The organism is Streptomyces sp. NPDC006435, from assembly GCF_040612315.1.
Classification (GTDB): domain Bacteria; phylum Actinomycetota; class Actinomycetes; order Streptomycetales; family Streptomycetaceae; genus Streptomyces.
This window is the reverse complement of the sequence record NZ_JBEXPY010000042.1, coordinates 1-55,582: the sequence shown is the minus strand read 5'-3', so window position 1 is coordinate 55,582 and position 55,582 is coordinate 1. Positions and strand designations below refer to the sequence as shown.

Genomic DNA, 55,582 nt, shown 5'->3' with positions numbered 1-55,582 from the left:
TCGATGCTGGTGATCGTGCAGGTCCAGGTGCAGGTGCGGGTGCAGCCGGCCAGGGCGACCGCCTCCTCGCCCTCGAGGGTCTGCAGCTCGTCCACGTCGATGGTCGTCATGGTGTCTTCCTTTCGTCGGTGAGTGGTCGTCGTCGTACGGGGGCGGCGGCCCGGCCCGGTCAACGGCCGGTGCCGCCGGTGCGTCACTGCTGCTCGATGCTGGTGATCGTGCAGGTCCAGGTGCAGGTGCGGGTGCAGCCGGCCAGGGCGACCGCCTCCTCGCCCTCCAGCGTCTGGAGCTCGTCCACGTCGATGGTCATGGTGTTTCACCTCCTGTCGCGGGGTGGTCGCGGTACACCGCCGGGGCCGGCGGTGTCACACGGTCGCGTGGGCGGCCGTGAGATCGGGGGCGGGCACCGCGGTGGCCGCGGGCCCGGGGGTCAGGAACGTCACCAGCCGGTCGGTGAGTCCGGCTCCGTCGCGCTCCTGGAGGAGGTCGTGGCCCGCGCCCGCGCCTTCGAGGCAGGCGAAGTGGGTGTGCTCCACGCGCCCCGCCTCGATGAGCCGCTTCCGCAGCCGCCGGGTCTCCTCCACCGGTACGAGGGGGTCGTCGGTGCCGTGGACGACGAGCAGCGGCACCCGGATGCGGTGGGCGAGCACCTCGACGTTGCGGGGCCCGAGTTCGTCGTCCGGCGGTGTGCCCAGGCCGTGCCGTTCGATCAGGGCGCGCACGGCCGGTGTCGCCCGCTCGTGCAGTCCCCGGGCGGACAGGAAGGGCGCCGCCGCCGCGCACCGCGACCAGGCGCGGGGGTCGGCGCACACGGCCAGCAGGGCGAGGAAGCCGCCGTAGCTGACGCCCAGGAGGGCGGGGGGTTCCGCGCCGGGCGGCCGGTGCTCCGTCAGCGTCCTGACCAGTGCGCGGATGTCCGCGAGGTCGGGGACCCCCCAGGCACCGTGGACGGCCGAGGTGTGTGCCCGGCCGTAGCCCGTGCTGCCGCGCTGATTGGGTGCCACCACTGCCGTCCCGGCACCGGTCAGGCGGTGCAGCAGGGGGTGGAAGCCCATGGTCCAGGCGTCCTCCGGTCCGCCGTGCAGGGCGACGGTCACGGTGTCCGCGGTGCGCCAGTCGCCGAGGCAGACGGCCTCGAACCCGCCGTCGGGAGTGTCGAACCATTCGGTGCGGGCGTCGGGGGCGGGCGGGGGCAGCGTCCCCTGCCGCGCGGGACCGTCCGGGAGGGTCACGAGGTCGGCGGGGCGGGCGGGGTTCGCGTACACGACGTGCAGGCCGTGCTCGTTCCATCCGGCGGCCGGGTGGACGGCTCCGGCGGGCAGTCCGGTGGGGTACGGCCGGTCGTCGGCGACGTCGTACAGGAACAGGCGTGCCGCGGCCCCCTTGGTGACCCGCAGGGCGACGCGTCCGCCCGCCGGGTCGGCGGCGAGCGGGAACACCGAGCCGTCGATCGAGTTGAGCCGTTCGGGGAAGCCCAGGACGGTGCGGCCGTCGACGGTGGTGCGGCCGATCCGCAGCCGTCCGTCCCCGGGGTCGCTCGCGGTCAGCAGCAGCCCCGAGCGCGGGGCCGACAGCAGGACCCGGTGGATGTGTCCGCCCCCGGGCAGCAGGAACCCTCCCCAGGTCGCCTCCCGGAGGTTCAGGACGACCGGGCGGCACCCGTCGGCCCGGCCGAGGTCGGTGACGTACCGGATTCCCTCCTCGTCCAGCGGCAGGAGGCCGGTGATGCGGCCGGGCAGCATCACCGGATGGGCCAGGCGCAGGGGGTCGTTCCTGACCTGCCACACCCGGGTGCGGCCGCCCGCGTCGGTCTCCACGGCGAGGGCGAGGGTGTCCGGCGGGCCGCCCGGGACCAGCCGCAGTCCCCGGGCGGCGATCGTCGTGGCCGGGCCTGCCCCGCCGTCGGGGCCGGTCAGGGCGAGCCGGTGGCGTCCGCTGCCCACCGTGCTGCGCAGCAGCAGCAGTTCGCCGTCGTCGGTCGGCAGGACCTGGGTCGCCGTGGACTCGGTGGAGGTGCCCTCCCGGTACTTCGGGGACGTGCCTCCGAGGTCCCAGCGGGCCGGGACGAACCCGCCCTCCGCGGTGCTCACCAGGCAGGCCGCGTGGCGTGCCCGTGCCGAGAACCGGAAGCTGATCCGGTCGGGCGGGCGCGTCATGCCGCACCGGCCACGAGCGGGACGTCCCGTCCGGCGGGGGCGGTCGGTGCCGGGGGGTCCGGCATCCAGAGCCGGGGGCCGCCGTCGCGCAGTCGCAGGAGCATGCCGAGGGTTCCGGCGAGCCCCGTCTGGTAGCCGGCGACGACCGCCTCCAGCGTTTCGTCGGGGACGACCAGGAGTCCGTCCCTGAGCACGGTCCGGGCGCGGATGCACTGCGCCAGCTCCCGGGCCCGGTCCCGGTGGTGGGTGTCGCCGAGGGCCTCGGCCATGTCCAGGAGGAACTCCGCGTTGCCGGCCAGCCCGTGGCAGGCGGCGGGCGAGGAGAGCCACATCGCGCGTCGCACCCCCGCCGCGGCGAGCACGGCGGTGTCCCGGTGGCGCGCGTCGCCGGTGGTCCGCCACAGCCGGATCAGGAAGGTGCCGATGCCGGAGGATCCGCTGCACCAGTGGGTCTGTCCTGCCACGCCGTCGGCGGTGCGGTCCCCGGCCGCCCACCGGGCCTGCCCGTCGGCGACCCGGGCGAGCGTCACGAGGGTGTCGCCGGCCGTGCGGGCCGCCCCGAGGAAGTCCTCCCGGCCGGTGGCGTTTCCGGCGGCCAGCAGGAAGGCGCCGATGCCCGCGATGCCGTGGGCGAACCCGTAGTGACGGGCCCCGGCGAGGTTCGATTCGAACGTGGCGGGGACCGGCCAGATCACTCCGGCGGGGTGGTCCTCGGCGGCGGCGAGGAGCGTCTTCGCGCAGGCGGTCGCCCGGTCGAGGAACTCCGTGTCGCCGGTGGTCCGCCAGAAGTGCAGCTGGGCCATGCCCGCCCCGGCCGTCCCGTGGCAGATGTCCGGGTTGGGCCAGTCGACGGGGACGGTACGGGCCAGCGCGGACGCCTCCGCCTCCGCCGCCCCGTCGCCGAGCAGGCGGGCCGCGTCCAGCAGCGCCCAGGCGGTGCCGGAGCGCCCGAAGTGCAGCCCCGGCAGGGTCGTCCCGTCGGCGGCCCGTCCGGCGGACGGGTCGGCCAGCCGCTCACGGATCCACTGCGTCAACTCCGCCGTGCCGTCGCGCAGTCCGGCGTCGCCGCCGGTCGCGGCGGCCCGGGTGAGGACCGCCAGCACTCCGGCCGCGCCGTACTGCACGTTCAGCGGGTCGGTGGTGGCCCCGAAGCCGTTGATCGGCCAGAGGTGCCCTCCGTTGCCGGTGCCCCGGGTGCGGAGCAGGTACGCGAGGCCGTCGGAGATCAGCCGGTCGCGTTCCTCGTCGGTGATGCGCAGGTCGGGTGCGGTGCCGGGACCGGACCCGGGCTCCGTACGGCCCTTCCCGGCCGCGGACTCCGTGCCACCGGTTCCGGCCGTGGGCTCCGTGTGGTCCGTCCCGGCGGTGGGCTCCGCGTGACCGGTTCCGGCCGCGGGCTCCGCGTGGCCCGTCCCGGGCTCCTCCGCCGGGGTGGCGAGCGCCTCCCGCACCCGGGCGAGGTCCCACCGCTCGGCGGGGTCGGCGGCGCAGAGCGCGAGCAGCAGGGGCAGCAGCGGGCGCGCCCACGGGTGGTCGGCCACCGCGAGGGCGATCAGCGCGTCCGTGCGCTCGCCGACCGGGCGCCCGTCGCGGACGAGGAGCATGTCCACGCCCGCCACCAGGTGCAGCAGCACGGCTCCGAGGCCGTAGAGGTCCCCCTCGTACTCGGGGGCGGTGGGTTCGTAGTCGACCAGCGAGCTGATCTCGGGGCCGGCGTAGCCCGGGGTGTACCCGCGGCGGACCGGGACGCCCTGCCGGGCCAGGTACTCGACGTCGATCAGGCGCACCTCGCCGTCGGGGGTGACCATGAGGTTGTTCGGGGAGAGGTCCCGCAGCACGTGGCCGGTGCCGTGGACCCCTTCGACGATGTCCACCACCTGCCGTGCCAGGTCCAGGAATTCCGCCATGTCCCGCACCGGCCGCTCCGGCATCCGCTCGCGCAGGGTCTGCCCCGGGACGCGTTCCTGGACGAGGAAGAGGTTCCCGCCCTGGGAGAAGAGGTCGATCCTGGCCGGGGTGAGGCCCAGCGGCGCCATCAGGTCCAGCATCTCGGCCTCGTGGCGCAGGGTGTCCTGGAGGTCGGTGCCGTCCATGCGCACCCCCACGTACGGGCGGGCCTCCTTGACGACCACCTCCCGGCCGGTGTCGCGGTCGGTGGCGAGGTAGACCCCGCCCTTGTAGGCGTGCCGGATCGCCCTGCTGACGACGTAGCGGTCGTTGAGCAGCACCACCGGCTTCTTCCGCGGGGACTTCTCCGGCGCCGGGGAATCGGCAGGGGCCGGAGACCCGGCCGGGGACTCGGCGGAGACCTGCGGCCCGCCCGGGGACTTCGCGGGGGCCGGGAACTTCGCGGGGGCCGGGGACTTCGCGGGGGCCGGCGGTTTCACGGGGGCCGGGTCGTCGGGGAACGGCGGCGGGGCCCAGTCCGGTGTGGTCGTCCACGCCTGGCGCCGGTCCTTCTCCAGCCCCCCGTCGGGCCTGCGGAGCCTGACGTCCGCGTCGCCGTCGTTGGTCATGGTGCGCACGCCGCGGAACACCCCGTAGCGGTAGTGGACGAGGCTGTCGGGGCGGTAGCGCCGGTCGGAGAGGATGCCGGGGCCCCTGAGCCCGAAGGTCGCCGCGTGCAGCCGCCGCGCGAGCCGGCGGAAGTGGTCCGGGTCGTCGGGGTACACGGTGATGAACTTGCCGCCGCCGCCCCGGTCCGCCCGGCCGCCCGTCAGTTCGGCGACGCGTTCCACGCTGCCCGCGAACTTGAACGAGGCGCGTTCCTCGACCAGCACCTCGGACGCCGCCGCCAGCACCAGGGCCGCGGACAGCGGTGTGGCCGACAGGTGCAGCTTCCAGCCCTGCTCCGCGCCGCGGTGGCCCCGGGGGCGGACCGAGCACCAGAAGTCGCCCCGGTCGACGGCCCATCCCGTCGCGCCGCGCCGGTGCAGTACGCCCTCGACGATTCCGGGCAGCAGGGCGGTACTCACCACGAAGTACCCATCGGCGCCGGGTGCCTGGCCATCAGCGGTCACGGGTTTTCCTTCCGGGTGCGGCGTCGGGGCGTGCGGGAGCGGTCGGGCTGCCGCGACGGGGAGGCGGGAGGGTGGCCGGGAGCCGGCCGGGGGCGCCCGGCGCGAGGGGTGCGGGGCGCGATCGGTCCGGTCCGGCCACCGGCCGGGAAGCGCTGTTCCTGAGAGGTCGCCCACATCACCTGATGAGGAGTCAACTACGGGAGTATCAGAGCTGATCGAGCAAAATGATCAGCTTTCTGCATTTCTCGGGGAGCACCCGCGCGGCCGCGCATATGGTGGCCGTGAGGCGCCCCCCGATCTCCATGGGTGACGTTAACGGTGCACCGAGGGACCGGTGTACCACCCGTTCTGGGGGGTTGCGGACAGCGAACGGGAAGGCATGTACATGGACGAAACCGGGCTCCACCGTGCACAGACCTCCATGGTTCTGGCCACGTCCCTCTACCGGGGCAGTCATCTCGTCGCCGGGATCGCCGGCGTCGTCCAGCACCAGTGGAATCGCCCGGTCCAGTGGCTGATCCTGGCCGCGGCCCTGTCCTCCAGTGCCGTGGTCCACACGACTGCCAGGCGGAAGGGACGGCTCGTCCCCCGGTTCGTCTGGATCGACGTGGCCGTGGTCGGCTGTCTGCTCCCGTTCTGCGCCTACTTATGGGGCGGGGCGCACACCCCCGCCTCGATCGCCTGGGTCATGCTGCTGGGCGGCTCCGCGGCGGCCATGGCGGCCGCCGCCTTCCCCATCCGGCTGGTCGTCGTCGCCACCGCGCTCCTGGTGGCGACGCACCTGGTCGGGTATCTGCTGGTCGGCGCCGACGCGGCCGTGACCGGGGGACATCTGAACGCCCTGGTCTTCTCGGCCGTCGTCTCCGGGGTGCTCTGGTGGTACTTCCGCAGGCAGGGCGCCCTCCTCGACGCCGCCAACGAGCGGGCCCTGGCCGCGGAGGCGCACCGTGCCAGGTACGCGGAGCGGATATCCCACCACCAGGCGCTGCACGACACGGTCCTCGCCACCCTGACCGCCATCTCCGGCGGCGGTGTCGACGCCAACACCCCCGAGATGCGGCGAAGATGCGCCCGCGAGGCGGCCTATCTGAGGAGGCTGGTCGAGCAGACGGACGACCAGGGGGCCGACTCGGAGCTCCTCGCCGCGCTGGAGGAGTCGGTACGGGCCGCGGAGGCGCTGGGACTGCGGGTGACCGCCCGGTACCACGAACCGCCCAGGGTGCCCGGCGACGTGGCCCTGCCCTTCGCCCGGGCCGTGACCGAGGCGCTGAACAACGTCCGCTGCCACGCGGGCACCGGCCACGCCTATCTGACGGTCACCGGGGACTCCGGCCGGCTGGTGGTCACCGTGGTCGACCGGGGGCGGGGCTTCGAACCCGGGAGCACCGGCGGGGGCCTCGGCCTCACCCGTTCCGTGCACGAGCGGATGCGCGGCATAGGGGGCCACGCGACCGTGGACAGCGCTCCCGGCGAGGGCGTGAGCGTGGAGCTGAGATGGCCGAGGTGATCACCGTCGCCGTGGTCGACGACGACCGGATGCTGCTCGACGGGATCCGGTCCTGGCTGACCGGGGTCCCGGGGCTGCGGCTCGTCGGCTGCGCCTGCACGGTGGACGAGCTGCTCGACGGGTGGCGGGAGCGGGCCGATGTCGTCCTGCTGGACCTCGTCCTGCGCGACGGACGTCCGTCCGCCGAGAACATCCGCCGGCTGCGGGAGGCCGGCAGCCGGGTGCTGATGATCAGTGTGGTGCCGGACCGCGACCGGATCGTCGCCGCCATCGCGGACGGCGCGGACGGCTACCTCACCAAGGACCACGACCTGTCCGTCCTCGTCGAGGCGATCGAGGAGGTCGCCGCCGGGGGCACCGCGCACTCCCCGGAACTGGCCTTCGCCTGGGCCTGCGACCAGGGAATCCGCCCGAAGCTCTCGCCGAAGGAGCGCGAGGTGCTCGTGGGCTACGCCTCCGGGCTCACCCTCAAGGCCACCGCCCGCCGGGCCGGGATCACCGCCAACACCGCGAAGTACTACCTGGACCGGGTCAAGGCCAAGTACCAGGACGCCGGACGGCCGACCTACACCAAGATCGATCTGGCCCTGCGGGTCCGGGAGGACGGCTGGATGCACCCCGGCATCCCCCCGACCTGAGCCCTCTCCCCCGGCCCGCCGTCCTCGATCGCCCCGTACGGCTACGGGTGCCGCGCCCCCGTCGGCGGATTCCCGGGGCTCCTCGGGGCGAGCATCTCGGCGGTGATCGCCCATCGTTCGTGGTCGCGCCAGGCCCCGTCGATGAGGAGGAAGTCGGGCGAGAACCCCTCCAGACGGAATCCGGCCCGGCGGACGAGGGCGATCGAGGCCGCGTTGCCGGGCTGGATGTTGGCTTCGAGGCGGTGCAGGCCGAGCGGCCCGAAGGCGTGCCGCAGGACCAGGTCCAGCCCTTCGCCCATCAGGCCGCGCCCCGCCGCGTGGGCGAAGGCGCCGTAGCCGAGCGCGCCGCAGCGGAACGCACCGGTGACGATGTTGTTGATGTTGATGAACCCGGCGATCCGGCCGACGGACCCGCCCGCGGCGTCCCCGGTGTCTTCAGCGTCTCCGGTGCCTTCGGCTTCTCCGGTGTCTCTCGCGCCTCCGGCGTCCTCGCGTTCGCAGACGAGGAAGCCCGCCCGGGCCGGGTCGTCGATCAGCCGGTCCGCGTAGGCGGCGTACGCGCGGGTGTCGACGGGCGGGAAGAGCCAGGGGTGGTGCAGGTCCCGGCTCTCCCTCGCCCGGTCGGTGAACTCTTCGGCATCCGCCCGGGTGAAGGGGCGGATCAGCACGCGGCGCCCCGCGGCCGGACAGTCGGTCTCGGACATCCGGCCACCCTAAGCGCTGTCCGCGGTCCTCGGCGCCTGGCGCCCCGCGGGCCGTCTCACTCCGCCCGGTCGCCGACCACCGGCAGTTCCAGCACGCCGGTGTCCTCGGGGGCGCTGACCACCGTGACCGGCTTGATCCCGCGGTTGCCCACGTACGCGGTGTCGCTCGCCGCGATCACGAACTCGAGCCGGTGGCCCGCCTCGTAGCGGTGGACGATGCCCGGCAGCCGCACGGTGAACGGGCGGGTGACGTCCGGTACCCGGACCGGGGCCACGAGCCGGTTGACCAGCGTCCTGCCGCCGTCCGGGGCCACGTCGTAGACCTTGGCGAACAGGACGAGCTTGTCGGCGGCGTCACCGCTGTTCTGCACCCGTTCCGCCTTCGGCGAGGCGACCTTCAGGGTGGCCTTCGGCGCGCCGACGACATCGAGGGCGGAGGGCAGCGGGGCACTGGTCCAGCCGAGGTAGGTGCCCTTGATGTCGTACGGCCGGGAGTCGGGCAGGCCCAGGAGTCCGGCGAGGGAGCTCTCCGAATGGCTGGTCGGGACGAGCCAGTTGGCGTACTGGCGGCTGCCCCGGGCGACCTCGGAACGCTCGTCGACGAGCTTGCCGTCGCCGGACAGGTACAGCTTCCGCGAGAGGGCCGGTACGGAGGACGCCGTGCCGTAGCCGCTCCGCCAGTCGCGGTAGTAGGCGAAGTCGGGTCCGGTGTCGGCGTTCCGGTTGTGCCGGAGGTAGCGGTCGAACCAGGCCAGGACGCGCTGTCCGACGTAACTGGTCTCCAGGTTTCCCTGCTTCAGGTCGAGTTCGCCGGGCGCCTGGCCACCGCTGTGTCCCCAGGCCTGCCAGATCATCTTGGCCGTGGTGCCCCGCGCCTTGAGGGCCTCGTACGTGGCGGTGGCCTCGTTCAGGTTGAACAGGCTGTCGGCCTGGCCCTGGACGAGGAGGGTGGGCGCCTTGACCCGGCTCAGGTAGTCGACGGGCGAGACGCTGCGCGCGTAGGCGAGCATCCTCGCCGTCCGGTCCGCGGGGTAGCGGCCGGAGTTGAGCAGTTGGACGGTGTCGCACGCCCGGGACGCGAAGTGCAGGCAGGTGAGGTTGTTGAACCGGGACGGGTCGAGGCTCGCGTTCAGTACCGTCTGCCCCTCCCCCATCAGGTAGAAGCCGTTGGTCCACTGCCACTTGAAGACACCGGCGGTGTCGGACGAGACGCCCTCCCGCGTGCCGGCGTTGTTCGGGGCGAGCGCGTAGGCCAGGTCGTTCCAGGTGACCAGCGGCACGAGGGCGTCGACGCGGCGGTCGACGGACGCGGTGGCCAGCTGGACGGCGCCGCCGTAGGAGCCGCCGATCATGCCGACCCTGGGGTCGCCGTCGCCGTCCCGGGTGACGAAGTCCGCCCGGGTGCCGTCGTCGGCGGCGCGGGTCCCGGCGAGGAAGTCGATCAGCGCGGTGGCCGACCGGCCGTCGACGGCCGGGTCGTCGAGGGTGATCAGGCAGCCCGACTTGCCGAATCCGAGCCCGGAGTAGACCAGGCCGACGTAGCCGCGGGAGGCCACCGCCCTGCCGATGGCGTCGGTCGTGCCGTCCGACTTGCTGCCGCCGAAGCCGTTGGTGGCGAGCACGGCGGGGGCCGGGTTCCGGGCGTCGGTCCCGGCGGGGCGGTACAGGTCGGCGTCGACGGTGCACGAGCGCCCGTCCACCCGTGTCGTGAACTTCAGCGGGGTGACGGTGTACGAGGCGGCCCCTTCGGCGCTCGCCGGTCCCGCCCCGGCGAGGAGGAGGGGCGCGACGAGTGCGGCCGAGGCCAGGTGCACGGCCGGCTTCCGGAACGGTGTCCGGTACCCGGACCGGGGGCGGGGAACAGCACGTGACACGAGGACCTCCACACCGAGAGCGCCTTACCGGCCGGTAAGGGCCGGGCGGCGCTCATGCTGTGACACGCGTCATAGTGCTGTCAACGTTCCGGACGGCGTTTCCTGAATGCTGCTCAACTTCTTCGCCGTTCGGCCCGGTTCGGTTCCGTTTCCTTGCCGTTGGAGGTCGTTTCCCCACCCTTCGGCGCTGTTCAGGCCAGGGCCGGCAGCTGCGCGGTGAGCGTGGCGGGGCCGCCGTCGGCCGGGGCGTCCAGCACGGCGGGCACGCCGAGCGGGATCGTGAGCGCCGTCGGTCCGTGCCCGAAGCCCAGTTCCTCGACGACGGGTACGCCCAGCGGGCCGAGCCGGTCCAGGAGGACGGCCCGCACCTCCTCGTACGGGCCGCAGCCCGCCCAGGAGCCGCAGGCCACCCCGGCCACCCCGGCCAGTGCCCCGGAGCGCAGCAGCTGGGTGAGGATGCGGTCGATGGAGTACGGGTCCTCGGTGGTGTCCTCGATCACCAGCAGGCCGTCCCGGGCGGAGGTCCGGGCGTGCGGCGTCCCGAGGTCGGCGGCGAGCAGGCTCACGCAGCCGCCGTACGTGATGCCCCGGGCGCGACCGGGCACCAGCGCCCCGGCGCCGGGCAGGCCGAGGGTCCGCACCGTCTCGGGCTCGAACAGGGTGGCCCGCAGGGACTCCTGGGTGTCCGGGTCCTTGAGGAAGGTGTCGGTGGCCGCCATCGGGCCGTGCAGCGTCACGATCCCCAGGTGCCGGGCGAACGCCTCGTGGAGCACGGTGATGTCGCTGTACCCGACGAACACCTTCGGTCCGGCGGCGCGCATCGCCGCCCAGTCGACCAGGTCGACCATCCGGTGCGCGCCGTACCCGCCGCGGGCGCAGATCACCGCGTCCACGGACGGGTCGCACCACGCCTCCTGGAGCCCCCTGGCGCGTGCCGCGTCCGCACCGCCCAGGTAGTCCAGCTCCGGGTGGACGTCGCGCACGTGGGGGGCCTCGACGGGTTCGAGGCCCCAGCCGCGCAGGACGTCGAGCCCGGCCTCCAGCCGCTCGACGGGCGCCGGCCCGCTCGGGGCCACGACGGCGACCCGTGCTCCGGGGCGCAGCCGGGCCGGGCGGGTCAGGGGGGCGAGGGTCACTTCTTGAGCTCCACCGTCGGTACGTCGGGGTGTTCGATGCCGAAGGTCTGGGCGTACAGGGAGAGTTCGGCCTCCAGGGCCCGGATCATGGTGTCGGCGCGCCGGAACCCGTGCCCCTCCCCCTCGAAGGCGAGGTAGGCGTGCGGGATGCCGCGTCCGTCGAGGGCGGCGAGGAAGCGTTCGCACTGGATGGGCGGGCAGATCGGGTCGTCGAGTCCCTGGAGCAGCACGAAGGGGGTGGCGAGCCGCTCGGTGCGGCTGATCGGCGACCGTTCGCGGTAGCGGTCGGGGACGTCGGCGAGCGGGCCCACCAGGGACTCCAGGTACTGCGACTCGAAGTCGTGGGTCTCGTCGGTCCCCCAGCCGGTCAGGTCGAGGATGGGGTAGATGATCGTCCCGCAGGCGTAGACGTCGGTGCCGGTCAGCGAGGCGGCGGTGGTCCAGCCGCCCGCGCTGCCGCCCCGGATGGCGAGCCGGTTCCGGTCGGCCGTGCCCTCGGCGGCCAGGGCCTCGGCGACGGCCGCGCAGTCCTCGACGTCGACGACGCCCCACTGTTCGCGCAGCCGGTTGCGGTAGGCCCTGCCGTAGCCGGTGGATCCACCGTAGTTCACCTCGGCGACGCCGATGCCGCGCGAGGTGAAGTAGGCGATCTCCAGGTCGAGCACGAGCGCGGCGTGTCCGGTGGGGCCGCCGTGCGCCCAGATCACGTAGGGCGGCAGTTCGCCCTCGGGGCCGGTCCGTTCGGGGTTGCGCGGCGGGTAGACGTGGGCGTGGATCTCGCGTCCGTCGGGACCGGTGAAGGTGCGCACCTCGGGGCGCGGGCAGTACGCGGGGTCGACGGCGTCCTCGTGCGGTGCGCCGATGACCCGGGTGCGGCCGGTCCTGGTGTCCAGTTCCACGACCTCGTACGCGCTGTACGGGCTCGCCGCGATGCCGACGACCCGGCTGCCGTGCACGGCGAGCGTCTCGGCCCATTCGGTCCAGGGTCCGACGACGTCGACGAGTTCGCCGCTCTGCGGGTCGAGGATGCCGAGCGTGGTGGCGCCCCTGCCGTGGATGGTGGCGATCAGGCCGTTCTCCAGGGGCTGGAACCAGCTGAGGCCGATCTTCCAGAGCGGTCCGGAGAACTCCTCCTCGCCGGGGCGGAGCGCGACCGCGCCCCGGTCCGGGTCGGCGCGGTAGAGGTTCCACCAGCCGCTGCGGTCGCCGGCGAACAGGAGCTGTCCGTCGGCGCCCCATTCGACCTGCGGCACCGATTCCTCGGGGCCGCCGCAGAAGCTGCGGGGGTCGGCGAAGGCACCGTCGTCGGTGACGTCCGCGAGCATCACCTCGGTGCCGTCCCACGGCATCCGCGGGTGGTCCCAGGCGATCCAGGCCACCCGCCGCCCGTCGGGCGAGAGCTTCGGGCCGGTGACGAACCGGTGGCCGTCGTCGGTGAGTTCGCGCACCGCCGACCGGTCGTCGGCAGCCGATCCGTCCAGCGGGACGGCGGCGATCACCCGGCGCAGATCGGTGGGGCCCTCACCGGTGAACTCCTCCAGGACGCACCAGACCTCGCCCCGGTCGAGGTGGATCTGCGGGTCGACCCAGCGCAGCCCGCCGCCGACGGCCGAGACCGGGGTGAGCGGCCGGGGCTCCTCGGAGCCGTCGGGGGCGTGGACGTACAGCCGCTGGTCGGCGAAGTGGACGAAGACGACCAGCGGGCCGCCCTCGGCGCGTTCGGCCCCGGCCCAGGGCCGGCCGCCGTACTCGATGACCCGGCTCCGTACGTTCCAGGGCGCGGGCAGCACGCAGTCGGTGTTCCCGTCGGCCCGGCGGCGGACCAGGGCGCGGCGGCCCGCCTCCGCGGGGCGCGGCTCCGTCCACCACACCTCCTCGCCGATGGTGCCGACGTACTCCGGGCGTCCGTCGCGCGAGGCGGCGAGCGCGGCGTCGATCGGCGACGGCCAGGTTCCGTGGGCCCCTGTGGGCAGCATGATCGTTTCCCCCTGTTGCGGTCAGGCCGTGCGCAGATAGTGGTCGAGGACGCGGACACCGAAGTGCAGGGCCTCCACGGGGACGCGTTCGTCGACACCGTGGAACAGCGCCTGGTAGTCGAAGCCGACGGGCAGCTTCAGCGGCGAGAAGCCGTAGCCGGTGATGCCGAGCCGGGAGAACTGCTTGGCGTCCGTGCCGCCCGACATGCAGTACGGCACGACGTGGCCGTCCGGGTCGAAGCGTTCGATCGCGGCGCGCAGCTTGGTGAAGGTCGGCGAGTCGACCGGGGCCTGCAGCGGCACCTCGCGGTGGTGGAACTCCCAGTCGACGTGGGGGCCGGTCAGCCGGTCCAGGGTGGTGCGGAACTCGTCCTCGCCGCCGGGGAGCATCCGGCCGTCGACGAAGGCGGTGGCGTGGCCGGGGATCACGTTGACCTTGTACCCGGCCTCCAGCATGGTCGGGTTGGAGCTGTTGCGGACGGTCGGCCGGACCAGGTCGGCGGCGGGGCCGAGCTTGTCGAGGAGTTCGTCGACGTCGAAGCCGGGGGCGTCCAGGTCGGGGTGGATGCCGTGCAGGGCGGCGATCTCGGTGAGCGCGGCCCGGACGGTGGGGGTGAGCCGGACCGGCCAGGTGTGCTCGCCGATCCGGGCGACGGCCGCGGCGAGCGCGCTGACGGCGTTGTTCCTGTTGACCTTGGAGCCGTGGCCCGCCTTGCCGTGCGCGGTGAGCTTCAGCCAGGCGGTGCCGCGCTCGCCCGCGGCGATCGGGTAGAGCGGCATGTCCGGTCCGGCGTGGAAGGTGAAGGCGCCGGATTCGCTGATGCCCTCGGTGCAGCCCTCGAAGAGCGCGGCGTGCCGGTCGGCGAGGAAGCCCGAGCCGTCGTCGGCGCTGGCCTCCTCGTCGGCGGTGTACGCGATGACGATGTCGCGGCGGGGCCGGACGCCGGTCCGCGCCCAGGCGCGGACCACGGCCAGGACCATCGCGTCCATGTTCTTCATGTCGATGGCGCCGCGCCCCCAGACCACCCCGTCGCGGACCTCGCCGGAGAAGGGGTGCACGGTCCAGTCGGCCGCCTCGGCCGGGACCACGTCGAGGTGGCCGTGGACGAGCAGGGCGTCGGCGGACGGGTCGGTGCCGGGGATCCGGGCCACCACGTTGGTGCGTCCGGGGGTGCGTTCCAGCAGGACGGGTTCCAGTCCGGCGTCGGCCAGCCGCTCCGCTACGTACTCGGCGGCCGGGCGTTCCCGGCATTCACCGTCGCCGCGGTTGGTGGTGTCGATCCGGATCAGTTCGGAGGTGAACGTCACCGATTCGTCGAGCGCCCGCTGGTCGACGCTGTCCGGGAGGGCGGTCGTCTCAGCCATATTGTTCCTCCACGGCGGACGACACGATCGTCGTCACCGCCTTGAACGTGCGGATTGCTTCGTACATCGTCGCGCTGGTGTAGGCGACGCGCCGCTCGCCGCTGGGCACCACGCCCGGGACGACGGTGGCCGCGCCCGCCAGGTGCTCGGCGTCGAACTCCAGCTCGATGGTGTGGGGGCCGCCCTCCACCGGGGTGTGGCGCACGGCGAGCGCGGCGGCCTCCTCGGCCGCCGCGCGGATGTCGGCGGCGGTACGGGCCGGGGTGCGGCAGACCGCGGCGTACCGCGACACGTAGTCCTTCACGGCGACCTTGCGCGCCCGCGGGGCGTAGCCCTCCGCGTCCACGCAGGTCAGATTGTCACCGGTGACGAGGACGACGGGGACGCCGTACTCGGCCACGACGTGCGCGTTGAGCAGTCCCTCGCTGGCCCGGGTGCCGTCGAGCCAGACGCCGGTGATGGAGTTCGCCAGGTAGGTGTGGGCGAGGACCCCCTCGGCGCCGGCCCCGGTGTGGTAGCCGATGAAGGCGATGGCGTCGATGTCGCCGTGCTGGACGCCCTCGACCATGGACAGGGACTTGTGCCGGCCGGTGAGCATCTCGACCCGGTCGTCGAGCCGTTCCAGCAGCAGGTTGCGCATGGACCAGTGGGCCTCGTTGACGAGTACCTCGTCGGCGCCGCCGTCGTAGAAGCCGAGGGCCGCCGCGTTCACGTCGGAGGTGAACATGGCGCGGCACCTCTCCCACTGGGGGCTGCCCGGCAGCACATCGGCGGGCCAGGTCACACCGGTGGCGCCTTCCATGTCCGCACTGATCAGGATCTTCATGCCGGGCCACGCTACGCGCCGGAGAACCGCCAGGCCAGAGCCCCGGACACGTTCAGAGGTCCAGTCCTCCGAAGGGAGCGAGACGCACACCCCGAACAGGTGCATCACGGACAACCGGGCCGGTCCGGGGCGCGGTCCATCTGGTCCGCCTTGACAGATTTTCCCGCCCCAGACCATGATTCCATTAATTGACTAATGGAATCGAGGCGAAGTGCATGGCAGACGCATTCACTCCGGGCACCACGTCCGGCGCGTGGGCGCTGGAGGTCCGCGGCCTGGGTAAGCGCTACCGGCGCGGCTGGGCGCTGCGGGACTGCTCGTTCCGGCTGCCGGCCGGACGGATCTGCGGTCTCGTCGGTCCCAACGGGGCCGGGAAGAGCACCCTGTTGAAGCTCGCTACCCGGCAGATCCAGCCGTCGGAGGGGCAGCTCCGGGTCTGCGGCGTGTCCGTGGACGATCCCGCGGTGCTGCCTCGGTTCGCCTTCCTCGGACAGGACAAGCCGCTGTTCAAGCGGTTCACCGTGGCGGAGACGCTGCGCATGGGCAGCGAGCTGAACCCCGGCTGGGACGCGGCCGCGGCGGAGCGGATCGTACGGTCCGGCCAGGTCCCGATGGACGCCCGCGTCGGCTCCCTCTCCGGCGGCCAGCGCACCCGTGTCGCCTTCGCGCTCGCCTTCGGCAAGCGGCCCGACCTGCTGCTGCTCGACGAGCCGATGTCGGACCTCGACCCGCTGGCCCGCCACGACATGAGCGCCCTGCTGATGTCGGAGGCCGTCGAGCGCGGCACCACCGTGCTGATGTCCTCCCACATGCTGTCCGAGCTGGAGGACATGTGCGACTACCTGCTCGTCCTCGCCGACGGCCGGATCCGGATGGCGGGTGACGCGGACGCCCTCGTCCCGGCCCACGCGCTGGTGACGGGGCTCGCGACGGACGGGGACCCGGCCGGTCTGCTGGCCCCGCACACGGTGATCGAGTCCCGGGTCCAGGGCAGGCAGTTCCGCGCGCTGGTGCGGCCGAACGGACCGCTGCCGAGCGACTGGGTGGTCGCCGAACCCAGCCTGGAGGAAGTGCTGCTGGCACACCTCCGCTCGCCGGACGCGCCCGCGCTGTTCACCCCCGGCGCCCGCATCGAGGACGAAGGGATCCACGCCGCATGAGCACCACCCCGACCGACACCCCGTACACCGGACGGGCGACCCGGCCCCGTCTGCTGCACGGACTGAACTGGCTCGTCGTACGGCAGCACCGGGCCGCGCTGCTCAGCCTGCTCGGCGCGACGGTCCTCGGCTCGATCTGGCTCGTGTACGAGCGCAGCCGGATGAAGGACTTCATGGAGTCCGCGGGCGCAGGGGGGATGCTGGAGAACTTCGACTCCGAGGGCGTGAACCTGGTCATCAGCGTGCTGGGGGCCCTGCCGCTGCTGCTCGCCGTCTTCATCGGCGCCCCGCTGATCGCGGGGGACCAGGAGCAGGGCACCGCACAGCTGGTCACCACCCAGTCCGTGTCGCGCCTGCGCTGGGTGGCGGCGAAGGTCGCCTGGGTCTACGGCGCGGCACTCGTTACCGGCGTGGTGCTGTCGGCGGTCTTCACCTGGTGGTGGAAGCCCGACCATTTGGTGTTCCCGTACGACTGGTCGAGCGGGTCGATCTTCGACAACACCGGTCCGGTGCTCCCCGCGCTCTGCCTCTTCCTGACCGCCGCCGGCATCACCATCGGCACGCTGGTGCGCCGGCTCCTGCCGGCCATGGCGACCACACTGTTCTTCTCCTGGGCCGCCGGAGTGTTCTGGGACGAGATGATCGTCAACCTCGCCCCGACCCGCACGCTCGTCTACCCGCTGAACGCGGACCTGCCCGCGCGGCTGGACAGTTCGCGCGAGGTGGACCGCTGGATCGGCTCCGCCGACGGGCAGCTCTACGGCTGGGGCCTGTGCGCCGAACCCACCGAGAAGGCGAGCAACGACTGCATCGAGAAGCACGGCATCGTCAACAATGTCCACGAGTACCTGGGCTTCGACCAGATGCCCGCCATGCAGTGGACCGGGGCGGGCATCCTGCTCGCGGGAACCGTCGTACTCACCGCGTTCGTCCTGTGGCGGGTGTCCCGTCGCCCGCTCTAGGGCGTCGCGGTCGTACAGGCCGTCGCGGTCGTACCGGCACGGCAGTCCAACGGGAGGTGAGGAAGGCAATGGTCGTGTTCCGCATCGACAGGCGCAGCGGGGTGGCGACGTACCTCCAGATCGTGCGTCAGGTCGAACAGGCGCTGCGCATGGGCGCGTTGGTGGAGGGTGACCGGTTGCCGACGGCCGCGCAGGTAGCGGCGGAGACCAAGGTCAATCCCAACACGACCCTCAAGGCCTACCGCGAGCTGGAGCGCGCGGGGCTGGCCGAGGTCCGGCAGGGGGCGGGCACCTTCATCACCCGCACCCTGGTCCCGGCCCAGGACGGCCCCACCGCCCCCCTGCACGCGTCGCTCGTCGAATGGCTGAACGAGGCACGGGCCCAGGGGCTCAGCGGCCAGGAGGTCGACGCCCTCTTCCGGTCGGCCTGCGCGACCGTGTACCCGGCGGAGACGGACCTCTGACGGAACGGGGACGGCTGCCGGCGGAGCCGCGTACCGGACGGGGCGGCGTCCGACGGGGCCACGTACCGGAACGGGACGGCGCCCGGCGGAGCCGCGTTAGGGTTCGGTCACATGACCGACCCCGTACTGGAACTGCTGCGCAGCCGTCCCGACCTGGCCGAACTGGCCGCTTTCCCCTTCAATTTCGACGTGGACCGGGCCCACCACGTCGAGGAGGTGCATCTGGCGTCCGGTGCGACGCTGGAGCCGATCGCCGGTGACGACACCGGTGGCACGTACTTCCTGAGCGGGGGAACGGCCGTGCTGCACGCGTCCTCCGACGGGTACGCCTCGCTGGTCGCCGACAGCGTCGGCGACGCGCTCCAGATGCTCGTCCGGCTGCCCTGGTGGTGCGAGGAACTCTCCGCCGGGATGGACGAGGAGGCCCTGCTCGACGCGGTGCGCCGGGCGGACGAGGAGGCCCGGGAGGAGTTCGCCCCCGAACTCGACGAGCAGCGTGCGGCGCTGATCAGCGGTCTGGGGCTGCCGGACCGGTCGCTGGCCGAACTCTTCGCGCTGTCGGAGTCGGCCACCCGGCGCACCGAGCCGGAGCACGTCCTGCTCAACTCCCAGGAGCTCTGCGCCTACCGACTGGAGGAGCCCTACCGGCAGTGCCTGCGCGACGTCGTCCTCGCCCCGGGGCGGGAGGCGCTGGAACTGATGCGCTGCGGCGACCCCGGTGTCCTGACGGAGACGGCCGCCGACCCGGTGCTGCGGGCGGGGGTGCTGCGGGCGGCGCACCACGACCGCCGCGCCGGGGACCTGCCGCTGCTGCGGGCCCTGCTGGAGCAGGAGGACTCCGCCCGGACCGAGTGGTACGAGGAGCGGTGGCGGGCCGCGGTGCTGGTGGCGTCGCACGGGCGGGACGAGGACGTCGCACTGCTGCGGTCGGCCACGGACGGGCAGGTCACCGACGGCGCCGGGGCCGTCGAGTGGGCCCGTGCCGCGGAGGCGGGGCGGGGCGGTCCCGGCGCGGCCCCGGAGGACGAGTTCACCTGGATCGAGCTCGCCCACCGCCAGGGCCGCGTCGAGCACGCCCGCATCGCGCTCATCCGCCTCCTGGACGACACCGGCCCGGACCCGGACCGGCTCCGGAGACTGAGCCGGGCGCTGGAGCGGATCGGCGACCACGCGCAGGCGGCCCGCGCCCAGTTCAACCTCCTCTCCCTCCAGGACACCGGGTGGGACCGGGCCTCGGAGGCGTACGTCCTCGCGCGTCTGGAACGTCTCAGGGGCGACCTCGCGGCTGCGGGCCGGGCGCTGGGGCGGGCGAGGGCGGCGGTCGGCGCCGACGGCACCGCGCCCGACGGGACCGTCGAGCAGTGGCACCGCCGGGGGCTCGGCCGGCTGGTCACGGAGCAGCACCTGGAGCTGACGCTCGCGGCCGTCGAGGCGGGCGACACGGAACTCGCGCGCACGACGGCGGCACACGCCCGGCTCCTGCTGGACACGATCGCCGCGGAGTCGGCGAAAAAGCTCAGCGAACTGTCCACCCGGGCGAAATGGGCGGTGGCGGCCCTGCGCCCGCACGACGGCTGACGGCATCGCGCGCCACGCGGTGGCCGACGGCGCGGCTCCTGCACGGCGACGGACCCCGGACACACGGCGGGGCCGGCCGGTGGTTCCACCGGCCGGCCCCGCGTTCGTGCCGTGCCCTCAGTCCTCGTGCCCGAGTTGGAGGTCCCGTTCGGTGCGCCCGCCGCCCGCCACCTGGAGGACGGTGGCCACCGGCGGATATCCGGCGGCGATCACGGTGTACTCGCCGGTGGACAGGTCCACGAACCGGAACGCGCCGTCGGGCCCGGTGGTGAGGGTGTCGACCACGTTGCCCGCCGCGTCCAGGAGCGTGACCCGGGCGTCCTCGACGGGCCGGCCGCCGCTCGCCCGCACGATGCCGCGGAGCACCGCGCCGCCGGCGAGCTCGATGTCCTGCCGGGTCTCCCGGGCCGCCTGCACGCTCACCGGCAGCGCGGCGGGCCGGAAGGCGGGGGCGCTGGCGGCGAGGGTGTACTCGCCGGCCACCAGCTCCGTGATGACGTAGCCGCCCTCGCGTCCGCTGCGGGTGGAGGCGACCACCTCGCCGCGCACGTCGGTGAGGGTGACGGCGGCGTCGCGCACCGGGATGCCGTCGGCGGTGAGGACTGCCCCGGCCAGGCGCCCCGCCCCGCCGAGCACCACGTCGAGTTCCACCGGCCGTTCGCCCGCGGTGACGCTGACGGCCTGCGGCTGGTGTCCGCCGGCCGCGGCGATGAGGACGTACGAGCCGGCGCCGGGCACGCTCAGCGCGTACCGCCCGTCGTCGCCGCTCGCGCCCCGGCCGACCTGCTGTCCCTGGACGTCGATGAGGGTGAGGGCGGCGCGCGGGACCTTTGTGCCGTCGGGGTGCTGGACGCTGCCGCACACCGGCACGCCCGACAGGTACACGGGCGGCGTGGCGGTGGCCCGGGCGGCCGGGACGGTCACGGTCACGGACCCGATGGCGGCCCGGGGGTCGGTCTCGGTGGTGGTCTCGACGGCGCTTTCGGGGCTGTGGTGGGACACCAGCGGTTTCTCCTTGAGGAAGAAGGCGAGGAACAGGCCGAGTGCGAGCACCGGCACGAGGTAGAGGAAGATCCGTGGCATCGCGTCGGCGTACGCCTGGATGTAGCCGTCCCGCAGCGCGGGTTCCATCGAGTGGACCAGCTGCGGGGTGATCGACTCGGGGTCGGGCAGGTCGGCGCCGGCCGGCAGGCGCACGGCGAGCGCGTCCGCGAGGCGGCCCGCGAAGAGCGTCCCGAAGACGGCGGCGCCGACGCTTCCGCCGATCTGCCGGAAGTAGTTGTTGGCGCTGGTCGCGGTGCCGAGGTCGGCGGGGGCGACGGAGTTCTGCACGGCGAGCACGAGCACCGGCATGACCAGTCCGATCCCGATGCCGAGCACGGCCTGCGCGATGCCGTGCTCCAGGCCCGAGGTGTCGGTCCCCAGCCGGGAGAGCAGCCACATCCCGACCGTCGAGACCGCGCTGCCGACGATCGGGTGGGCGCGGTAGCGGCCGGTGCGCGAGATCATCTGGCCGGAGACGACGGACGCGACGACGATGCCGCCCATCATCGGGAGCATCAGCAGTCCGGACTCGGTGGCCGTGGCCCCGTCGACCATCTGGAGGAAGGTCGGCAGATAGCTGGCGGCGCCGAACAGCGCGACCCCGACGACCGCGCCGACCAGCGCGGTGACGTTGAAGATCGAGTCGCGGAACAGCCGCAGCGGGATGACCGGTTCGACGGCCCGGTGCTCGACGAGCAGGAAGAGCAGGGTCGTTGCGACGGCTCCGGCGCCGAGCCCCAGGATGGTGCCCGATCCCCACGCGTACTCCGTGCCGCCCCAACTGGTCAGGAGCACCAGGCAGGTGGAGGCGGCGGCGAGCAGCAGCGAGCCGAGGACGTCGAGGCGGGGCCGGACGGCGGGCCGGGGAAGTTTCAGCACGACGGTGATGACGGCGAGGGTGACCAGGCCGAACGGGACGTTGATGTAGAAGCACCAGCGCCAGGAGGCGTGGTCGGTGAAGAAGCCGCCGAGCAGCGGGCCCGCCACGGAGGCGAGGCCGAACGCCGCGCCGATGAGGCCCATGAACCGGCCGCGTTCCCGGGGCGGGACGACGTCCGCGATGATCGCCTGGACGCCGATCATCAGACCGCCGCCGCCGATGCCCTGGACGGCGCGGAAGGCGATCAGTTCGTCCATGGTGCGCGACCAGCCGGCCAGTGCGGAGCCGATGACGAAGACCACGATCGCGAACTGGAAGACGCCCTTGCGGCCGAAGAGGTCGCCGAGCTTGCCGTAGAGGGGCAGTCCGATGGTGGAGGCGAGCAGGTAGGCGGTGACGGCCCAGGACATCTTCTCCAGGCCGTGCAGTTCACCGACGATCTTCGGCAGCGCGGTGGCGACGATCATCTGGTCGAGCGCCGCGAGCAGCAGCGTGAGCATCAGCCCGAGGAAGACGAGCCGGATGCGGCGGGGGCTGATCTCCGGTGCGGCGGGCGGGGCGGGGGCGCTCCCCTTCCCGGTGCCGTTCCCCTCCGTCGCGGTGCGCGGCGGTGGAGGGGCGGAGGGTGGTGCGGTCGCCGTGCCGGCGGTCCCCGTACCGTCCGGCTCCTCCTCCAGCAGAGTGATCCCACCCACCACGTGCCGCTCCCCTCGTCGCGTCTGCGCCGCCCTTTTCTCGCATCGCGCGAGAAGCGAGGGCAAACGCGACGGGGGGAGCCGACGGCGCACTCAGGGGGTTTAACCCCCGGTGGGAGCCACTACGGCGTACGACCGGCGCGGTGGGAAAACCACTCGATACGGTGAGGCCGGTCAACGTCGTACCGGGTTACTTCTTCTCCACCTCGGCGGCGAGGTTCTGGAGCAGTTCGTCGTAGATCCGCCCGAGCCCCTTGGGGGCGAAGGTCTTCTCGAAGAATCCGCCGATGCCGCCGGCGCCGGTCCACACGGTCGAGACGACCGCCTTCGACTTCCCCTCGCCGGCCGGGGTGACCGTCCAGGTGGTGACCATCGAGGAGTTGCGGTCCTTCTCGACGAGCTGACCATCCGTGGGCTCGGTGACCTCCAGCAGGCAGTCGCGCACCCGCTTGCTGGTGGCCTGGAGCTTCCAGTGGACGAGGGTGCCCTCGCCGTCGCCGCCCTCGCGCACCTCGTACTCGCTGAACTGTCCGGGCAGCACCTTGCCCCGGACCTGCTCGTAGTCGGCCAGGGCGTCGAACACCGTCTCCGCGTCCGCCGCGATGACTCGTTCCGTGGTGGCCTCGACCTGCGCCATGCCTGTTCCTCCAGCACTCGGTTGTTCGGGGGCGTGATGAGCCAACCACCTTCGGCACGCCGCTCAAAATCCGGCCCGGGACGAAGGGGAGAAAACGATCATGGGAACAAGTGTTCTATTCTCTGCCCAGTACTACCGAGGAGGCGTCCATGCGCTGGGACAGTCCGGCCGAGCGGCCCGGGACGGCCGGGAACGGCGCGCTCTTCGCCGCGGACGCGGTGACCACGCGCACCTTCGACGCCCCCGGGCTCCGGGGCGTCACCTTCCACGAGGTCCGGACCCGTTCGGTCGTGGACCGGGTGCCGGGCGCGTCGCGGATGCCGTTCGAATGGACCGTCAATCCGTACCGGGGCTGCTCGCACGCCTGTGTCTACTGCTTCGCGCGCAAGGCCCACAGCCGTCTCGACCTCGACACCGGCCTCGGCTTCGACTCGCAGATCGTCGTCAAGGTCAACGCCCCGGAGCTGCTGCGCGACCACCTCTCCTCCGGCCGCTGGCACGGGGCGCACATCGCGATGGGCACGAACGTCGACTGCTACCAGCCCGCGGAGGGCCGGTACCGGTTGATGCCCGGCATCCTCGCGGCCCTGCGCGACCATGCGAACCCGTTCTCCATCCTGACCAAGGGAACGCTGATCCTGCGCGATCTGGAGCTGCTGCGGCAGGCGTCCGAGGTCACCGACGTCGGCGTCTGCGTCTCGGTCGGCTTCGTCGACGACGGGCTGTGGCGCGCCCTGGAGCCCGGCACGCCGTCCCCCCTGCACCGTCTGGACGCCGTCCGCGCCCTGAGCCGGGCCGGCATCGGCTGCGACGTGCTGATGGCGCCTGTCGTCCCGTTCCTCGGCGACCATCCGGACCAGCTGCGGGCCACGGTACGGGCGATCGCCGCCGCCGGGGCGACCTCGGTGACGCCGCTCGTCCTGCATCTGCGGCCCGGCGCGCGGGAGTGGTACATGCGCCGGCTCGCCCAGCACCACCCGCACCTGGTGCGGCGGTACGAGCGGCTGTACGCCGAGGGCCCCTACGCGCCCAGGTGGTACCAGCGGCGCGTCACCCGCCACGTCCACGAGCTGGCGGCCGAGTTCGGCATCGGCCCCTCGTACCGGGGCACGGACCGGGGGCTGCCCCTGCGGAGGGACCGGCGCCCGCCGCTCGACGCCCCCGTCCCGCCCGCCCCGCTCTGAACCCGCCCCGGTCCGCCGGGACCACCGCCCGGCACGATGGGGCCCGAGCGGGCAAACGGGTCAACTCTCGGCCCGAACGGTCCTTCCGGGCACGAATGCGGGGAGCATGCGGCGGGGGCTGCGCCCCGCGCAGTCGTGTTTTCCCCGTCACGGGAGGCCATATGACGAAACGTCCAGGAATTCTGCTCGCCGTCGGTGCGACCGTCGCCGGTCTGGTGACCGCGGCACCGGCCGCGGCGACCGCCGGCACCGCGGCCCCGCCCGGCGCCGCCGGGCTCACGTGGACCGACTGCGGCACCGAGTCGTATCCGCGGTTGCAGTGCTCATCGGTCAGCACTCCGCTCGACCATGACGATCCGTCGGGCCGGCGGATCACCCTCGCCCTGTCCCGGATCCCGCACACCGCGAAGACCTTCCAGGGTCCGCTGCTCGTCAATCCGGGCGGCCCCGGGGGCAGCGGCCTGTCGATGGCCGGTTTCGTGGCGTCCTCGCTGCCGGAGTCGCTCGCCGCGCAGTACGACGTGATCGGGTTCGACCCGCGCGGCGTCGGCAGGAGCAGGCCGGCCCTGGACTGCGTACCGAAGTACTTCGATCCGGTGCGGCCGGTCTCGACGCCGGACGCGCCCGGGATCGAGCGGGCCAACCGGAACCGGGCCCGCGCCTTCGCCGAGGCGTGCGGACGCAAGTACCCCGATCTGCTGCCGTACATGGACACCGTCAGCGCCGCCAAGGACCTCGACGTGATCCGGCGGGCCCTCGGCTCCCGGCAGCTCAACTACTTCGGCTACTCGTACGGCACCTACCTCGGCGCGGTGTACGGCAAGCTGCACCCGGACCGGGTGCGGCGCATGGTGCTCGACTCGAACGTCGACCCGGACGGCGTCTGGTACGACGACAACATCGCCCAGAACCACGCCTTCGACGCCCGCCACAAGGCGTTCGCCGCCTGGGTCGCGAAGCACGACGCCACGTACCGGCTGGGCACGGACCCGGCGGAGGTGGAGCGCGCCTGGTACGCCATGCGCGACGCCGTCCGGGCGCGGCCCGCCGGCGGGAAGGTCGGCGCGAGCGAGCTGGAGGACACCTTCCTGCCGGGCGGCTACTACAACGGGTACTGGCCCCGGCTGGCCGACGCGTTCGCCCGGTACGTGCACGACCACGACCAGGACGCGCTCGTGAAGGCGTACGAGCGGTTCGGCGCGCTCGACGCGGAGGGCGACAACGGGTACTCGGTCTACTCGGCCGTGCAGTGCCGCGACGCCCGGTGGCCCCGGCCGTGGAACACCTGGCGCAACGACAGCCGACGGGTGCACGCCAAGGCCCCCTTCTTCACCTGGAACAACACCTGGTACAACGCCCCCTGCGCCGACTGGCCGGTGGAGCCGCTCAACCCGGTGCGGGTCTCCAACCGCGCCCTGCCGCCGGTGCTGCTCTTCCAGGCGACCGACGACGCGGCCACCCCGTACGAGGGCGGGATCACCCTGCACCGCAGACTGCACGGCTCCAGCCTGGTCGTCGAGCAGGGCGGCGGGAACCACGGCATCACGCTGAGCGGCAACGACTGCCTCGACGAGCACCTCGTGGCCTACCTCGCCGACGGCACCGTGCCGCGCGGCAGGGGCAGCCGGGCCGACGCGGACGCGATCTGCGCCGCGTCCCCCGAGCCGCGCCCGCTGACCGGCGAGGCGGCGGCGAAGTCGGCGCGGCGGACGGGTTCCGGCAGCAGGGGCGCCACCCTGCACGGGCTGCTCGGCCGCCGCGGCTGACCGGTCCGCACCGCGGACCCGGGTACGGGCCGTCCCGGCGCCTGCGCCAGGATGGCCCGTATGACCGCACCGGCCACGCCCGCCCCGGAGCCCGCGACACGAGTACGGGACATGACCGTCGACGACTGCGAGGCGGTCTCGCACCTGCGGGTGCGCGGCTGGCGGGCCGCGTACGCGGGGCTGGTGCCGCAGTCGTACCTGGACGACATGGACCTCGCCGTCGCCGAGGACGTGGAGCGCCGACGCTCGTCCTTCACCGGGGGCCTCACCGTCGTGAACGTGGTGGCCGAGCGGCCGGGGCACGGCGTGATCGGCTGGGCCTGCTACGGCCCGTACCGCGAGAACGGCAGGCCGCTCGCGCGGGGCGAGCTGTACGCGCTCTACGTGACGCCCGAGCTGGTCGGGACCGGGGCGGGCCGCGCGCTGATGGCGGAGGTGCTCGACCGCGCCACCGCCGAGGGCTTCCCCGACCTGGCACTTTGGGTGCTGAGGGAGAACACCCCGGCCCGCCGCTTCTACGAGCGCGCGGGCTTTCGGCCCGACGGCGCCGAGGAGTCCTTCGAGGCGGACGGCGTGCTCGTGCCCGAGGTGCGCTACGTGCGCGCCCTCGGCGGGACCGCCGAGGGCTGAGAAGGCCGGCGCTCCCTCATGCCGCGTCCAGCCTGCCGAGCGCGTCCCGGGCGGCGGCGCCCAGCCTCGGGTGCGTCAGCGCCGCCCCCAGGAGCGGGCGGGCCCGCCCGTCCCCCAGCAGCCCGAGTCCCTCCACGCAGGCGAGCGCGACCCGCCAGTGCGGATCGCCGGGGTCCAGCAGCCGTTCCAGGGTGCTCATCAGCGCGGGCACCGATTCCGGGGCCCGCAGGGCGGTGAGCAGCCGCACCGGGTGCAGGGCGTACGCGGTGCGCAGGGAGTTGGTCGCGAGGGCGGCGGCGGCCCGGGGGGTGCGGGGGTCGCCGAGGAGCACCAGGGCGTGGGCGGCGGACACACAGCGTTCCGGATCGCGGTGGTTGAGCAGCAGGACCAGCGCCTCGAAGGCCCGCCGGTCGCCGCCGCAGCCGAGCCGGAACGCGGCGATCTCTCGGGCCCAGAGCGGGCGTTCGCGCTCCACCAGGACGCGGGCCAGCTCCTCCTCGTCGTCGGTGGCGAGGAGGAGCCGGCAGGCCGCCGACTCCCCCGCCGCGCCCGCCTCGTCCGCAAGCCGGTCCGCCAGGGACCGGAACTCCTCGTCCATGACTCTCAGCGTATCGGCGGGGACCGTGCGTATCGAGGCCCGGGACGGATATGACGTGGCCCACAGCGAAAGGGGGCTGGCGCGCTCGTTACCCGGAAGTTAATCTCATGTGAGCGGGACACACTCCCCGCCTGCTCCGGTGGCCTGGTGACGCAGCCACCCGGAGTGCTTGTCGGTTCGGCAGCTTTGCGAGACGCGACTTTGGGACAGAGTCCGTCGCCCCTTCCGGGTCCGGGTACGCCCACGGCGCCCCGGCCCGAGTACCACGACACGCAGTTCCAGCACGTGTCGCGCCCGTTCTTCTCCGCCGGCGCGTGCCGTGCCCTCCTCACAGTCGTCACTCATTCTCTGGAGTCCCGTGATGGACACCCCGCTCAGCACCATTGCCGTCGTCGGTCTCGGCACCATGGGCACCGGCATCGCCGAGGTCCTGGCCCGCGCCGGCCACGAGGTCATCGGCATCGACATCAGCGACGAGGCCGCCGCCCGCGCCGTCGCCTCCCTGGAGTCCTCGACCGCCCGCGCCGTGGAGCGCGGACGGATCACCGAGGAGGAACGGGGCGACGTGCTCGCCCGGTTCCGCACCTTCGACGGCCTCCGGGCCGCCGCGGAGGCGGAGCTGGTCATCGAGGTCGTTCCCGAGTCGTACGAGATCAAGCAGCAGGTCTTCCGGGAGCTCGACGGGATCGTCTCCCCCACCGCGATCCTGGCCACCGGCACCAACGCCCTCTCGGTGACCCGGCTGGCCGCCGAGTCGCTGCGCCCCGAGCGCGTGCTCGGTCTGCACTTCTTCAACCCGGCGCCCGCGATGAAGCTGGTCGAGGTGGTCTCCTCGGTGCTGACGGCGCCGCCGGCCGTCGAGGTGGTCACCGCGCTCGCCCGCAGCCTGGGCAAGGAGCCGGTGGCGGTCGGCGACCGGCCCGGCTTCGTCGCCGACGGGCTGCTGTTCGGCTACCTCAACCAGGCCGCCGCGATGTACGAGGCCAACTACGCCTCCCGCGAGGACATCGACGCGGCGATGCGGCTCGGCTGCGGCCTGCCGATGGGTCCGCTCGCCCTGCTCGACCTGATCGGGATCGACACCGCCCGCACCGTCCTGGAGGCGATGTACGCCGAGTCGCGCGACCGGCTGCACGCCCCGGCGCCGGTGCTCAGGCAGCTGAGCGACGCGGGGCTGACCGGCCGCAAGGCGGGCCGCGGCTTCTACACGTACGAGTCGCCCGGCAGCCAGACCGTGGTGCCGGACGCGCCGACCCCGCGGGAGGGCGCCGCCGCGACGGCCGGGCGCACGGTGCGCTCGGTGGGGGTCGCCGGTTCCGGGACGATGGCCTCGGGGATCGCCGAGGTGTTCGCCAAGGCCGGTTACGACGTGGTCCTGGCCGCGCGCGGCCAGGAGAAGGCGGACGCGGCGAAGGCCCGGATCGCCAAGTCGCTGGAGCGTTCCGTCGCCAAGGGGCGGCTGACGGCCGGGGCGCGGGACGAGGCGCTCGGCCGGATCGCCGCGGCCGGGTCGCTGGACGCCTTCGCCGACGTCGACCTCGCGGTGGAGGCCGTCGCCGAGGACCTGGCGGTCAAGCAGCAGCTGTTCCGGACCATGGACAAGGTGTGCAGGCCGGGGGCGGTCCTGGCCACCACCACCTCGTCGCTGCCGGTCGTGGCCATCGCCCGGGCCACCTCGCGGCCGCAGGACGTGATCGGGATGCACTTCTTCAACCCGGCGCCCGCGATGAAGCTGGTCGAGGTGGTCCGTACGGTGCTCACCGCCGACGACGTCCACGCCACCGTCCGCGAGGTCTGCGTCGAGGTCCGCAAGCACCCGGTGGACTGCGGCGACCGGGCCGGTTTCATCGTCAACGCGCTGCTGTTCCCGTACCTCAACAACGCGATCAAGATGGTCGAGGAGCACTACGCGAGCCTCGACGACATCGACGCCGCGATGAAGCTGGGCGGCGGCTACCCGATGGGCCCGTTCGAGCTGCTGGACGTGGTCGGCCTCGACGTCTCGCTGGCCATCGAGAAGGTGCTGCACAACGAGTTCCGCGACCCGGGCCTGGCCCCGGCGCCGCTGCTCGAACACCTGGTGGCCGCCGGCTGCCTCGGCCGCAAGACGGGGCGCGGCTTCCGCGAACATGCCCGCCGCTGAGCGGGGATCCGGGTGGGGAGGGCTGCTCGATCCCTCGGGCGGTCCTCCCCCACGGGCACACTCCCCGGGCCCGATGCAGTACGTTCACACCATGTCCCAGCCCGCCCGGTCCTCCCGTGCCTCCGCCGCGTCCGACGCCCAGGAAAGTGCCGCAGGCACTCGCGCCGCCGCCCAACGGCTCAAAATGCGGCGTGAATTGGCCGCCGCGGCCATGGAACTCTTCGCCACGAAGGGCTACGAGGCGACGACGGTCGACGAGATCGCCGGCGCCGCGGGAGTCGCCCGGCGCACCTTCTTCCGGCACTTCCGCTCCAAGGAAGAGGCGATCTTCCCGGACCACGACGACACCCTCGTCAGGGCCGAGGCCGTCCTCAACGCCGCACCGGCGCACGAGCACCCCCTCGACACCGTCTGCCGCGGCATCAAGGAAGTCATGAAGATGTACGCGGCGAAGCCCGCGGTCTCCGTGGCCCGCTACAAGCTGACCCGCGAGGTCCCCACCCTGCGCGAGGCCGAGATCGCCTCGGTGGCCCGCTACGAGCGGCTCTTCACGCGTTATCTGCTGGGCCATTTCGACGAGCGCGACCACCAGGTCGGCAACGACGACCCGTTGCTGGCGGAGGTCGCGGCGTCCGCCGTCGTCACCGCGCACAACCACGTGCTGCGCCGCTGGCTGCGGGCGGGCGGCGAGGGCGACGTGGAGGCCCAGCTCGACCACGCCTTCGCGATCGTCCGCGACACCTTCGGCACCGGCATCGGCGCGGGCCGGATCGCCGGCACCGAACCGGCGAAGCAGCCGGCCGCCTCGGTGACGTCCCACGACGAGGTGCTGGTCGCGGTGGCCCGCACCGACGCCCCGCTGGACGAAGTGATGCGCACCATCCAGCAGGCGCTCCGGGACCGCTGAGGTCCCGCGGACGGCCCGCGGACGGGGGCGTGCCCGGGGCCGGGCACGCCCCCGTCCGTCGTCATCGCGCCGAAACCCTGTTGCCGCACCCCCGTGCCGGTGCTGTGGTGGGCGGATGACTCATGATCGCGAGACACTGCTGGCCCTGTTCGACCGGGAGATGCGCGAGCACGCCCGCCCCGACGGTCCCGGCGTCGAGGTGGAGCGCACCGGCGACGTCGTGCGCCAGGTCGGCGGCGCCGAGGACTGGAACGGGATCGTCTGGTCGTCCCCGGGGCTGGACCCCGCCCGGACGGACGAGGTGATCGCGGCCCAGGTGGCGCGCTACGCGGAGCTCGGGTGCGACGGGTTCGAGTGGAAGCTGTACGCGCACGACCGGCCGGCCGAACTGGCGCGGCGCCTCCTGGCGGCCGGCTTCGAGGCGGAGGAGCCGGAGACCCTGCTGGTCGCCCCGGTGGCGGAGCTGTCGACGGCGGTGGAGCCGCCCGAGGGCATCCGGTTGCGCACCGTGCGCGACGTGGCCGACGCGGAGCTGCTGGTCCGCACCCACGAGCGGGCCTTCGGGGAGGAGCTGCCGCACCTGCGCCACCAGGTGCTGAGCCGGCTCGAACAGGATCCGGAGCACTTCGTCGGGGTGCTCGCCATGGCGGGCGACGAGGCGGTGAGCTCGGCCCGGATGGAGCTGTACCCGGGCACGGGCTTCGCGGGGCTCTGGGGCGGCGGCACGGTCGGGGAATGGCGCGGGCGGGGCGTCTACCGGGCCCTGGTCGCGCTCCGAGCCCGGATCGCGGCGGAGCGGGGGTACCAGCACCTCCAGGTCGACGCCTCCGACATGAGCGCCCCGATCCTCCGGCGGCTCGGGTTCGTGGCCCTGAGCATCACGACGCCCTACGTGTACCGGTCGCGCTGATCGATCATTCGCGGTCCTTTACGGGGCATACCTCGGCGAAACACCCCGCACAACGCTCATCGGTGCCCGGCGGGTGACAAGTGAGAGAAATTGTTGGCACGCAGTGCCTTGCCAGGTGTCACGGAGTGCCATACGTTGAAGGTGTCCGGGCGGCCGGCGTGCTGGGATCTCACGCACGTCGGCTGTCCCCGCAAGCGATGTGCCTGCGCGCCCGGACGCCTGCGTCACAGGCGAACCCCTTCCGCTCCACAGAGCACGCCGAAGCTTTGACAGCCGAACCGACGGCAACACCTCCACACCACACTGCTCGCCATTGCTCGCAGGGACTGCTCACGCGTTCCCGAGCGCCCCCATCCGCCGGAGGCACACCGTGAAGGAAATCCTGGACGCGATCCAATCGCAGACGGAATCGGGAAGCGGCTCCGCCGCGGTCACCACCGCGGACTTCGCGGCCCTGCCCATCCCCGAGTCGTACCGCGCGGTGACCGTGCACAAGGACGAGACCGAGATGTTCCACGGCCTCGCCACCCGCGACAAGGACCCCCGCAAGTCCTTGCACCTCGACGAGGTCCCGGTGCCCGAACTCGGGCCCGGCGAGGCCCTGGTCGCCGTCATGGCGAGCTCGGTGAACTACAACTCCGTCTGGACCTCGATCTTCGAGCCGCTCTCCACCTTCGGGTTCCTGGAGCGCTACGGAAGGCTCAGCGAGCTCACCAGGCGCCACGACCTGCCGTACCACGTCATCGGTTCCGACCTGGCGGGCGTCGTCCTGCGCACCGGTCCCGGCGTCAACGCCTGGAACCCCGGTGACGAGGTCGTCGCGCACTGCCTGTCGGTGGAGCTGGAGTCCTCCGACGGCCACAACGACACGATGCTCGACCCGGAGCAGCGCATCTGGGGCTTCGAGACCAACTTCGGCGGCCTCGCCGAGATCGCGCTCGTCAAGTCCAACCAGCTGATGCCCAAGCCGAAGCACCTCAGCTGGGAGGAGGCGGCGGCCCCGGGCCTGGTCAACTCCACCGCGTACCGCCAGCTCGTCTCCCGCAACGGCGCCGGCATGAAGCAGGGCGACAACGTGCTGATCTGGGGCGCCAGCGGCGGACTCGGTTCGTACGCGACCCAGTTCGCCCTGGCCGGCGGCGCCAACCCGATCTGTGTCGTCTCCTCGCCGCAGAAGGCGGAGATCTGCCGGAGCATGGGCGCCGAGGCGATCATCGACCGCAACGCCGAGGGCTACAAGTTCTGGAAGGACGAGCACACCCAGGACCCGCGCGAGTGGAAGCGCTTCGGCAAGCGCATCCGCGAACTGACCGGCGGCGAGGACGTGGACATCGTCTTCGAGCACCCCGGCCGCGAGACCTTCGGCGCCTCCGTCTACGTCACCCGCAAGGGCGGCACCATCGTCACCTGCGCCTCCACCTCCGGCTACAACCACGAGTACGACAACCGCTACCTGTGGATGTCGCTGAAGAGGATCGTCGGCTCGCACTTCGCCAACTACCGCGAGGCGTGGGAGGCCAACCGCCTGGTCGCCAAGGGCAAGATCCACCCGACCCTGTCGAAGGTCTACTCCCTGGAGGAGACCGGCCAGGCCGCGTACGACGTCCACCGCAACCTCCACCAGGGCAAGGTCGGCGTGCTGGCCCTGGCCCCGCGCGAGGGGCTCGGCGTCCGGGACGAGGAGATGCGCGAGAAGCACATCGACGCCATCAACCGATTCAGGAACGTCTGACATGAGCGGCCGTCAGAAGGACCGCCCGTGGCTCATGCGGACGTACGCCGGTCACTCGACCGCCGAGGCGTCCAACGAGCTCTACCGGCGCAACCTCGCCAAGGGCCAGACCGGCCTGTCGGTCGCCTTCGACCTGCCGACGCAGACCGGCTACGACCCCGACCACATCCTCGCCCGCGGCGAGGTCGGCCGGGTCGGCGTGCCGGTGTCGCACCTCGGTGACATGCGCCGGCTGTTCCAGGACATCCCGCTGGAACAGATGAACACCTCGATGACGATCAACGCCACCGCGATGTGGCTGCTGGCGCTCTACCAGGTGGTCGCGGAGGAGCAGGGCGCCGACATCACCCGGCTCCAGGGGACGACGCAGAACGACATCGTCAAGGAGTACCTCTCGCGCGGGACGCACGTCTTCCCGCCGGGCCCCTCCCTGCGGCTGACCACCGACATGATCACGTACACGGTCCGGCACATCCCGAAGTGGAACCCGATCAACATCTGCAGCTACCACCTGCAGGAGGCGGGCGCCACCCCGGTCCAGGAGATCGCGTACGCCATGTCGACGGCCATCGCGGTCCTGGACGCCGTGCGCGACTCCGGCCAGGTGCCCGAGGAGAAGTTCGGCGACGTGGTCGCGCGGATCTCCTTCTTCGTGAACGCGGGCGTCCGGTTCATCGAGGAGATGTGCAAGATGCGGGCCTTCGGCCGCATCTGGGACCGGATCACCAGCGACCGGTACGGCATCACCGACCCCAAGCAGCGCCGCTTCCGCTACGGCGTCCAGGTCAACTCGCTCGGCCTGACCGAGGCGCAGCCGGAGAACAACGTCCAGCGCATCGTCCTGGAGATGCTGGCCGTCACGCTCTCCAAGGACGCCCGCGCCCGCGCCGTGCAGCTGCCGGCCTGGAACGAGGCGCTGGGGCTCCCCCGGCCCTGGGACCAGCAGTGGTCGCTGCGCATCCAGCAGGTCCTCGCGCACGAGAGCGACCTGCTGGAGTACGAGGACATCTTCGCCGGGTCGCACGTCATCGAGGCCAAGGTCGACGAGCTGGTCGCCGAGTCGCTCGCCGAGATCGACCGGATCCAGGAGATGGGCGGCGCCATGGCGGCCGTCGAGTCCGGCTACCTGAAGTCCGAGCTGGTCTCCTCGCACGCCGCCCGCCGGGCCCGGATCGAGGGCGGCGAGGAGAAGATCGTCGGCGTCAACATCCACGACACGACGGAGCCGAACCCGCTCACCGCCGACCTCGACGGGGCGATCATGACGGTCGACCCCGCCAACGAGGCCGGGGTCGTGGCGGCCCTGCACCGGTGGCGCGACGACCGGGACGAGGCCCGCGCCGGTGACGCCCTGGCCGCCCTGAAGAAGGCCGCCGCGGGCACCGGGAACCTCATGGAGGCGACCCTGGAGTGCGCCCGCGCGGGCGTCACCACCGGCGAGTGGTCCTGGGCGCTGCGGGACGTCTTCGGCGAGTTCCGGGCCCCGACGGGCGTCTCGTCCGCCCCGGTCGCGGTGACCGCCGAGGCCGGCACGCCGCTCGCCCTGGTCCGCGAGAAGGTCGCCGGGACCGCGGCCGACCTGGGCGCCGGACGGCTGCGGCTGCTGGTCGGCAAGCCGGGCCTGGACGGGCACTCCAACGGCGCCGAGCAGATCGCCGTACGGGCCCGTGACGCCGGCTTCGAAGTCGTCTACCAGGGGATCCGGCTGACCCCCGAACAGATCGTCTCGGCCGCGCTCGCCGAGGACGTGCACTGCGTCGGCCTGTCGATCCTGTCCGGCTCGCACGCCGAGCTCGTGCCCGACGTGCTCACCAGGCTGCGCGAGGCGGGCGCCGCCGACATCCCGGTGATCGCGGGCGGGATCATTCCGCCCGCCGACGCCGCGGCCCTGGTCGGGGCCGGTGTCGCCGCCGTATTCACCCCGAAGGATTTCGGTATCACGGAGATCATCGGCCGTATCGTCGACGAGATCCGGAAAGCGAACAAGCTCGACCCTCTGGAGGTCCCCGCATGACTGCCGTCAATCGTCTGCGTCCGCGCCGCTCGTGCCTGGCCGTGCCCGGCTCGAACCCGCGGTTCCTGGAGAAGGCCCAGGGCCTCCCCGCCGACCAGGTCTTCCTCGACCTGGAGGACGCCTGTGCGCCGCTCGCCAAGGAGGGTGCCCGGCACACCATCGTCGACGCGCTGAACAACGGCGACTGGACGGGCAAGACCCGGGTCGTGCGGGTCAACGACTGGACCACCCACTGGACCTACCGCGACGTCATCACGGTCGTCGAGGGCGCCGGCCAGAACCTCGACTGCATCATGCTGCCCAAGGTCCAGGACGCCCAGCAGGTCGTCGCCCTCGACCTGCTGCTGACCCAGATCGAGAAGACGATGGGCTTCGAGGTCGGCCGGATCGGCATCGAGGCGCAGATCGAGAACGCCAAGGGCCTGGTGAACATCGACGACATCGCCGCCGCCTCGCCCCGTCTGGAGACGCTGATCTTCGGCCCGGCCGACTTCATGGCGTCGATCAACATGAAGACCCTGGTCGTCGGTCAGCAGCCGCCCGGCTACCCGGCGGACGCCTACCACTACATCCTGATGCGCATCCTGATGGCGGCCCGCACGCACGACCTCCAGGCGATCGACGGCCCCTTCCTCCAGATCCGCGACGTGGACGCGTACCGCGAGGTCGCGGGGCGTGCGGCGGCGCTGGGCTTCGACGGCAAGTGGGTGCTGCACCCCGGTCAGGTCGAGGCGGCCAACGAGGTGTTCTCGCCCTCGCAGGAGGACTACGACCACGCCGAGCTGATCCTCGACGCGTACGAGTGGTGCACCTCGGAGGAGGGCGGCAAGAAGGGTTCGGCGATGCTCGGCGACGAGATGATCGACGAGGCCAGCCGCAAGATGGCCCTCGTCATCGCGGGCAAGGGCCGCGCCGCCGGCATGCAGCGCACCTCCAAGTTCGAAGCCCCGGAGGCCTGATCATGCAGTTCGGACGCACGTACGAGGAGTTCGAGGTCGGTGCGGTCTACAAGCACTGGCCCGGGAAGACGGTCACGGAGTACGACGACCACCTCTTCTGTCTGCTGACCATGAATCATCACCCGCTGCACATGGACAGCAACTACGCGGAGCGGACGACCGACTTCGGGAAGAACGTCGTCGTCGGCAACTACATCTACTCGCTGCTGCTCGGCATGTCCGTGCCGGACGTCTCCGGAAAGGCCATCGCCAATCTGGAGATCGAGTCGCTGAAGCACGTCGCGCCGACCTTCCACGGCGACACGATCTACGGCGAGACGACCGTTCTCGACAAGACGCCGTCGAGGTCGAAGAGCGACCGCGGAATCGTTTACGTGGAAACCAAGGGGTACAAGCAGGACGGCACGCTCGTCTGCGTGTTCCGCCGCAAGGTGATGGTCCCCACCGAGACGTACATCAAGGAGCGCGGCGGGGAGCAGCCCGGCCGTCCCGAGCTGAACCAGCCTTCGCAGAAGAACGTGGAGAAGTAGCCATGACGCGACTCGCCCAGACCGCCGGCCTCAACGACGTCCAGCGGGAAATCCTCTCCACGGTCCGGGATTTCGTCGACAAGGAGATCATCCCGGTCGCGACCCAACTGGAGCACCGTGACGAGTACCCCACCGAGATCGTGGAGGGCCTCAAGGAACTCGGCCTGTTCGGGCTGATGATCCCCGAGGAGTACGGCGGCCTGGGTGAGTCGCTTCTCACATACGCGCTGTGCGTGGAGGAGATCGCCCGCGGCTGGATGAGCGTCTCGGGAATCATCAACACGCACTTCATCGTGGCGTACATGCTCAAGCAGCACGGCACCCAGGAGCAGAAGGACACCTTCCTGCCGCGAATGGCGCTGGGCGAGGTCCGGGGCGCGTTCTCGATGTCCGAGCCGGCGCTGGGCTCGGACGTCTCGGCGATCACCTCCAAGGGCGTCCGGGACGGCGAGGAGTACGTCCTGAACGGCCAGAAGATGTGGCTGACGAACGGTGGCACGTCCTCGCTCGTCGCCGTTCTGTGCCGGAGTGACGAAGGACACCCCGAGGGGACGGCCCCGCACAAGTCGATGACGACATTCCTGGTGGAGAAGGAACCCGGATTCGGCGAGGTCCGCCCCGGCCTCACCATTCCCGGCAAGATCGACAAAATGGGATACAAGGGTGTCGACACGACCGAACTCATCATGGACGGGCTGCGCATTCCGGCCAATCGGGTGCTGGGCGGCACCACCGGTCGAGGGTTTTACCAAATGATGGACGGCGTCGAGGTCGGCCGGGTGAATGTGGCGGCGCGTGGCTGCGGTGTCGCGCAGCGTGCGTTCGAACTCGGCGTTTCCTACGCACAACAGCGCCAGACCTTCGGAAAGCCGATCGCCCAGCACCAGGCCATCCAGTTCAAGCTGGCCGAAATGGCCACCAAGGTCGAGGCCGCCCATGCAATGATGGTGAACGCGGCCCGCAAAAAGGACTCCGGGGAACGAAACGACCTGGAGGCAGGGATGGCGAAGTACCTCGCCTCCGAATACTGCAAGGAAGTCGTCGAGGACGCCTTCCGTATCCACGGCGGCTACGGCTTCTCAAAGGAGTACGAGATCGAGCGCCTCTACCGGGAGGCCCCGATGCTGCTCATCGGCGAAGGTACCGCCGAGATCCAGAAAATGATCATTGGGCGCCGACTCCTCGAGGAGTACCGGTTCCAGGGGTGATTGTCCCTTTCAAGGTGATTTAGCCGCGAAGAAGATCACACCCTGTCATCCTCGGTCAGTGCCTTCCAGCCGTCCGACTCGGCTGCTGGCTTGCCCAGTTGCGGCTCGCAACCGATAACATCGCCGGAAAAGCCGCCGTCCCCCGTTGCCAGCGCGGCATCATCCGCTACGAAGGTCATCCATGCCCGACAGCCAAACCTCTGCACCACGCGGCGGGGTCCGCCTTGCACGCGGAGCTTCGCCGTGGCTCCTCCCGACCGTCGCCACCGCGGCACTCAGCCTCGCCCGGGCCCGCAAGTCCGGACGCTGGGCCGCGGTGGCCGTGCCCACCACCGCGCTCGCGGCGGGCATGCTGTGGTTCTTCCGCGACCCCGAGCGCGAGATCACCCGCGGCCGAGTGATCTCACCGGCCGACGGAGTGGTGCAGAGCATCATGCCGTGGAAGGACGGGCGCACCCGCGTCGCGATCTTCATGAGCCCGCTGAACGTCCACGTCAACCGCGCGCCGCTGGCCGGCACGGTGGCCTCGGTCGAGCACGTCCCCGGCGGGTTCGTTCCGGCGTTCAACAAGGAGAGCGAGAACAACGAGCGCGTTGTCTGGCACTTCGACACCGAGCTCGGTGACATCGAGATGGTGCAGATCGCCGGTGCGGTCGCCCGGCGCATCGTCCCGTACGTCCCGCAGGGTACGAAGGTGGAACAGGGCGAACGCATCGGCCTGATCCGCTTCGGCTCGCGGGTCGACATCTACCTTCCGGAAGGTGTCGATGTCGCGGTCGAGGTCGGCCAGGCCACCACCGCGGGGGTGACTCGAATTGACCGTGATTGATCCCGACACACAGGCCGGCTGGGTGCCGGAGGCGGAGTCCGAGGAGGACGCCGGCGAGGACATGCCGCTCTCTCTGCGGCTGTCGATAGCGGATACCCTCACACTCGGCAACGCCACCTGCGGATTCATGGCGGTGTACTTCACCACCACCGGAATCCTCATTCCGCACCTCACGGGCAGTGACGAGAGCGGCATGGCGCGGCACTCCGCGGCCACCGCCGTCATCCTGATGCTCCTCGCGGCGGTCTTCGACCTCTTCGACGGGCTCGTGGCCCGCAAGCTGCGCTCCTCGCCGATGGGGGCCGAGCTGGACAACCTCTCGGACCTGATCAGCTTCGGGCTCGCCCCGGCGTACTTCGTCCTCGTGTACGGCATGGTCGCGGACGACGCGCACCAGCGGGTGTCCGCGCTGGCGGCGGTCGTGGTGCTGCTGGCGGTGGTGCTCAGACTCGCCAGATTCTCCTGCGTGACCATGAAGGACGGCATGTTCCAGGGCATGCCGAGCCCCTTCGGAGCGCTCACGGTCGTCTCGATCGTGCTCCTGGAGCTGCCCTTCGTGCCGACGCTCCTCGCGATCGTCGGCGTGGCGTGGCTGATGGTCAGCCGGGTCGAGTACCCGAAGCCGCGGGGCATCCTCGCGGTGGCGATGCTCAGCTGGATCGTGGCCGCGATGGGGCTGCTCGCCGCCTGGGCGTTCGACGCCCCCGGCGGTCAGCTGCTGCTCCAGACCGGCTGCGCGCTCCAGGTGGTCCTGGGCGCGGTCATTCCGCTCTTCGCGACGGCCCGGCGGGTGAACACCTTCCGCGGCAACCGGCGCGAGGCGCGGGCGGCGCAGCTGCCGTAGCGCACACGACGGAACGGAAGGGCCCGGGTGCTCCCCAGCACCCGGGCCCTTCCGCATGCCGGGGGGGGCGGGACCGGCCGATGCGATGTGCCGGATTCGTCTGCCTCCGCGGCGATTCGCCGGGACCGGCCGGGGGCACGGGCACAGTATGTTGGGCCCATGGGAACGGGGGCTTCTTCCACGGCTGTCCGCGCCGGCTCATCCTCGGGATGGGCCGGCGCCTTCGTGTGTCCTCCCGCCCGGACCGGCCCGTCCTCCCCGCAGGCACCTGGCCGTCCGGAGCGGTGAGCAGCCGGTCGAACGGCGGTGCCGGACGTGTGCGCCGCCCCGGATCAGGCCATGACGATGAAGGATTCGGAACCCGATGACAGACAACGCCGAGATGATCGATTTCGTCCGGGCGCGACTCGCCGAGGAAGAACGGATCGCGCAGGGGGCGGGCGGCGACAGCTGGCGCTGCCCGGCCGATGTGCCCGGTGAGGTGCACGACCGGTCCGGGGGCATCGCGTTCAGCGTGCGGAATCTCGGTTTCGACCAGCACATCGCCTTCCAGGACCCGGCGCGCACGCTGCGCCGCATCGAGACGAGCCGGGTGCTCCTGAACGAGTACGCGGAGGTGGCCGACCTGGACACCGACCGCCCCGAGCACGATTTCCGGTCCGGCCGGGCGGTGGGGCTGGGATTCGCCGTCCGCCAGCTCGCCGCGGAGCACGCCGGCCATCCCGAGTACCGGGCCAGGTGGCTCCCCCGGTTCATCCAGTAGCCCCGGCCCCGGGCCGGAGGAACGCCCCGGGCGGCGCCCCGTTCCCGTACTGGCGCCGGGGCGGCCCGCTCCGTGCCCCTGCCACGGACCCCCTGCGCGTGACGGCGGGAGGTTAAGGTTTCAAAAGGGGACGGATCGGACTGCCGGGGATGCCATGCACCGACACCGCAGCGCACCGGACGACCCCGAGGAGCTCCTGCTCACCCTCGGGAGTCTGGTCGACCGGGCCCTGGAGAACATCGAGCTCCACCGGGTCAGGGCGGAACTGGGCATGGCGCTGCAGCGGCATCTGCTCCCGGCCGGGCTGCCCGAGTTCCCGGGGCTGCGGATCGGCGTCCGTTACGCGCCCTCGCAGGACGGGCTGGCCATCGGCGGCGACTTCTACGACGCGTTCCCGATGCGGGACGGGGCGACGGGGATCGTCATCGGCGACGTGCAGGGGCACGGGGTGGAGGCCGCCGCCTTCATGGGCGAGGCACGGGCCGGTCTCAGGGCGCTCGCCGACATGACGACCGACCCCGGCGAGGTGCTGGCCCGCGCCAACGAGCTGCTGATCTCGCTGGACTGCGAGCTGTTCACGACCTGCTGTCTGCTGCGTGTCGTCCCGGAACGGGGTGAGTTCTTCGTGGCCAGGGCCGGACACGTGCCGCTCGTGTGGGGCACCGACTCGGGCGACCGCGGGGTCTGTCTGGACGCCGGCGGCATGCCGCTGGGGATACTGCGCGACCAGCCGTACCCGGTGACCCGCCGGGGGCTGGCGGGGCCGGGGTATCTGGTCCTGCTGACCGACGGGGTCGTGGAGGGGCCGTCCTGTCCGATCGACGAGGGGCTCGCCGCGGTGGCGGAGCTGGTCGGCGCCGCGGACGGGGCAGACCCCGACGAGCTGGCCGCACGGGTGATCCGGGTGGCGGACCTGACCGGTCACGAGGACGACGCCGCCGTGCTCGTCGTCCGCCACGACGGCACGGCGGACACCGGCTGACGGAACGGGCCGGGGCGGGTACGGCCGGGCGGGGCGGGTACGGCGCGAGCGGCAGGAGGCGGGCCGGGCATACGCCGGGGGCGCCTCTTCGTCCGCGGCATCGGCGGAACGTCGGCGTGCCCGGCCCTGCGGGATGTCCCGGTGTGGTGTCTGATGCTGCTGTGGTGGACAGAGCGCGGCTCCGGCGGCGGGCGGTCACGGTCCTGACGGTTCTGGGGGTGGCCGCCTGTTACTGCGCGACGGCCCGTCTGGGGCTGCTCCAGCAGCTGGTGCACGGCCAGGTCACCCCGCTGTGGCCGCCGACCGGGATCGCGATGGCGGCGCTGCTCGTGTTCGGTGTGCGGATCTGGCCCGCGATCGCGCTCGGGGCGCTCGTCGTCAACGGCACCATCGACCCCTCGCCGCTGTCGGTGCTGCTCATCACCGCCGGGAACACCCTCGCCCCGCTCTGCTCGTTCCTGCTGCTGATGCACGTGGGCTTCCACAGGGACCTCGACCGGCTGCGGGACGCGCTGGCACTGGTCTTCCTCGGCGCCCTGGCCGGCACGCTGATCAGCGCGTCCGCGGGTTCCGGCGCCCTCGTCCTGTCCGGGGCGCTCCCGGCCGCCCAGTTCTGGCCGACCTGGCTGGTCTGGTGGACGGGCGACGCCATGGGCGTCATGGTCGTGACGCCGTTCCTGCTGGCCGCCCGCAGGGCCCGGTGGCCGCGCGACGTCGGCCCGGCGCGGTGGATCGAGGCGACCGCGCTGGTGGCCGCCACCCTGACCGCCACCCTCCTGGCGACCGACACGGTCCCCTCGCTGCTGTTCCTCGTGTTCCCCTTCCTTATCTGGGCAGCCTTCCGCTTCGAGCGGGCCGGCGCCGCGTGCTGCGCGCTGGGCGTGTCCACGTTCGCGATCCTGGCCGCCGGGCGGATGACCGGCCCCTTCGCCGAGCACGGCCTGGTCGCCGACATGATCGTCCTCCAGGCGTTCAACGGGGTCACCGCGCTCACCGCGCTGCTGCTCGGCGCGGCCGTCACCGAACGCAACCGCACCCACCACGAGATCCGGCGGCTCTGCGCGCGGCTCTCCGAGAAGCTGGCCCGACGGGACCCGTGAGTCACTCCATCGGTCGTGCGACGGGTGCGCGAACCGGTGAACCGGAGCAGGCTGATGGGCGACGGCACCGCGACGAGGGCAACCGGACGCCGATACCCGGGCGGACGGGCGCCGTAAGAGGTGGAGCCATGCCCCATGTGTCTGCGAATGTCCATGTGTCCCGCCCCGCCGACGAGGTCTTCTCGTTCCTCCGGGATCCGCGGAACCTGGCCGAGTGGTCGTCGAGCATCGACCGGGTGATCGACGGCCCCATCGCCGCCGAACTCGGCGACGAGTACATCTGCAAGTTCCCGGGCAGGCGACGGGCGCACCGTCTCCGGTGCACCGCGAGCGCCCCCGTCGATTACCTGGTCTTCCGGGGGGCCGGCATGTGGACCCCGCTGGGCCGGCACTCCCCGGAGCTGGAGTTCCGGCTCAGTCCGAGCCTCCGGGGCACGACGGTCACCGTTTCGGTCAGGCCCCATCTGGACGGCGGCATGATCATTCTCGCGCCGTTCGTGACGATGGCCTGGCGCCGTGACCTGCCGTCGGAGCTCCAGTGCCTGGCCGACCTGCTGGCCGGCGGGAACGGCTCCGGCCCGCGCCCCGACGAGGACGTGGACCCGGGCGCCCCCGGAGCGGAGGCCGGCGGGGACGGCACCGGGGAGGCCGTCGACGGGAGCGGCCTGGGAACCGCGCCGTCCGTCGGATGACGTGCGGGCGGTGCCCCGGGCCGGGGCGCGGGCGGGTGATCGGCACGGATGCCGCCCCGCCCGCCCCAAAGCTCCGTGAGCCGGGCGGTCCCGGCGGACCGGGCCCGTCCGGCGGGGGCGGTCACCGCGGCCGGCCGGGGCGGGCTACCGGGCCCGTGTCAGGAAGTCGTGCGCGATCGCCTCGGCGGCGCGTTCCAGCAGGGGCCCCGCCTGGGCCATCGAGACCGCCGGGTCCGGCTCCAGGTCCGCCAGGGCGTACGCGCGGCTGATGCCGGCCCCGGTCAGGGCCTCCTGCGACAGCGCCAGCCGGCCGCAGACCGCGACGACCTCGATGCCCGCGGCGCGGGCCGCGGCGGCCACTCCCGCCGGCGCCTTGCCGTGGAGGGTCTGCTCGTCGAGCGACCCCTCCCCGGTGATCACCAGGTCGGCGCGGGCCAGCGCGGGGGCGAAGCCCAGGACGTCGAGCATGACCTCGATGCCGGGGCGGAACCGGGCGCCGAGGGCGACCAGCGCCCCGTAGCCGATGCCGCCCGCCGCTCCCGCTCCGGGCAGCCTCGCGTGGTCCGGGCCGAGGACGGACGCGTAGTGGGCGAGCGCGGCGTCGAGGACCGCGATGTCGTCCTCGGTCGCGCCCTTCTGCCTGCCGTAGACCTCGGGGGCGCCCTTCGGCCCCGTCAGCGGGTTGTCGACGTCGCTGGCGAGGATCAGGTCCACACCGGCCAGTCGCGGATCGAGTCCGGACAGGTCCGCCTCGGCCAGTGCGGCGAGGCCGCCGCCACCGGGGCCGACGGGTTTGCCGTCCGCGTCCAGGAAACGGGCGCCGAGCGCGGCCAGCATGCCCGCGCCGCCGTCCGTGGTCGCGCTGCCGCCGACCCCGAACACGATGGTCCGGGCCCCCGCGTCGAGCGCGGCGGCCAGCAGCTCGCCGGAACCGTACGTCGTGGCCGTGAGCGGGGCGAACACCCCCGCGGGCAGGTGCTGGAGCCCCGACGCCTCGGCCATCTCCACCACCGCCGTGGTGTCGCGCAGCGCGTACGCCGCGGTCACCGGGCCGCCGAGGGGGCCGGTCACCCGGGCCTCGCGGCGCTCGAATCCGGCGGCCACCGCCGCCGCCACCGTGCCGTCGCCGCCGTCGGCCACGGGCAGGGTCTCGACCCGTGCCCCGGGGGCGACCCGCCGCAGCCCGGCCGTCACCCGCTCCGCGACCTGCACGGCCGTGAGCGAGCCCTTGAACTTGTCCGCCGCGACGAGCACACGTGCGGTCTCCATCACTGCTCCGTCCGCCACCTTGCATCCCTTGCTCTCGAACAGGCAGTCGCGCCGCCCCGACCCTATCCGCAGCGGATACCCGCTGCCCAGAGCCGCCGGGCCGCTCCGCGCGCGGACCCCGCTACGCTGCACGCGTGACCACCACCGACTACGCCACCTACATCGCGGGGCTCCCCCGGGTACTGGCCGCCGCGGCCACGCTGTTCCAGGACGACCGGGGGCGCGTGCTGCTCGTCGAGCCGAACTACCGGGAGGGCTGGGCCCTGCCAGGCGGAACGATCGAGTCCGACGAGGGCGAGAGCCCGCGCCAGGCCGCCCGGCGCGAGACGGCCGAGGAGATCGGACTCGACGTCGAGCCGGGGCGGTTGCTCGCCGTCGACTGGTCGCGCAGTCCGCAACGGCCGCCGATCGCCGCGTACCTGTACGACGGCGGAGTGCTCGGCGAGGCCGATCTGAAGGCGATCCGGCTGCAGGAGGAGGAGCTCCTGTCCTGGAAGCTGGTGGAGCGCGACGCGCTGGACCGCCACCTCCTCGGCACCCTCGGGCCGCGGCTGTGGGCGGCGCTGGACGTCCTCGACTCCGGCGGCGGCACGGTGGAGCTGGTGGACGGCCGCCCGGTGGCCGACTGAGCAGCGAACCGCTCCACCCCCTCCTTCACCCCATTCGCCCCGTATTCCCCTCGTGTCCCGTTGTCCTGACGGCCCATCACCGGTATTCCGGACGACGGCTGCCGGACGCGTGAGTTCAGATGCCATTCGTCCGCAGTCCACGCTCGACCGGCATCATCCGGACTCCACGGATGCGGAGGGATCATGCGTACGCACACAGGACACCTCGGCGGACCGCTGGCCGCGATCGTCGCGGCCGTGTTCGCCTGCACGGCAGTTGTCACCACGGCCTCGACGGCGCTCGCGGAGCCGGTGCCGTCCCCGGCCCGCCCCGCGCACGGCGGGCTGCCGTCGTCGGTCGACGGGGGCGCCTGGCGGTCCGGCCACGTCCAGGGCATGGCCATCGACCGCCGCAAGGGCTTCATGTACTTCTCGATGACCAACCTGCTGGTGAAGACCGATCTCAGGGGCAACCCGGTCGGCTCGGTCACCGGTTTCACCGGCCACCTCGGCGATCTGGACTTCAACGAGCGGGACGGCCGGGTCTACGGCTCGCTGGAGTACAAGGAGGCGAAGTCCTTCTACATCGCGATCCTCGACGTCGACCGGATCACCCGGATGGACATGGACGCCCAGACCACGGGGGTCGTCTCGACCGTCTACCTCAAGGAGGTGGTGAAGGACTTCACCGCCGACATGAACGGCGACGGCGTCTTCGACGGCGACACGGGCAGGACGCCCGACCACCGGTACGGCTGCAGCGGCATCGACGGCGTCGCGTTCGGTCCGGCGTTCGGCGACCGGCGCGGCGAGCACGCCCGGAAGAAGCTGACGGTCGCCTACGGCGTGTACGCCAACGCCGACCGCACGGACAACGACCACCAGGTGCTGCTCCAGTACGACGTCGCCCGGTGGAAGAAGTACGAGCGCCCGCTGACCGAGTCGGCCCCGCACACCAGCGGCCCCGCCCGGGTCGACGGCAAGTTCTTCGCGTACACCGGGAACACCACGTACGGCGTGCAGAACCTGGAGTACGACGGGCACAGCGGCAACTGGCTGATGGCCGCCTACAAGGGCACCAAGCCGGGCTTCCCCAACTACTCGGTCTTCGCGCTGGACGGGGCCCGGAAGCCGGTTCGCGGTCCGATCCGCGGCCAGCAGGACCCGGAGCGCGGCCTGCTGCTCCCCCTGCTGCGGGAGGGCGCGCACGACGCGGCGAGCGGCACGTACGGGTGGCCGGCGCCGGGGCAGTACGGACAGTACGGGCTGGTCTCGCTGGACGACGGGCGGTTCTACGTCGCGCGCAGCGGCACCCTCCAGGACGGCGGGGTCACCAAGCAGACCGCCCGCGCCGAGCTGAACACCTGGACGGGCCTGACCCCGTCGCCGTTCGGTCCCGTGGCCCCCACCGCCTGACCGCGGCGCCGGACCGCCGCCCGTGACGCCCGGCACCGGGCGAAGTCGAAATCGTCTCGCGGGCGGCGCCCGGTGCTGCGTACGCTCGGGGCCATGACTCTCGTCGCGATCCTCAGCGGCGCCGGTGTCTCCACCGACTCCGGCATTCCCGACTACCGCGGCCCCAAGGGCCTCTGGCGCAAGGATCCGGAGGCCGAGAAGCTCGTCACGTACGACTTCTACATGGCCGACCCGGACATCCGCCGCCGCTCCTGGCAGATGCGCCGCGACAGTGCGGCCTGGAACGCCGAGCCGAACGCGGCCCACCGCGCGGTCGTGGAGCTGGAGCGGTCCGGCACGCCGGTGCGGGTGATCACGCAGAACGTGGACGGTCTGCACCAGCTCGCCGGGCTCCCCGCCCGCAAGGTCCTGGAACTGCACGGGACCGCGCGCGAGGTGGTCTGCACCTGCTGCCACACCCGCTCCTCCATGGCCGACGCGCTGGCCCGGGTCGAGGAGGGCGATCCCGATCCGTCGTGCGAGGTCTGCGGCGGCATCCTGAAGTCGGCGACGGTCATGTTCGGCGAGCGGCTCGATCCGATGGTGCTGGGGCAGGCCATGGCGGTCGCCAAGGGGTGCGAGGTGTTCGTCGCGGTCGGTACGACGCTCCAGGTGCAGCCCGCCGCGTCGCTGGCCGGGATCGCGGTGGACCACGGCGCCCGGCTGATCGTGGTGAACGCGGAGCCGACGCCGTACGACGAACTGGCCGAGGAGGTCGTGCGCGAGCCCATCGGCACGGCCCTTCCCGCGCTGCTGAGGCGGCTGGCGGCGGAAACCGGGACGGCTCCCGGCACGGACTCCGGTACGGCTCAGGGGAGTTGAGACGGGGAGCCGTCAGTCCCCCAGCTCCCGTTGCACACGGCGCGAGGGGCGGAACACGTACAGGTCGAGGATCGCGGGCGGGTCCGCCAGCCCCGGTCCGCCCGCCCCGACCCAGGCGGCTATGTCCGCCACGGCGTCCGGGTCGTTGACCAGCCCGAGCCAGACCGGCCGGCCGCCCGCCCTGCGGCCCTCCGCCGACGGCTGCACGACGATCACATCGGCCTGCTCGCAGGCGTCGAGGCAGTCCACCACGCGCACCGTGGCGGAGTCACCGAGCGAGCTCCGCAGCCCGGCGAGCTGACCGGCGTGGTCCACGTCCGGGATCTTCGGCGTCCCGCAGCAACAGCCCCGGCAGACGCTGACGGTGGGCCGGGGCGTTCCCCCGGTGGGTGCGGTCCTGCGTGTGCGGCTCATGCGTGGGCGCTTCCGGTACCGGCTCGGATGATCACCACGGGACTGTACCGGCCCCACCGCCGGGTCGAACATCCGCGCTGCCCCGTGGGCGGGTGGGGTAGAGTTGACGGCTGCGAAGGGGAGTAGCCCCGCAAACCGGTCGTCGACACACTGGAGCCCTCGGGTTCCCGGTGGCCGGGCCCGTGGATCATGGCGGGCGGGCGAGACCTTCGGTCAGGTATGACACGCCCGCGCCCGTGGGCGCTGACGTCATGCCGGGCCGAGTGGTCCTCCGAGAGCCGTCCGGCGCTTCGCGAAGGCCCGGGGCCCGGCTCTCACAGAAAGCCACCCGGAATGCACCTCGACCCCCTGGCGATCCTCACCGCCTTCGGGCTGATCTTCCTCGCGGAACTCCCCGACAAGACGATGTTCGCGTCGCTTGCCATGGGCACCCGCATGCGGCCGCTGTACGTCTGGTTCGGTACCTCGTCCGCGTTCATCGTGCACGTCGCCATCGCGGTGGGGGCGGGCAGCCTGATCGGACTGCTGCCCGACTGGATCGTGAAGCTGGTGTCGGCCTCCCTCTTCGCCTTCGGCGCGTTCATGCTGCTGCGCTCCGGTGGCGACGATGACGACGACGAGGCCGGCAGCAAGACGGTTACCGGTTTCTGGCCGGTCTGGTCGACCGCGTTCATGGCAGTCTTCATCAGCGAGTGGGGCGACCTCACCCAGATCACCACGGCCAACCTGGCCGCGAGCAACGGCACCTGGTCCACGGCGATCGGGTCGGCGGCGGCCCTGATGTCCGTCTCGGCGCTGGCGCTGCTGGCGGGGCAGTTCATCGCGAAGCGGGTGCCGCTGAAGACGGTCCAGCGGATCGGCGGGATCTGCATGCTGGGGCTGGCGATCTGGACCCTGGTGGAGATCTTCACCGGCTGATCCCGGCCGACCGGCCCCGGCACTTCCCGATCGCCCCGAGGGCGGTCCCGGACGTTCCCGTCCGGGACCGCCCTCGTGCCTGTCCGGGGCCGCCCTCGTGTCTTTCTCGCACGGGACGGTGTCAGAAGAGCGCCGGGGTGTCGTCCTGCGTGCCGCTCTCGAAGGCCAGCAGCCGCTGCTTGCGGTCGAGCCCGCCGCCGTAGCCGGTGAGTCCGCCCGAGGCCCCGATGACGCGGTGGCAGGGGACGATGATGCCCACCGGGTTCTTGCCGTTGGCGAGCCCCACCGCGCGCGAGGCACCCGGTTTGCCGAGGATCTCGGCCAGTTCGCCGTACGAGCGGGTCTCGCCGTACGGGATGTGCCGGAGCTGCTCCCAGACGCTGCGCTGGAACGGGGTGCCGTCCAGGTGCAGCGGCAGGTCGAACTCGTGCAGTTCACCGGCGAAGTAGGCGTCGAGCTGGCGGACGGTCTCCGCGAAGGGCCGCGGGTCCGGTTCCCCGAAGGTCTCCTCGGGCGGGCGGTGACGCTGCCCGGTCATGTAGAGGCCGGAGAGGGTCCCGTCGGTGGCGACGAGGGTCAGCGGGCCGTAGGGGCTGTCGACGACCGTGTGCCGCCGGGGCGCCGTGCTCGTGGGTTTCGTGGTCATGACTGGTCTTCCCGGCTTTCTCGGGTGGGCAGGTGGTTGATGGGGTGGTCGTCCACGGTCCACAGGTACTGGACCGCGTATGCCCGCCAGGGCCGCCAGGCCGCCGCGCGGGCGGTGAGTGCCGCGGGGGTTGACGGGATGCCGAGCTTCCCGGCCGCGCGCCGGATGCCGAGGTCCGTGGGGAGGAAGGCGTCGGGGTCGCCGAGCGCCCGCATCGCGATCACCTCCACGGTCCAGGGTCCGAAGCCGGGCAGGGCGGCCAGTTCGGCCCGGGCCCGTTCCCAGTCGGTGCCGGTGCCGAGGCCGAGCGATCCGTCGGCCAGCGCCCCGACGAGCGTGGTGAGGGTGGTGCGGCGGCTGCGCGGCAGGGCGAGCCGTTCGGGGTCGAGTCCGGCGAGCGCCCCGGGGGTCGGGAAGAGGTGGGTGAGGCCGCCCTCCGGGTCGTCGACGGGGGTGCCGTGCGCGGTGACCAGACGGGCGGCGTGGGTGCGGGCGGCGGCGGTCGAGACCTGCTGGCCGAGCACGGCCCGGACGGCGAACTCCGCCTCGTCGACGGTGCGCGGGACCCGCCGGCCGGGGGCCTCATCGACCAGGGGCGCGAGCAGCGGATCGGCGCGCAGCTGTTCGTCGACGGCCGTCGGGTCGGCGTCCAGGTCGAGCAGCCAGCGGCAGCGGCTGATGGCGAGGGTGAGGTCCCGCGGATCGGTGAGGGAGAGGCGGCAGGCGATGTGGCCGGGCTGCGGGGAGAGGGCGACGGTGCCGTGTCCGTACCGCAGGGTGAGCGTGCGGCGGTAGGCGCCGTCCCGCCACTCCTCGACGCCGGGGACCGCGGTCGCGGCGAGGTGGCCGAAGAGGTTGCTGGGGTTGAGCGGGGCCCGGTACGGCAGCCGCAGTACGATCGTGCCCGGGGTGGCGGGAGGGTTCGCGGAGCGGGCGGCGCGGCTGCGCAGCTCGCCCGGGGCGAGCGCGAAGACCTCGCGGACGGTCTCGTTGAAGGTGCGGATCGAGGAGAACCCGGCGGCGAACGCGACTTCGGCCATGGGCAGCGCGGTCGTCTCGATGAGGAGCCTCGCGGTCTGGGCGCGCTGGGCGCGGGCCAGGGCGAGCGGGCCCGCGCCGAGTTCGGCGAGCAGTTGGCGTTCGATCTGCCGGGCGGAGTAGCCGAGCCGGGCCGCGAGCCCGGGAACGCCCTCGCGGTCGACGACGCCGTCCCGGATGAGGCGCATCGCCCGGGCCACGGAGTCGGCCCGGGCGTTCCATTCCGGGGAGCCGGGGCTGGTGTCGGGCCGGCATCGCTTGCAGGCCCGGAACCCGGCCTGCTGGCAGGCGGCGGCGCTGGGGTAGAAGGTCATGTTCTCGACCTTGGGCGGCACGACGGGGCAGCTGGGGCGGCAGTAGATCCGGGTGGTCAGGACCGCCGTGAAGAACCAGCCGTCGAAGCGGGCGTCCTTGGACCGGACGGCCCGTGCGCAGCGCTCGGTGTCGGTGTACATGCCTCAAGCATCCGGTACGGACCCCTGGAGGGCTGGCGGAATTCCGACATCGACGCGGCGCTGCCAGGCCCCTTCGGATTCGCCTCCTCGCCCGTCGGCGGCGTTTCGCCGTTCCGTCCGGTAAAACGGTGGATGGCGGGGCTCCGGTCGGCCATGCTCCCGGGATGGAGCGAACCGTCGATCTCGACCGGGCCGCCGCCGTGCTCGCCGACCGGGCAGCGCCCTGGCGCGACCGCGGAGTGGTGTTCGAACCGGTGACGTGGCGGGACGCGGAGGCGTCCTGGCCCCAGCCGCTGGAAACCGACCGGGCGCGGGTGGGCGACCCCGACTCCCTGGGGGTCCTCGCCCGCGGTCCGGACGACACCGAGCTGTTCGTGGTGCTGTTCCGGGGCGGCTGGGCCGATGTCGAGTTCATCGCCTCCCTCGACGACTTCGGGATGCTCCCGGCCTCGGACATCGTCTCCGCCGAGGACTTCGGGGACCGGCTCGCGCAGTGGCTGCGGCGCGTCTTCGACCCGCCCCGCGGCGAGTCCCCGCAGGCATGGTCGTGCGCGTCCGACGGGGTGCACGGGGAATGACCGGAAACGGGCGGGGAACGGCGGGCGATCCGGGCCCGGCCGCCCCGTCCGCCCCGGCTGCGTGCCCGGGGCCGTACGCCCTCCCTTCGCGGTGACGCCGGGCGGCCGGCCCGTACCGCGCCTTTCGGGCCGCCCCCGGAACCGCCGTCAGGACGCCCGGAGCCGTCGCCAGACCGCCTTCGCCGCGTGGTGGCCGGACATCCCGTGCACACCGGGGCCGGGCGGGGTGGCCGAGGAGCACAGGAACACCGCCGGGTGCGCCGTCGCGTACGGAACGCGGGCGAGCTTGGGGCGGAGCACCGTCTGCAGCCCGGCGAACGCACCGCACGCGATGTCGCCGTCGACGTAGTTGGCGTTGCGCGCGGCGAGTTGCGGCGGCCCGGCGACCGCGCGGGCGAGCACCAGGTCGCGGAAGCCGGGGGCGAAGCGCTCCAGCTGGCGTTCGATGACGTCGGTGGCGTCGCCCTCCCAGCCCGCCGGGACGTGCCCGTAGGCCCAGAAGACGTGCCGGCCCTCGGGCGCGCGGGACGGGTCGATCAGGCTGGGCTGTGCGGTGATCAGGAACGGCACGCTCGGGTCCTGCCCCTTCACCGCGGCCGTCAGCGCGGAGTCGATCTCTCCCGCGGTGGGGCCGATGTGGACCGTTCCGGCGCGGCGGGCCTCCTCCGCGGTCCAGGGGACGGGGCCCGACAGGGCGTAATCGACCTTGAAGCAGGAGGCCCCGTACCGGTAGCCGCTGTAGGCCCGGCCGAGCCCCGCGATGCGGGCGACGGCGGTCGGTGAGGTGTCGAAGACGTAGGCGCGGGCGGGCGGGAGTTCGTCGATCCGCTTGACCTCCGTACCCGTGTGGATCGTGCCGCCCTGTTCGCGCAGGTACGAGGCGAGGGCGTCGGAGATGGCCTGCGATCCGCCGCGCGGCACGGGCCAGCCCTTCTCGTGCGCCGCCAGCGCGAAGAGCAGGGCGATCCCGCCGGTGGCCAGGCCGCTGGTGGGGGCTATGGCGTGGGCGGCGAGCCCGGCGAACAGTCCGCGCGCCTTCTCCCCGCCGAAGCGGCGGGAGATCAGCGAGGCGGGCTGGAGCGCGTCGAGCCCGAACCGCACCCAGCGGTACGGATCGCGGGGCAGCCCGTCCCACGGGGTGCGCAGGAAGTCCTCGGCGAGGGTGTCCCAGTGGCCGAGGTACGGGGCGACGAGCCTGCGGTACGCGCCCGCGTCCCGTGCGCCCAGCGACATGGCGCTCTCCCCCACCGAGCCGGTGAGCACGGCGGCCGTGCCGTCCGGGAACGGGTGGGCGAGCGCCAGTTCGGGCTGGAGCCACTCCAGGCCGTGCCGGGCGAGCGGCATCGCGCCGAACGCGGGCGAGCCGATGCCCAACGGGTGGACGGCGGAACAGGGGTCGTGGCGGAAGCCGGGGAGGGTCAGTTCCTCGGTGCGGGCACCGCCCCCGACGGTCCCCTCCGCTTCGAAGACCTCCACGGCGAAACCGCGGCGGGCCAGTTCGACCGCGGCGGTGAGTCCGTTGGGGCCCGCCCCCACGACAACTGCATCGAGCATCGACGGCACCTTCGGACTCCTTCGTCAGCCGACGGCCAGGGCACCCAGGATATTCCGAGGCGTCGGCGCCCCGGCCGGGGGTAGGGTCACGCGCGATGAACCCACTGAACTCCCTTGCCGCGCCCGTGCCCTCCCACATCCTCGACATGGCCTCCCGCCTGGCCGATCTGCCCGGAATCCGGGCCGTCGCCCTGGGCGGCAGCCGGGCCCGGGGCGCCCACCGCCCGGACTCCGACTGGGATCTGGGCCTGTACTACCGCGGCACGCCCGACGTGGCCGCGCTGACCGCGCTGGCGTCCGAGGTGCAGGGCGCCCCGGCCGAGGTCGCCGGTCCCGGCGGCTGGGGCCCCTGGGTCGACGGCGGGACGTGGCTGCGGGTGGACGGCGTCGCGGTGGACTGGATCCTGCGCGACCTGGATCGGGTCGAGGCGGTCTGGGAGGACTGCCGCGAGGGCCGCTTCGAAGTGGGTGTGCAGCCCGGGCATCCGTTGGGCTTCTGGTCCCCCGCGTACCCCGGCGAGGTCGCGATGGGCCGCGTACTGGCCGATCCGCGGGGCGAGTTGACGGCCCTTCAGGAACGTACGAGGCACTATCCGGAGCCGCTGCGCGCCGCGCTCGTCGGGGCCGCGTGGGAGGCGGACTTCTCGGTGGCGGCCGCCCGCAAGTCGGCGCCCGGCGGTGACACGCTCCACGTCGCCCTGTGCCTGTCGCGGGCGTTCGGCGTCCTGGCCCAGTCCCTGCACGCCCACCATCGTGTCTGGTGCCTCAACGAGAAGGGCGCCACGGCCGCCGCGGCGGCGCTGCCGGACACTCCGGCGGGCTATGCCGACCGGGTCGGCGCGGTGCTGCGTGGGCTGGACGGGGCCGCGGTGGAGCGGGCGGCGGAACTGGTGCGCGAGGTGCGGTCGGTGATCACGCCGGTCTCCTGACCCGGACCGGCCGTGCGTCCCGGGCACGGCTCGGCCGGTCCGGGACCGGTACGGCGGGGCTGCTCCCGGCGGCCGCGGCCGCCGGGAGCAGCCGGTCAGGCTCCGGTGCGCAGCGCTTCGAGGACGCGTGCGGCGGTCGCCTCGTCGCGTGCCGCGGTGAATGGCAGGTCGTTGCCGCCCGCGATGCGGAACGGGACGCCGGAGAGGGTGGCCTGGGCGCCGCCCGCCTCGGTGACCAGCAGCAGGCCCGCCGCGTGGTCCCAGGCGTACTCCCAGTTGAAGGCGACGGCGTCCTTGTCGCCGCGGGCGATGTCGAGGTATTCGAGCCCCGCCGAGCCGCAGGGGCGGGCGTCGATGCCCTCGGTGCGCAGACCGAGCAGGGCGCGCTTCTGGGCGTCGGTGGTGTAGTCGGGGTGCGACATCGCCACGCGCAGGACTGCGCCGGGGGCGGGTGCCCCCGACCGTATCGGCCTGCCGTTGAGCGTGGCGCCGCGACCGCGGACCGCGATCGCCATCTCGTCCAGGGCCGGTGCGTACGTCCACGAGGCGAGGAGCTCGCCGCGGTGGGCGAGGGCCACCAGGGTGCAGAAGCCCTGCTCGCCGCGGACGAACTGGCGGGTGCCGTCGACCGGGTCGACGATCCACACCGGGGCGTCGCCGCCCAGTGCGTCGTACACCCCCGGGTCGGCGTGGACCGCCTCCTCGCCGACGACGACGGAGCCGGGCAGGAGCTTGGTGAGGGAGGCGGTGAGGTGTTCCTCGGCGAGGCGGTCGGCGACGGTGACGAGGTCGTGCGGGCCGTTCTTCTCGACGATCTCGTGCGCGGCCAGCTGCCGGTGGCGGGGCATGATCTCGGCAGCGGCGGCGGCGCGCACCGCCGCCTCGACCTCGGTCAGGTGTCCGGCGTCCCCGGCGGTCTCGGCGAGAAAGTCATCGATCATGCCCCCAGCCAATCATGTCCCTCCCGGGCGCCGACGACCCGGTGGTGACGGGGGCGTGACCGGCCGGCGTCAGTACCAGTCGTCGTGCCCCGGCGGGTCGCAGAGTTCGAAGACCACCTCTCCCGTGTCCGGGCCCTCGACGACGGCCGGGCGCACCCGGGCTCCGACCATCACCCGGTCCGGCGCGGCGCCCACGACCCGGCAGCGGAACACGAAGCCCTCGGGGAACCGGACGAGGGACTCGTTGCGGGCCGCCTCGGTGTAGCGGTGCACCACGCCCGACCGCACCACGATGCCCGGACCGGCGCTGTGTTCGGACTCCAGGTCGCTCGACGCGCACACCGGGCACAGCAGCCTCCGGAAGGAGGCCGTGCCGCACCAGCGGCATCGGTGGTAGGTCAGGCCGGCTTCCTCATGCACCGTCCGCGCGGTGCCACTCGACGACTGGGACACGTTCGACCCCCTGCGCTCGGCTCGGAGCGCGCCGCGTCTGCGCGTCGGCACGCGTCCGCACCATAGGGCACTGAGTGTCGAAACGTAAAGACACTCAGTGCCAGATCATGCCGTTCCCGGTCGTCCGCCCTGCCCGATGGCCGATTCGACCTGCTGGACGACGCGCCACATCGGGGCACCCTTCGCCGCGACCATCACCACCACGTCACCGTCGCCGTCGGCGGGGGGCGGCGCCGTGTTTCCGTCCATCCCGCTCCCCCACACCCGGCGCACCAGTCCGAGCGCGTGGTCGACGGCGGCCTCCGCGTCGCCCTCGCCGCCCGAGCGCAGCCAGCTCCGCAGCCCGTTGTTGTGCGCGGCGACCACGGACGCGGCGATCACCTCGGCCCGCAGCGCGCCGTCGGCCGATTCGCCGTACCGGGCCCGGAGGTAGCCGGCCAGCGTCTGTTCGTACCGGCGCACCACGGACAGTTCGTAGGTGCGCAGCCCGGGCACCTCCCGGGTGAGCCGGTAGCGCTGGACGGAGAACTCCGGGTTGGCGGAGTACATCCGCAGCACCAGCCGGGCCGCGTCGCTCACCACGTCGACCGGCTCGGCGTCGCCGGCCTCCGCCAGGAAGGCGGTCATGTCGGCGAGGCACCGCTCGTGGTCCGGGAAGACCGCGTCCTCCTTGGAGGGGAAGTACCGGAAGAACGACCGGCGCCCGACCCCGGCCCGCGCCACGATGTCGTCCACCGTCGTCCGCTCGAAGCCCCGCTCCAGGAAGAGCTGGAAGGCCGCCTCGGCGAGCACCTCCCGCATGGGGGCCTTCTTCGCCGGTCTGCGTGCGTCAGTCATGCCGGGAACGTAGCACCGAAAGGAGCTTTCTGGCACCGGGTTCCTTTACAGAGGGTACTGAGTGCCATAATGTCATTTCTACGAACCGCACCCAGGTAGGAGAGCCGGCGTGAGCTTGAGGATCGTTGTCTGTGTGAAGTACGTGCCCGATGCCACAGGTGAGCGGCGTTTTGCCGATGATCTGACGGTGGACCGTGAGGATGTGGACGGTCTGTTGTCGGAGCTCGACGAGTACGCGGTGGAGCAGGCGTT

51 protein-coding genes and 1 pseudogene (1 of these 52 cut by a window edge) are annotated in these 55,582 nt (G+C 72.6%); 30 read left to right on the top strand and 22 right to left on the bottom strand.

Going from position 1 to position 55,582, the window contains the following annotated elements; translation table 11 throughout:
- The 4 genes from ABZZ04_RS31155 to lanL all read right to left on the bottom strand — a co-directional run.
- Positions 1-110: the 5' portion of an ALQxL family class IV lanthipeptide gene (locus ABZZ04_RS31155; RefSeq protein ID WP_356935575.1), read on the bottom strand. Its footprint begins 10 nt before the window's first position; only the first 110 of its 120 coding nucleotides appear in the window; it begins with the start codon at positions 108-110; its stop codon lies off the left edge, out of view.
- An 83-nt stretch (positions 111-193) separates the two neighbouring features.
- On the bottom strand, positions 194-310 hold the full coding sequence (locus ABZZ04_RS31150) for an ALQxL family class IV lanthipeptide (protein ID WP_222872278.1): 117 nt from the start codon (positions 308-310) through the stop codon (positions 194-196).
- A gap of 55 nt (positions 311-365) precedes the next feature.
- The gene (locus tag ABZZ04_RS31145) at positions 366-2,156 is read right to left on the bottom strand and encodes an alpha/beta fold hydrolase (protein WP_356935574.1); all 1,791 of its coding nucleotides are present in this window, start codon (positions 2,154-2,156) and stop codon (positions 366-368) included.
- Positions 2,153-5,176 (bottom strand): class IV lanthionine synthetase LanL, encoded by a 3,024-nt coding sequence (gene lanL, locus ABZZ04_RS31140; RefSeq protein ID WP_356935573.1) that lies wholly within the window; start codon positions 5,174-5,176, stop codon positions 2,153-2,155. The genes ABZZ04_RS31145 and lanL overlap by 4 nt, the downstream gene beginning before the upstream one ends.
- A 385-nt stretch (positions 5,177-5,561) precedes the next feature.
- Here lanL and ABZZ04_RS31135 point away from each other — a divergent pair, with 385 nt between their 5' ends.
- A complete protein-coding gene (locus ABZZ04_RS31135) occupies positions 5,562-6,683 on the top strand; it encodes an ATP-binding protein (protein WP_356935572.1) in 1,122 nt (373 codons plus the stop codon).
- Positions 6,671-7,321, top strand: a complete 651-nt coding sequence (locus tag ABZZ04_RS31130; RefSeq protein WP_356935571.1) for a response regulator transcription factor — start codon at positions 6,671-6,673, stop codon at positions 7,319-7,321. The genes ABZZ04_RS31135 and ABZZ04_RS31130 overlap by 13 nt, the downstream gene beginning before the upstream one ends.
- A gap of 41 nt (positions 7,322-7,362) precedes the next feature.
- Here ABZZ04_RS31130 and ABZZ04_RS31125 read toward each other — a convergent pair whose 3' ends face one another.
- The 6 genes from ABZZ04_RS31125 to ABZZ04_RS31100 form a co-directional block, all read right to left on the bottom strand.
- Positions 7,363-8,025: a GNAT family protein gene (locus ABZZ04_RS31125; RefSeq protein WP_356935570.1), complete on the bottom strand. Its 663-nt coding sequence runs from the start codon at positions 8,023-8,025 to the stop codon at positions 7,363-7,365.
- Between the two features lie 56 nt (positions 8,026-8,081).
- The gene (locus ABZZ04_RS31120; RefSeq protein WP_356935569.1) at positions 8,082-9,839 is read right to left on the bottom strand and encodes a CocE/NonD family hydrolase; all 1,758 of its coding nucleotides are present in this window, start codon (positions 9,837-9,839) and stop codon (positions 8,082-8,084) included.
- A gap of 251 nt (positions 9,840-10,090) precedes the next feature.
- Positions 10,091-11,035: an LD-carboxypeptidase gene (locus ABZZ04_RS31115; RefSeq protein ID WP_356935568.1), complete on the bottom strand. Its 945-nt coding sequence runs from the start codon at positions 11,033-11,035 to the stop codon at positions 10,091-10,093.
- Positions 11,032-13,011: a prolyl oligopeptidase family serine peptidase gene (locus ABZZ04_RS31110; RefSeq protein ID WP_356935567.1), complete on the bottom strand. Its 1,980-nt coding sequence runs from the start codon at positions 13,009-13,011 to the stop codon at positions 11,032-11,034. Before ABZZ04_RS31110 ends, ABZZ04_RS31115 begins: the two co-directional genes overlap by 4 nt.
- A 21-nt stretch (positions 13,012-13,032) precedes the next feature.
- The gene (locus ABZZ04_RS31105; RefSeq protein WP_356935566.1) at positions 13,033-14,376 is read right to left on the bottom strand and encodes a M20/M25/M40 family metallo-hydrolase; all 1,344 of its coding nucleotides are present in this window, start codon (positions 14,374-14,376) and stop codon (positions 13,033-13,035) included.
- Positions 14,369-15,202 carry a M55 family metallopeptidase gene (locus tag ABZZ04_RS31100; RefSeq protein ID WP_356935565.1) on the bottom strand — a complete coding sequence of 278 codons (834 nt, stop codon included), beginning with the start codon at positions 15,200-15,202 and terminating at the stop codon, positions 14,369-14,371. Before ABZZ04_RS31100 ends, ABZZ04_RS31105 begins: the two co-directional genes overlap by 8 nt.
- Before the next feature lie 215 nt (positions 15,203-15,417).
- Here ABZZ04_RS31100 and ABZZ04_RS31095 point away from each other — a divergent pair, with 215 nt between their 5' ends.
- From ABZZ04_RS31095 to ABZZ04_RS31080, 4 genes are all read left to right on the top strand, one after another.
- A complete protein-coding gene (locus ABZZ04_RS31095) occupies positions 15,418-16,362 on the top strand; it encodes an ABC transporter ATP-binding protein (RefSeq protein ID WP_356935564.1) in 945 nt (314 codons plus the stop codon).
- Positions 16,359-17,324, top strand: a complete 966-nt coding sequence (locus ABZZ04_RS31090; RefSeq protein ID WP_356935563.1) for an ABC transporter permease subunit — start codon at positions 16,359-16,361, stop codon at positions 17,322-17,324. Before ABZZ04_RS31095 ends, ABZZ04_RS31090 begins: the two co-directional genes overlap by 4 nt.
- Before the next feature lie 68 nt (positions 17,325-17,392).
- Positions 17,393-17,788 (top strand): GntR family transcriptional regulator, encoded by a 396-nt coding sequence (locus tag ABZZ04_RS31085; RefSeq protein ID WP_356935562.1) that lies wholly within the window; start codon positions 17,393-17,395, stop codon positions 17,786-17,788.
- A 111-nt stretch (positions 17,789-17,899) separates the two neighbouring features.
- A complete protein-coding gene (locus tag ABZZ04_RS31080; protein WP_356935561.1) occupies positions 17,900-19,366 on the top strand; it encodes a hypothetical protein in 1,467 nt (488 codons plus the stop codon).
- Between the two features lie 117 nt (positions 19,367-19,483).
- Here the strand turns inward: ABZZ04_RS31080 and ABZZ04_RS31075 are convergent, their stop codons facing one another.
- Positions 19,484-21,988 (bottom strand): MFS transporter, encoded by a 2,505-nt coding sequence (locus ABZZ04_RS31075; RefSeq protein WP_356935560.1) that lies wholly within the window; start codon positions 21,986-21,988, stop codon positions 19,484-19,486.
- A gap of 187 nt (positions 21,989-22,175) precedes the next feature.
- On the bottom strand, positions 22,176-22,622 hold the full coding sequence (locus ABZZ04_RS31070) for an SRPBCC family protein (protein WP_356935559.1): 447 nt from the start codon (positions 22,620-22,622) through the stop codon (positions 22,176-22,178).
- Positions 22,623-22,771: 149 nt separating this feature from the next.
- Here ABZZ04_RS31070 and ABZZ04_RS31065 point away from each other — a divergent pair, with 149 nt between their 5' ends.
- The 3 genes from ABZZ04_RS31065 (at position 22,772) to ABZZ04_RS31055 (ending at position 26,202) form a co-directional block, all read left to right on the top strand.
- Complete coding sequence (locus ABZZ04_RS31065; RefSeq protein ID WP_356935558.1) at positions 22,772-23,806, top strand: Rv2578c family radical SAM protein; 1,035 nt, start codon at positions 22,772-22,774, stop codon at positions 23,804-23,806.
- 161 nt (positions 23,807-23,967) lie between these two features.
- Complete coding sequence (locus ABZZ04_RS31060; protein ID WP_356935557.1) at positions 23,968-25,572, top strand: alpha/beta hydrolase; 1,605 nt, start codon at positions 23,968-23,970, stop codon at positions 25,570-25,572.
- 60 nt (positions 25,573-25,632) lie between these two features.
- The gene (locus ABZZ04_RS31055; RefSeq protein ID WP_356935556.1) at positions 25,633-26,202 is read left to right on the top strand and encodes a GNAT family N-acetyltransferase; all 570 of its coding nucleotides are present in this window, start codon (positions 25,633-25,635) and stop codon (positions 26,200-26,202) included.
- Between the two features lie 16 nt (positions 26,203-26,218).
- Here the strand turns inward: ABZZ04_RS31055 and ABZZ04_RS31050 are convergent, their stop codons facing one another.
- The gene (locus ABZZ04_RS31050; protein WP_356935555.1) at positions 26,219-26,800 is read right to left on the bottom strand and encodes an adenylosuccinate lyase; all 582 of its coding nucleotides are present in this window, start codon (positions 26,798-26,800) and stop codon (positions 26,219-26,221) included.
- Positions 26,801-27,161: 361 nt separating this feature from the next.
- On the opposite strand from ABZZ04_RS31050, the gene ABZZ04_RS31045 reads away from it, so the two are divergent.
- The 8 genes from ABZZ04_RS31045 (at position 27,162) to ABZZ04_RS31010 (ending at position 37,203) form a co-directional block, all read left to right on the top strand.
- Positions 27,162-28,943, top strand: a complete 1,782-nt coding sequence (locus tag ABZZ04_RS31045; RefSeq protein ID WP_356935554.1) for a 3-hydroxybutyryl-CoA dehydrogenase — start codon at positions 27,162-27,164, stop codon at positions 28,941-28,943.
- Between the two features lie 91 nt (positions 28,944-29,034).
- Complete coding sequence (locus tag ABZZ04_RS31040; protein ID WP_356935553.1) at positions 29,035-29,850, top strand: TetR family transcriptional regulator; 816 nt, start codon at positions 29,035-29,037, stop codon at positions 29,848-29,850.
- 115 nt (positions 29,851-29,965) lie between these two features.
- The gene (locus ABZZ04_RS31035; RefSeq protein ID WP_356935552.1) at positions 29,966-30,760 is read left to right on the top strand and encodes a GNAT family N-acetyltransferase; all 795 of its coding nucleotides are present in this window, start codon (positions 29,966-29,968) and stop codon (positions 30,758-30,760) included.
- A 370-nt stretch (positions 30,761-31,130) separates the two neighbouring features.
- Positions 31,131-32,492 (top strand): crotonyl-CoA carboxylase/reductase, encoded by a 1,362-nt coding sequence (gene ccrA / locus ABZZ04_RS31030; protein ID WP_356935551.1) that lies wholly within the window; start codon positions 31,131-31,133, stop codon positions 32,490-32,492.
- A 1-nt stretch (position 32,493) separates the two neighbouring features.
- On the top strand, positions 32,494-34,506 hold the full coding sequence (locus ABZZ04_RS31025; RefSeq protein ID WP_356935550.1) for a protein meaA: 2,013 nt from the start codon (positions 32,494-32,496) through the stop codon (positions 34,504-34,506).
- Positions 34,503-35,465, top strand: coding sequence for a CoA ester lyase (locus ABZZ04_RS31020; RefSeq protein WP_356935549.1), 963 nt, complete (start codon positions 34,503-34,505; stop codon positions 35,463-35,465). The genes ABZZ04_RS31025 and ABZZ04_RS31020 overlap by 4 nt, the downstream gene beginning before the upstream one ends.
- Before the next feature lie 2 nt (positions 35,466-35,467).
- Entirely contained in the window at positions 35,468-35,995 is a 528-nt protein-coding gene (locus ABZZ04_RS31015; RefSeq protein WP_148840240.1) for a MaoC family dehydratase, read from the top strand.
- 2 nt (positions 35,996-35,997) lie between these two features.
- Positions 35,998-37,203: an acyl-CoA dehydrogenase family protein gene (locus tag ABZZ04_RS31010; protein ID WP_148840239.1), complete on the top strand. Its 1,206-nt coding sequence runs from the start codon at positions 35,998-36,000 to the stop codon at positions 37,201-37,203.
- Between the two features lie 35 nt (positions 37,204-37,238).
- Here ABZZ04_RS31010 and ABZZ04_RS31005 read toward each other — a convergent pair whose 3' ends face one another.
- Positions 37,239-37,382: a hypothetical protein gene (locus ABZZ04_RS31005; RefSeq protein ID WP_356935548.1), complete on the bottom strand. Its 144-nt coding sequence runs from the start codon at positions 37,380-37,382 to the stop codon at positions 37,239-37,241.
- A 2-nt stretch (positions 37,383-37,384) separates the two neighbouring features.
- On the opposite strand from ABZZ04_RS31005, the gene ABZZ04_RS31000 reads away from it, so the two are divergent.
- The 6 genes from ABZZ04_RS31000 (at position 37,385) to ABZZ04_RS30975 (ending at position 42,413) form a co-directional block, all read left to right on the top strand.
- Positions 37,385-38,032 carry a phosphatidylserine decarboxylase gene (locus ABZZ04_RS31000; RefSeq protein ID WP_356935547.1) on the top strand — a complete coding sequence of 216 codons (648 nt, stop codon included), beginning with the start codon at positions 37,385-37,387 and terminating at the stop codon, positions 38,030-38,032.
- Complete coding sequence (gene pssA / locus ABZZ04_RS30995) at positions 38,019-38,876, top strand: CDP-diacylglycerol--serine O-phosphatidyltransferase (protein WP_262375968.1); 858 nt, start codon at positions 38,019-38,021, stop codon at positions 38,874-38,876. Before ABZZ04_RS31000 ends, pssA begins: the two co-directional genes overlap by 14 nt.
- A 364-nt stretch (positions 38,877-39,240) precedes the next feature.
- The gene (locus tag ABZZ04_RS30990; protein WP_356935546.1) at positions 39,241-39,639 is read left to right on the top strand and encodes a DUF6221 family protein; all 399 of its coding nucleotides are present in this window, start codon (positions 39,241-39,243) and stop codon (positions 39,637-39,639) included.
- A 154-nt stretch (positions 39,640-39,793) separates the two neighbouring features.
- Positions 39,794-40,621: a PP2C family protein-serine/threonine phosphatase gene (locus ABZZ04_RS30985; protein ID WP_356935545.1), complete on the top strand. Its 828-nt coding sequence runs from the start codon at positions 39,794-39,796 to the stop codon at positions 40,619-40,621.
- 161 nt (positions 40,622-40,782) lie between these two features.
- Positions 40,783-41,721, top strand: coding sequence for an MASE1 domain-containing protein (locus ABZZ04_RS30980; RefSeq protein ID WP_356935544.1), 939 nt, complete (start codon positions 40,783-40,785; stop codon positions 41,719-41,721).
- Between the two features lie 128 nt (positions 41,722-41,849).
- The gene (locus ABZZ04_RS30975; RefSeq protein WP_356935543.1) at positions 41,850-42,413 is read left to right on the top strand and encodes an SRPBCC family protein; all 564 of its coding nucleotides are present in this window, start codon (positions 41,850-41,852) and stop codon (positions 42,411-42,413) included.
- A gap of 144 nt (positions 42,414-42,557) precedes the next feature.
- On the opposite strand, the gene ABZZ04_RS30970 is transcribed toward ABZZ04_RS30975, so the two are convergent.
- Complete coding sequence (locus tag ABZZ04_RS30970; protein ID WP_356935542.1) at positions 42,558-43,682, bottom strand: glycerate kinase; 1,125 nt, start codon at positions 43,680-43,682, stop codon at positions 42,558-42,560.
- Positions 43,683-43,816: 134 nt separating this feature from the next.
- Here ABZZ04_RS30970 and ABZZ04_RS30965 point away from each other — a divergent pair, with 134 nt between their 5' ends.
- From ABZZ04_RS30965 to ABZZ04_RS30955, 3 genes are all read left to right on the top strand, one after another.
- Positions 43,817-44,311 carry an NUDIX hydrolase gene (locus ABZZ04_RS30965; RefSeq protein ID WP_356935541.1) on the top strand — a complete coding sequence of 165 codons (495 nt, stop codon included), beginning with the start codon at positions 43,817-43,819 and terminating at the stop codon, positions 44,309-44,311.
- A gap of 183 nt (positions 44,312-44,494) precedes the next feature.
- Positions 44,495-45,706 carry a hypothetical protein gene (locus ABZZ04_RS30960; RefSeq protein WP_356935540.1) on the top strand — a complete coding sequence of 404 codons (1,212 nt, stop codon included), beginning with the start codon at positions 44,495-44,497 and terminating at the stop codon, positions 45,704-45,706.
- Positions 45,707-45,799: 93 nt separating this feature from the next.
- A complete protein-coding gene (locus ABZZ04_RS30955; RefSeq protein ID WP_356935539.1) occupies positions 45,800-46,567 on the top strand; it encodes a Sir2 family NAD-dependent protein deacetylase in 768 nt (255 codons plus the stop codon).
- A 12-nt stretch (positions 46,568-46,579) separates the two neighbouring features.
- Here the strand turns inward: ABZZ04_RS30955 and ABZZ04_RS30950 are convergent, their stop codons facing one another.
- Positions 46,580-46,981 (bottom strand): (2Fe-2S) ferredoxin domain-containing protein, encoded by a 402-nt coding sequence (locus tag ABZZ04_RS30950; protein ID WP_356935538.1) that lies wholly within the window; start codon positions 46,979-46,981, stop codon positions 46,580-46,582.
- Between the two features lie 333 nt (positions 46,982-47,314).
- Between ABZZ04_RS30950 and ABZZ04_RS30945 the strand changes: the two genes are divergently transcribed.
- The gene (locus tag ABZZ04_RS30945; protein WP_356935537.1) at positions 47,315-47,899 is read left to right on the top strand and encodes a TMEM165/GDT1 family protein; all 585 of its coding nucleotides are present in this window, start codon (positions 47,315-47,317) and stop codon (positions 47,897-47,899) included.
- A gap of 121 nt (positions 47,900-48,020) precedes the next feature.
- Here ABZZ04_RS30945 and ABZZ04_RS30940 read toward each other — a convergent pair whose 3' ends face one another.
- Positions 48,021-48,545: a methylated-DNA--[protein]-cysteine S-methyltransferase gene (locus tag ABZZ04_RS30940; RefSeq protein WP_356935536.1), complete on the bottom strand. Its 525-nt coding sequence runs from the start codon at positions 48,543-48,545 to the stop codon at positions 48,021-48,023.
- On the bottom strand, positions 48,542-50,038 hold the full coding sequence (locus tag ABZZ04_RS30935; protein ID WP_356935535.1) for an AlkA N-terminal domain-containing protein: 1,497 nt from the start codon (positions 50,036-50,038) through the stop codon (positions 48,542-48,544). The genes ABZZ04_RS30940 and ABZZ04_RS30935 overlap by 4 nt, the downstream gene beginning before the upstream one ends.
- A gap of 164 nt (positions 50,039-50,202) precedes the next feature.
- Between ABZZ04_RS30935 and ABZZ04_RS30930 the strand changes: the two genes are divergently transcribed.
- A complete protein-coding gene (locus ABZZ04_RS30930) occupies positions 50,203-50,616 on the top strand; it encodes a hypothetical protein (protein WP_356935534.1) in 414 nt (137 codons plus the stop codon).
- Between the two features lie 147 nt (positions 50,617-50,763).
- On the opposite strand, the gene ABZZ04_RS30925 is transcribed toward ABZZ04_RS30930, so the two are convergent.
- The gene (locus ABZZ04_RS30925) at positions 50,764-52,179 is read right to left on the bottom strand and encodes an NAD(P)/FAD-dependent oxidoreductase (RefSeq protein WP_356935533.1); all 1,416 of its coding nucleotides are present in this window, start codon (positions 52,177-52,179) and stop codon (positions 50,764-50,766) included.
- A gap of 86 nt (positions 52,180-52,265) precedes the next feature.
- On the opposite strand from ABZZ04_RS30925, the gene ABZZ04_RS30920 reads away from it, so the two are divergent.
- The gene (locus ABZZ04_RS30920; protein ID WP_356935532.1) at positions 52,266-53,099 is read left to right on the top strand and encodes a nucleotidyltransferase domain-containing protein; all 834 of its coding nucleotides are present in this window, start codon (positions 52,266-52,268) and stop codon (positions 53,097-53,099) included.
- Between the two features lie 95 nt (positions 53,100-53,194).
- Here ABZZ04_RS30920 and ABZZ04_RS30915 read toward each other — a convergent pair whose 3' ends face one another.
- The 3 genes from ABZZ04_RS30915 to ABZZ04_RS30905 form a co-directional block, all read right to left on the bottom strand.
- Positions 53,195-54,040: an inositol monophosphatase family protein gene (locus tag ABZZ04_RS30915; RefSeq protein ID WP_356935531.1), complete on the bottom strand. Its 846-nt coding sequence runs from the start codon at positions 54,038-54,040 to the stop codon at positions 53,195-53,197.
- Between the two features lie 69 nt (positions 54,041-54,109).
- Complete coding sequence (locus tag ABZZ04_RS30910) at positions 54,110-54,460, bottom strand: zinc ribbon domain-containing protein (RefSeq protein WP_356935530.1); 351 nt, start codon at positions 54,458-54,460, stop codon at positions 54,110-54,112.
- Between the two features lie 138 nt (positions 54,461-54,598).
- On the bottom strand, positions 54,599-55,330 hold the full coding sequence (locus tag ABZZ04_RS30905; protein WP_356935529.1) for a TetR family transcriptional regulator: 732 nt from the start codon (positions 55,328-55,330) through the stop codon (positions 54,599-54,601).
- Positions 55,331-55,439: 109 nt separating this feature from the next.
- On the opposite strand from ABZZ04_RS30905, the pseudogene ABZZ04_RS30900 reads away from it, so the two are divergent.
- Positions 55,440-55,582: pseudogene (locus ABZZ04_RS30900) on the top strand (electron transfer flavoprotein subunit beta); the annotation flags it as partial.

Excerpts from the sequence above, each read along its gene's own strand:
- ABZZ04_RS31150 (WP_222872278.1), bottom strand. The coding sequence starts at position 310 with ATGACCATCGACGTGGACGAGCTCCAGACGCTGGAGGGCGAGGAGGCG.
- ABZZ04_RS31145 (WP_356935574.1), bottom strand. The coding sequence starts at position 2,156 with ATGACGCGCCCGCCCGACCGGATCAGCTTCCGGTTCTCGGCACGGGCA.
- ABZZ04_RS31135 (WP_356935572.1), top strand. The coding sequence starts at position 5,562 with ATGGACGAAACCGGGCTCCACCGTGCACAGACCTCCATGGTTCTGGCC.
- ABZZ04_RS31130 (WP_356935571.1), top strand. The coding sequence starts at position 6,671 with ATGGCCGAGGTGATCACCGTCGCCGTGGTCGACGACGACCGGATGCTG.
- ABZZ04_RS31125 (WP_356935570.1), bottom strand. The coding sequence starts at position 8,025 with ATGTCCGAGACCGACTGTCCGGCCGCGGGGCGCCGCGTGCTGATCCGC.
- ABZZ04_RS31110 (WP_356935567.1), bottom strand. The coding sequence starts at position 13,011 with ATGCTGCCCACAGGGGCCCACGGAACCTGGCCGTCGCCGATCGACGCC.
- ABZZ04_RS31105 (WP_356935566.1), bottom strand. The coding sequence starts at position 14,376 with ATGGCTGAGACGACCGCCCTCCCGGACAGCGTCGACCAGCGGGCGCTC.
- ABZZ04_RS31100 (WP_356935565.1), bottom strand. The coding sequence starts at position 15,202 with ATGAAGATCCTGATCAGTGCGGACATGGAAGGCGCCACCGGTGTGACC.
- ABZZ04_RS31095 (WP_356935564.1), top strand. The coding sequence starts at position 15,418 with ATGGCAGACGCATTCACTCCGGGCACCACGTCCGGCGCGTGGGCGCTG.
- ABZZ04_RS31090 (WP_356935563.1), top strand. The coding sequence starts at position 16,359 with ATGAGCACCACCCCGACCGACACCCCGTACACCGGACGGGCGACCCGG.
- ABZZ04_RS31085 (WP_356935562.1), top strand. The coding sequence starts at position 17,393 with ATGGTCGTGTTCCGCATCGACAGGCGCAGCGGGGTGGCGACGTACCTC.
- ABZZ04_RS31080 (WP_356935561.1), top strand. The coding sequence starts at position 17,900 with ATGACCGACCCCGTACTGGAACTGCTGCGCAGCCGTCCCGACCTGGCC.
- ABZZ04_RS31070 (WP_356935559.1), bottom strand. The coding sequence starts at position 22,622 with ATGGCGCAGGTCGAGGCCACCACGGAACGAGTCATCGCGGCGGACGCG.
- ABZZ04_RS31065 (WP_356935558.1), top strand. The coding sequence starts at position 22,772 with ATGCGCTGGGACAGTCCGGCCGAGCGGCCCGGGACGGCCGGGAACGGC.
- ABZZ04_RS31060 (WP_356935557.1), top strand. The coding sequence starts at position 23,968 with ATGACGAAACGTCCAGGAATTCTGCTCGCCGTCGGTGCGACCGTCGCC.
- ABZZ04_RS31055 (WP_356935556.1), top strand. The coding sequence starts at position 25,633 with ATGACCGCACCGGCCACGCCCGCCCCGGAGCCCGCGACACGAGTACGG.
- ABZZ04_RS31050 (WP_356935555.1), bottom strand. The coding sequence starts at position 26,800 with ATGGACGAGGAGTTCCGGTCCCTGGCGGACCGGCTTGCGGACGAGGCG.
- ABZZ04_RS31045 (WP_356935554.1), top strand. The coding sequence starts at position 27,162 with ATGGACACCCCGCTCAGCACCATTGCCGTCGTCGGTCTCGGCACCATG.
- ABZZ04_RS31040 (WP_356935553.1), top strand. The coding sequence starts at position 29,035 with ATGTCCCAGCCCGCCCGGTCCTCCCGTGCCTCCGCCGCGTCCGACGCC.
- ABZZ04_RS31035 (WP_356935552.1), top strand. The coding sequence starts at position 29,966 with ATGACTCATGATCGCGAGACACTGCTGGCCCTGTTCGACCGGGAGATG.
- ABZZ04_RS31025 (WP_356935550.1), top strand. The coding sequence starts at position 32,494 with ATGAGCGGCCGTCAGAAGGACCGCCCGTGGCTCATGCGGACGTACGCC.
- ABZZ04_RS31020 (WP_356935549.1), top strand. The coding sequence starts at position 34,503 with ATGACTGCCGTCAATCGTCTGCGTCCGCGCCGCTCGTGCCTGGCCGTG.
- ABZZ04_RS31015 (WP_148840240.1), top strand. The coding sequence starts at position 35,468 with ATGCAGTTCGGACGCACGTACGAGGAGTTCGAGGTCGGTGCGGTCTAC.
- ABZZ04_RS31010 (WP_148840239.1), top strand. The coding sequence starts at position 35,998 with ATGACGCGACTCGCCCAGACCGCCGGCCTCAACGACGTCCAGCGGGAA.
- ABZZ04_RS31005 (WP_356935548.1), bottom strand. The coding sequence starts at position 37,382 with ATGACCTTCGTAGCGGATGATGCCGCGCTGGCAACGGGGGACGGCGGC.
- ABZZ04_RS31000 (WP_356935547.1), top strand. The coding sequence starts at position 37,385 with ATGCCCGACAGCCAAACCTCTGCACCACGCGGCGGGGTCCGCCTTGCA.
- ABZZ04_RS30990 (WP_356935546.1), top strand. The coding sequence starts at position 39,241 with ATGACAGACAACGCCGAGATGATCGATTTCGTCCGGGCGCGACTCGCC.
- ABZZ04_RS30985 (WP_356935545.1), top strand. The coding sequence starts at position 39,794 with ATGCACCGACACCGCAGCGCACCGGACGACCCCGAGGAGCTCCTGCTC.
- ABZZ04_RS30975 (WP_356935543.1), top strand. The coding sequence starts at position 41,850 with ATGCCCCATGTGTCTGCGAATGTCCATGTGTCCCGCCCCGCCGACGAG.
- ABZZ04_RS30970 (WP_356935542.1), bottom strand. The coding sequence starts at position 43,682 with ATGGAGACCGCACGTGTGCTCGTCGCGGCGGACAAGTTCAAGGGCTCG.
- ABZZ04_RS30960 (WP_356935540.1), top strand. The coding sequence starts at position 44,495 with ATGCGTACGCACACAGGACACCTCGGCGGACCGCTGGCCGCGATCGTC.
- ABZZ04_RS30955 (WP_356935539.1), top strand. The coding sequence starts at position 45,800 with ATGACTCTCGTCGCGATCCTCAGCGGCGCCGGTGTCTCCACCGACTCC.
- ABZZ04_RS30950 (WP_356935538.1), bottom strand. The coding sequence starts at position 46,981 with ATGAGCCGCACACGCAGGACCGCACCCACCGGGGGAACGCCCCGGCCC.
- ABZZ04_RS30945 (WP_356935537.1), top strand. The coding sequence starts at position 47,315 with ATGCACCTCGACCCCCTGGCGATCCTCACCGCCTTCGGGCTGATCTTC.
- ABZZ04_RS30940 (WP_356935536.1), bottom strand. The coding sequence starts at position 48,545 with ATGACCACGAAACCCACGAGCACGGCGCCCCGGCGGCACACGGTCGTC.
- ABZZ04_RS30935 (WP_356935535.1), bottom strand. The coding sequence starts at position 50,038 with ATGTACACCGACACCGAGCGCTGCGCACGGGCCGTCCGGTCCAAGGAC.
- ABZZ04_RS30930 (WP_356935534.1), top strand. The coding sequence starts at position 50,203 with ATGGAGCGAACCGTCGATCTCGACCGGGCCGCCGCCGTGCTCGCCGAC.
- ABZZ04_RS30920 (WP_356935532.1), top strand. The coding sequence starts at position 52,266 with ATGAACCCACTGAACTCCCTTGCCGCGCCCGTGCCCTCCCACATCCTC.
- ABZZ04_RS30915 (WP_356935531.1), bottom strand. The coding sequence starts at position 54,040 with ATGATCGATGACTTTCTCGCCGAGACCGCCGGGGACGCCGGACACCTG.
- ABZZ04_RS30905 (WP_356935529.1), bottom strand. The coding sequence starts at position 55,330 with ATGACTGACGCACGCAGACCGGCGAAGAAGGCCCCCATGCGGGAGGTG.